Below are 56097 nucleotides of genomic sequence, written 5' to 3' on the forward strand. Positions count from 1 at the left end.
CCCCGCCGGTGCGCTGGCCCTGCTTCTACGGCATCGACTTCGCCTCCCGGGCGGAGCTGATCGCCAACGGCCTCGGCATCGAGGAGATCGCACGCTCGCTCGGCGCCGACTCTCTGGGATACATCACCGAGGCGGGGATGATCGCCGCCACCGACCAGCCAGAGGAGGCGCTGTGCACCGCCTGCTTCTCCGGGAAGTATCCGGTCGCCCTGCCGGAGCCCGTCGCCCGAGCCCAGGGCATCGTCCAGGCTCCGCCCACCGAACCCTCCCTCGCCGAGAAGGACGCATGAACCAGACCAGCCCCAGCCCCCAGGACTCCCGCTCCTCCGGGATCACCTACGCCGACTCCGGTGTGGACACGGCCGCCGGCGATCGCGCTGTCGAGCTGATGAAGGAGGCCGTCGCCGCGACCCACGGCCCCCAGGTGCTCGGCGGGATCGGCGCCTTCGCGGGACTGGTCGACGTCAGCGCGCTGAAGGCCTTCGACCGGCCGCTGCTGGCCTCCTCCACGGACGGCGTGGGCACCAAGATCGCGATCGCGCGAGAGCTGGACATCCACGACACCATCGGTCGTGACCTGGTCGGCATGGTGGTCGACGACATCATCGTCGTCGGTGCCGAGCCGCTGGCCATGACCGACTACATCGCCTGCGGCACCGTGGTGCCGGAGCGGATCGCCGACATCGTGCGCGGCATCGCCGAGGGCTGCCGCCTGGCAGGCTGTGCGCTGGTGGGCGGGGAGACCGCCGAGCATCCGGGCCTGATGGCACCCGAGGACTACGACGTGGCCGGCGCCGCGGTGGGCGTGGTCGAGGCCGCGGACCTGCTGGGCCCTGAGCGGGTGCGCCCCGGGGATGTGGTGATCGGGATGGATGCCTCCGGCCTCCACTCCAACGGCTACTCGCTGGTGCGCGCCGTGGTCGCCGCTGCGGGCCTCTCCCTGGACTCCGAGGTGGAGGACTTCGGTCGCACCCTCGGCGAGGAGCTGCTGGAGCCGACCCGGATCTACACCGCGGACCTGCTGGCCGTGCTGCGGGATGCCCGCACCCGCGGTGCCGTCCACGCGCTGAGCCATGTGACCGGCGGAGGACTCGCCGCGAACCTCGCACGCGTGATGCCGCGCGGGCTCGCCGCCCGGATCGATCGCTCCCGGTGGGAGCCGGGAGCGGTGTTCTCGCGGGTGGCCGCTTGGGGCTCGGTGCCGCAGCTGGATCTCGAGGGCACCTTGAACATGGGCATCGGGATGATCGCCCTGGTCGACGCGGACTCTGCCGACGCGACGCTCGCCGTTCTGGCGGAGTGCGGGCTCGGCGCGCGGGTGATCGGCGAGGTCGTCGGCGAGGAATCGCTGCCGGTGCCCGGCGGACCGCTGGAGCATGTCGTCACCGGGGCCAAGGGCGTCGACGGCGGCGGCGTGCTGATGGCCGGTCAGCACGGCGGCTGGAGCTGAGCCGGGATGCTCCCGACACAGCATGAGGGCCGACCCTCAGGTCGGCCCTCATGCTGTCATGCGTGTGTCACGGTGCTCTCCGGCGGGTGCCGGTGTGCTCAGCGGTGTCGTGCGGACGGTGCGTCCTCGTCGGCCCAGTTCTCACTGTCCTCGGCCCGGTCGTCTCCGTCGGCGCCGGAGGCCTCGCCTCGCTGGGACTGCAGTTCGCGCTGCAGTGCCGTGAGGTCCGTCGGCGGGCTGTAGTACTTGAGGTCCCGTGCCACCTTGGTGTGCTTGGCTTTCTGTCGGCCGCGACCCATGGATCTGACCCCCTGTGCGTCGGCTGCCGGGTGTTCTTGTCGACCCGGAAGATGGCATTAGTTTCGTTTGCTCAGGGTACATGAGCGCCCTGCGGTCCGGCGAACTCCAAGGGGTGAGACGTGCCGGACATCCCGTTCAGGGCTTTCAGAGGGCCGAAGCCCCACCGAAACGCCCGATTCGTAGGATCTTGGCCGGACACGGGTCATTTGTTTACCAGCGCATCGGCCCTACCGATTAGTCTGTAGCGGGTGCCAGCACCAGATCACGCCGAGCGGGCGTGGCGGCGCCCCGAATCCCGCAGTGAAAGGTCACACGCCCAATGAACGCAACCACGGAGAACCCTTCCGCGGGCGATGAGGACGCCACCGGGCTGCTGACGCCTGCCGAGGTCGCGAAGATGTTCCACGTCGATCCGAAGACGGTCACCCGCTGGGCCCAGGCCGGCAAGCTGACGTACATGCGCACCCTGGGCGGCCATCGACGGTATCGCCGCGACGAGGTCGTCGAGCTGCTGCGGGACAGCTCCAAGGACGTGTGAGCACTGATCCGCTCCTGGGGGAGGGGTACGAGACGTACCGGATCGATCTCGGGTCCGACGATGAGGGGCCGCTGGTCGGCACACTGATCCACCGCGAGCCAGGGAGCTCGCCGGAGGCGGTCGCCGGGCGGCCGCCGATCCTGCTGATGCACGGCTGGTCGGACTACATCCTCGACCGGGAGCTGATGGAGCACCTCGGCCACCGCGGGCACGACGTGTGGGGGCTGGACCTGCGCAAGCACGGCCGGAGCCTGCTGCCGGGACAGACCGCGACGGCGATCGACCATCTCAGCCGCTACGACGCGGAGATCGGTGCTGCGCTGAGGCTCATCGGCCGTGACCGGCCCCCGGTGCTGCTCGCACACTCCACCGGAGGGCTCACCGCTACGCTGTGGGCCCAGCGGAATCCGGGCACGGTGGCCGGTCTCGCCCTGAACTCACCGTGGCTGGAGATGCACCTGGGACCGGTCACCCGCGCTCTCGCCCGGGTGCCGGTGCGATTGCTGGCCGAGCGGCTGCGACGACGACCGATCCTCCCCGTCGGCAGCGCTCACGTCGCCCGTGCCAGCCACCGGGATTTCGGCGGCGCCTATGACTACGATCTCGCTCTGAAACCGCCGGGAGGCCATCCCTTCCCGGCAGTCACTCTCAACGCGATCATCGACGGGCAGCGACGCCTGGCCGCCGCCGGGCCGCTGACGATCCCGGTGCTGGTGCTGCACTCGGACCGCACCCGGATCGGCCACCGGTTCAGTGAGCAGATGCGACGCTCGGACTCGGTGCTGAACGTGCGGACCCTTGCTGCGGCGGCGGCCGCACTGGGCCCGCAGGTGCAGATCGACGCGGTCCCTGGCGCGCGCCACGACGTGTTCCTCTCCGACGCGGATGCCCGCTCCTGGGCCACCGAGATCCTTGACGACTGGCTGGAGACGTCCTGCCGGGTGATGCCTACGATGAAGGAGTCCGATCGCGCCGAGGACCTCGGCCCGCCCGCTCCGGGCACGTCCGGGAAGGAGCCGACCGATGACCGCTGATGCGCGTTCGCTGCGGAGGCAGGCCGACTCGCTGCGGCGCGCCGCCGACCGCCTCACGATCCTGCGGCTGCGCCTGGCCAACACGATCGTGGACCTCACCCGTGCGGAGGACCGCGGAACCCGGATGCTGGGCGAAGAGATCCACGAGCACTGGATGCAGGAGCACTATCCGGAGCTGGGACGCATCGCCGGCGGACTGCGCGCGAGCGCCCGTCGGCTGGACGCGACCGCAGTCGCCGCGGAGCGCAGCACCGGCCGACGCCTCGGCGGATACGCCGGCGCCGGATTCCTGGGCCGCGGGGATGATGCGCATCGCCACGTGGCCGACGTCGCCGCTTTCGTCGGCACCGAGCAGGGCGCCAGCATCGGCGGGTTCCCGCTGCTGCCCGGCGCCGAGGACGGCTTCCTCGCCCACCCCTCGCACACCCTCGGCATCGACACCCCCGAGTACGACGAGGGCGACTGAACGGTCGGCGGGATTCAGACCCGCGAGCGCCGGTCAGGGAGGAGGGCGAGGGCGATCGCCGTGGTGAGCGCACCGGAGATCAGCGGGACCAGCAGCATCGTCACCAGCAGCAGGAGCATCGCGGCCGCGGCGTCGGCCGCCGCGACGCCCAGGGCGACCAGCACTGCCGCCCCGATCGTCTCCGTGACCCCGGCGCCGCCGGGGGTCAGCGGCACCAGGGACAGCACCCGACCCAGCGCGAAGATCGCCACCGTGAGCAGCCATGGCACCTCGGCGCCGACCGCCTCGATGGCGAGCACCAGCGCGAGCCACTGGAGCACGCGCGCACCGAGTGTCGGCGCCACCAGCGCCGGCCAGCGACGTCGCAGCATCTGGATCAGCACATCACGCTGGAGCAGGATCGACCCGGCGAGTTGTTCCGGGACCAGCGCGGAGAAATGTGTCAGCAGCGCGGCCAGCACGCTGCGGCGCAGCAGCACGACGGTCAGGGCCAGGGCGAGCACTGCACCGAGCACTGCCAGCAGCGCCGCCCACCATGCGCCGGGCAGCGTGATCGTGAGGGTGCTCAGCACCGGGCTCAGCGCATAGGCGGCCAGACCCAGGAGCGGTATCAGCACCGAGGTGAGCACCATCTCCACCAGGGAGGCGGCGACGATGCCGGTGAGGATGACCGGCAGCACCAGGCCGGAGCGGCGCAGGATCCAGCCCATCAGCCCCAGCCCGATCACGGTCCCGCCCGGCACCGCGAGGGAGGCCGCCCCGGCGGTCGGATGCGCCAGCAGGACCGCGGACCAGCGCGCCTCCGGCAGGGCGGCGCGCACGGTCACCGTCTCGAGCAGCAGGGCGCCGGCGCCGAGCAGCACCATCACGGGCACGGCCCAGAGGGGAAGCGCCCTCAGCGTCCCGGCGATCTCGCCCCAGTTCGCCCCTGTGGCCCACGGCAGCGCCCAGCCGAGCAGCCCGATCACCAGCACGATGGAGAGGAGGCCGCCGACGAGACGGCCCCGGGTGAGCCGTGGCGGCTGCTCGGCGTCGAGCGCAGCCAGGTCCCCGGGGAGCCGGTCGAGGTCCATCGACAGCCGCCGCGCACCGTCCGGCCCATCGGTGTCGGGGCCCGGGGAGTCGGGGGAGTCGGAGGGGACCGCTGGCATGCGGCGATTCTCGCACGGGGCGGGCAGGGACCTCCCAGGCGCAACGACCTAACATGGTGTCATGTCCTTTTTGATGTCCCTCCTCGTCGTGCTGCACCTGATCTTCTGGGCCGTGGCGCTCGGCACCTGGGTGGCGGCCGCGCGCACCCGTCAGCCGAACCCGGGCATGGCCCACGCCGTCGCCGGCGCCGTCGTGATCGGCATCGTGATGGCCGTCCTGATCTCGATCCCGGGCCTCCTGCCATGGGAGCCGAACCACATGAAGCTCGGCATCAAGCTCCTGGTCGGCCTGGTCGCCGTGGCCCTGGCCTACATCGCGAAGAAGAAGGGTCCCGAGACCTCCTCCGCAGTGTGGTTCGGCATCCCCACCGCGATCGTCGTGAACGTGGTCGTCGCCGTGTTCGTCTGAGACGCCCCGGGGCGACCTGCCACGACAGGTCCTCCCCACGCACACTCCGTCCACACCGGGCCCGACAGCCTCCCCGCTGTCGGGCCCGGCCCTATCCTGGAACCCTCATGAGCTCTCTCTTCGATGATCTGTCGCTGCCCGACGCCTTCCGCCGCCTCGACGGAGTCTCGGTGACCCCGGGAACCCGCGACCGGGGGCGCGCGGAGGACTCCGCGGCGCCCGCCGGTGACCAGGACCGGCTCGGTGGGCGGCGGCCGAACACCGGGCCGTCGATCGGGGAGGAGCCGCCGTACGCGGACGCCCCGCCGGTCGAGGACGAGCCGCCGTTCGAGGACGAGCCGCCGTTCGACGATGCCCCGCCGCCGGAGGACGAGGATCTGCCGCTGCCCCCGCCGGAGCTCGCGCAGGCCCCGCATCCGGCCGATCGACCCGCGCCCTCCGCCCCGGGACCGGGAGCAGGGGCCGGTGCCCCCGGCCTCACCGTGCTGACCGATGGCCTGAACCCGGCGCAGCGCGAAGCGGTCGAGCATCGGGGCTCGCCGCTGCTGATCGTCGCCGGCGCCGGCTCCGGCAAGACCCGAGTGCTCACCCGGCGCATCGCCCACCTGCTGCGCTCCGGGGAAGCGCTGCCGGGGGAGATCCTCGCGATCACCTTCACCAACAAGGCCGCCGCCGAGATGCGCGAGCGCGTGGGCGAGCTGGTGGGCCCGGTCGCCCGCAGCATGTGGGTCTCCACCTTCCACAGCGCCTGCGTGCGGATCCTGCGCCGCGACGCCGCCGCGGCCGGGCTGAAGAGCTCCTTCACGATCTATGACAGCGCCGACTCGCTGCGCCTGATCACCACGATCGCCAAGGACCTCGAACTGGACACGAAGAAGCACGCCCCGCGTGCGCTCGCCTCGAGGATCTCCACGCTGAAGAACGACCTCGTGGACCCGATCGACTTCGCTGATCAGGCCGAGAGCGCGAAGAATCCCTTCGAGCGGACCCTCGCACGGATCTTCACGAACTACACCGCACGGCTGCGCCAGGCCAACGCGGTGGACTTCGACGACCTGATCGGTCTGACCGTCACGCTGCTGCGGGAGAACCCGGCGATCCGCGAGGGCTACCGCCGCCGCTTCCGGCACCTGCTGGTGGACGAGTACCAGGACACCAACACCGCCCAGTACCAGCTGGTGCGGGAGCTGGTGGGGGAGGACCCCCGCGCCGACCTCACCGTGGTGGGCGACTCGGACCAGTCGATCTACGCCTTCCGCGGCGCCACGATCCGCAACATCGTCGAGTTCGAACAGGACTTCCCCACCGCGCGCACCATCGTGCTCGAGCAGAACTACCGCTCCACCCAGCACATCCTGTCCGCCGCGAACTCTGTGATCGAGGAGAACGCCGGGCGGCGCAAGAAGAACCTGTGGACCGATCAGGGCGAGGGCGAGCAGATCACCCTCTACGTCGCCGACGACGAGCGCGAGGAGGCGCGATACATCGGCCGCCAGATCGACGCGCTGGTCGACGACGGCCGCCGGGCGGGGGACATCGCGATCTTCTACCGCGCCAACGCCCAGTCCCGCGCGCTCGAGGACCAGCTGATCCGCGTGGGCCTGCCGTACAAGGTGATCGGCGGCACCCGCTTCTACGAGCGCCGCGAGATCAAGGATGCGATCGCCTATCTCCGAGTGCTCACCAACCCGGCCGATGAGATCAACCTGCGCCGCATCCTCAACGTCCCCAAGCGCGGCATCGGCGACCGGGCCGAGGCGGCGGTCGCGATGCTCGCCGAGCGGGAGCGGATCGGTTTCGGCGAGGCGCTGCGCCGCGCGGAGGAGGCCCCCGGCATCGCCACCCGTTCACTGAACGCCGTGCGGACCTTCGTGGCGATGCTCGAGGACCTCCAGGCGATGGCCGCCGACGGGGCCGGGCCCGCCGATCTGCTCGAGGCGATCCTGCAGCGGTCGGGCTACTACGCCGAGCTGCAGGGCAGCGAGGACCCGCAGGACGAGTCCCGGTTGGAGAACCTCGCCGAGCTGGTCAGCGTCGCTGCCGAGTTCGAGGCGCAGATGGAGGAGGCCGACGCCGTCGCCAGCGAGTACGAGGACGCGGACGAGGCAGGGGGATCCGACGCGACAGGTGCTGTGGCGGATGCTGCGGCGGATGGCTCGGCGAACCCGTTGACGGACGCCGCGACGCCGGGGACGGACCTCGCCCCTGGGGCCGACGTCGCCCCCGACGCCGCGCTGACCGCGCCGGATGACCCCGAGGCGAGCCTCGTGGACCGCTTCCTGGAGAAGGTCTCACTGGTCGCCGATGCGGATCAGATCCCGGGCGAGGAGGATCAGTTCGTCACCCTGATGACCCTGCACACCGCCAAGGGCCTCGAGTTCCCGGTCGTGTTCCTCACCGGGATGGAGGACGGCACCTTCCCCCACAACCGCACCCTGAGCGATCCCGAGGAGCTCCAGGAGGAGCGGCGCCTGGCCTACGTAGGCATCACCCGCGCCCGCGAGAAGCTCTTTCTGACCCGGGCCCAGATGCGATCGATGTGGGGACAGACCCAGTTCATGCCCGCCAGCCGCTTCCTCGACGAGGTGCCCGAGGAGGTGCTGGATGTGGCGCGCGCCGGCTCCACGCTCAGCGGCGCCGGATTCGGCGGCGGCTACAGCGGCTCCGGCAGCTACGGGGGCGGCTCCAGCTCGAGCAGCCGCCGCGGCCCCTCCTTCAGCGGCGGAATCGGCGGTGGGCGCAGCGACATCAAACGCCCCAGCCTCGGCTCCGGCCGCAGAGCGACCCCGGCCGACAAGCTGCCTCAGCTCGCGGTGGGCGACCGGATCACCCACGACTCCTTCGGGATGGGGACGGTCACCGAGGTCGCGGGTCAGGGGGAGAAGACCCAGGTGGAGGTGCAGTTCAAGGCCCCGCATGGCACGAAGCGCCTGGTGCTGCGCTATGCGGCGATCACCAAGCTCTGAGGGCCCTGCCGCCGCGCGAGCGGGCGGCACCCCTCGTGCGACTCAGCCGGCGGCGACGAGCTCCACCTCGATGCCGTGGGGGTCCTCGGCGTACCACGCCACATGGTCCTCCCCACCGGCGTGCGGGTACCGGTCGGCGAACAGCTCCCGCCACCCGCGCCCCGGGGCTTCCGCCCGGATCTCCTCGAGAACAGTCCGGTCGGCGACCCGCAGCGCGAGGTGGTTCATCCCCGGTGAGCGTCGCTCGGCCCGAGCCCCGAGCACGTCCTCGGACTGCTCGAGCACGAGATAGGACTCATCGAGGTGCCGCCAGATGCGACCCAGCTCCCAGCCCTCGACCCGTTCTCGCCTCCACTCCAGGGTGGTCAACAACCAGTCCCAGGCGGGCTCGGCGACACCGAGGTCGGGGGTCCACAGCTCGAGGTGGTGCAGCCCGGAGCTGCGCGGCACGTCGGTCATGGGGCGATGCTGCCCGAGCGGCGGCCAGCTCACGCGGTCACCTCGATCAGTGCACGGGCTCCGCGCTCCAGGTCCACAAAGGAGTGGTTGACCGCGGTGTAGGTGCCGGGCTCGTCGAAGACCAGCTCGACGAACCCGCCCTGCGCCGCAGCCAGGTCCAGCGCCTGCGCCCCGCCGCGGGTCTCCGCCTCCGGGCGCAGCAGGTACTCGCCCTCCTTGAACACGGTGTCGAACACCCCGCCCACCACGTGGAAGGAGATCCCGCGGGAGGGGCCGGCCGCGAGCACCCACAGCCGCACCCGCTCCCCGACACGGGCCTGGAGGGGGGAGTGCACGTACTGGTTCGCGTGCCCGTTGAACACGGTCGCATCCGGGCGCTCGGCCGCGATCTTCGCCGGACTCACGGGATGGGCGCCCTCATGGATCACGGCCTCGGAGCCGGGGGCGCCGTCGGGGACCAGATAGTGCTCGGACTGGACCAGGACGTACTCGCGATCCACCTCGGCCGAACCCACCGGGGGCACGATCAGTGCGCCCGCCATGCCGGCGGCCATATGGACCGACATCGGCATCGTCGCGCAGTGGTAGAGCCAGATCCCGGAGTAGTCCGTGGTGATCGCGTATTCGAGCGAGTCGCCGGGCGGGATCGTGCGCATCGCCTCGTCGGGGGCGATGCGGCCCGCGTGCAGATCCAGCGAATGCCCCATCGCGCTGTTGTTCACCAGGTCCACTGTGAGGCGCGATCCCAGCTCGGAGCGGAGGACCGGACCCACCACCGTGCCGTTGTAGGTCATCGCGTCCATGAGCACGCCTGGCGCGATCTCGGCGGCGACGTCGGTGACCTCGAAGCGCACCCGCTGCTCGGAGCCGGAGGCCGCAGGCAGGCGTGCATCTCGCACCTGATATCCGGCGCCCGGCGCGGCCTGCAGATCCAGCGGGACGCGCGAGAGCTCGTCGATGCCGCCAGAGCCGGTGGAGGGCTCCGCCCCCGCCGCGGAGGGACCGGCACCCGTGGCGGTGACGGAGAGGGTCATCCCCATCGCCCGATGGCCGACGATCGAGCACCAGCCCTCGAGATCATGGGAGATCACCCCGGCCTCCACGGTGGTGCTCGCACCGGGCTGCAACCTGCCCGAGCTGACGCCGGAGGCGAGCACGAGGTCGTGGACGTCATGGGGGTCGTCATTGGCCAGCTCGATCACCAGTGTGTTCCCGGCCGGCACCTCGAGCACATCGGGCCGGAAGCGCATATCGGCCATGCTCACCTCGATCGTGGTGGTCTGCCCGGTCGGGGTGACAGCGCCGGCGCCGGGCAGGACCCCGCCGCGGTCGGTCCCGTCCGGCAGCGAACCCTGAGCACGATCCAGCGCGGCACCCAGCGCCGTCACCCCGAGCACGGAGCCGAGAGCGAGCAGGGTGCTGGTGAGCGCGCGCCGATCCATGCTCCCCGGGCGCATCTCCGGACGGTCCTTCGCGGGGCTGTTCGGGCGGGAGCCCGGGGCAGCGGCCGTCCGGGCAGGGGCGGCGGGAGCGCGGGAGGCGGCGGTGCCCGCCGCCGCAGCCTCAGGTGCTGCGGCGCCGGATGCCTCGGCCCGCGCCGGAGCCGCGCCGGGCTGGGCGGCTCCGGCGTCGGCGGGGCGCCCGACCGGCACAGTTGTGCCGCTGCCCGTCCGGGAGCCGCCCAGCGGCAGAGCCGTCCGCGCACCGTCTCCGGTGCCCGGCGCCGGAGGGGCGGGGGGAGTCGGCAGATCGGTCCGGCGATGCTTCGCACTGGCCCGGACCGCGGTCACCAGCAGCACCGGGAACGAGACCAGCACGAGGAAGGCCAGCGTCGACAGCGCCACCCGTGAGAGCGAACCGAAGGAAGCCACCTCCGCCGTGCCGAACGTGAGGGCGGAGAACAGCGCCCCGGCACCGGTGCCCCGATCCCGGCGAGCACGAACAGCGTCAGCACCAGGTTGTAGGTGACCACGCGCAGAACGGCGAACCGGCTCATGGCCGCGAGCGCCGCGGTCGTCGAGCGCGGACCGCCCCGCAACGTCACCGGGAGCAGGTAGCTCATCGCCCCGAACAGCACCTGCAGCAGGAACCCGGCGACGAAGGGCACGGTGAGCTGCTGGACGTCCGCGGCCGCCAGGGCGCTGGAGAGCTGTTCATCGGCCGCACGCCACCACACCACCAGCAGTCCCAGGACGGTCACCGCGAACCAAGCGACCCCGACCGCGATCGAGAGCACCGGGAACAGCGGCAGCGGGACCCGCCGGTCCTGGCGGGCCGAACGGATCCCGAGACGCACCAGGGTGACCGCCACCCAGGTGAAGGAACCCAGGTAGGCGATCAGGAACGCGCAGCCCAGCAGCGTCGAGCCGAGGAGCGCACCGGCAGTGGCTCCCAGCACGGACAGCAGCATGCCCAGCAGGCCGCCGCCGGCCCGCTTCGCGACGCCCAGCTCGATCCGGGTGCGCAGCACCGTCGGCCACAGCGTCAGCAGGGTGCTGGTCACGGTCACACCCACGAAGCCCAGGATGTTCACGAGCTGGTGCGCCAGCAGCAGGCGTCCCTGCCAGGGCTCGCCCGGGCTGAACGCCATCAGCGCGCCGAGCGTCGCCCCGACCGGGATCAGGCAGGCGGCGGCGATGTAGGCCTTGACCGTGAACTCGAAGCGCGGCGCCAGCGCCGTCCGCACCTGCGTGCCCAGCGCTGCGGCGTACCAGACCAGCGCCGCGGAGACCAGCAGCGCACCGAGCACCACCACCCAGGGCCAGGCGGGCAGCATCCCCAGGATCGTCACCAGCACTCCCACGCTCAGCAGCTGGATCCGGCGCACCTGCCGCGGGCGCGACTCCTCACCGAGACGGGTCTTCAGCAGCGCCTCGGCGAAGTGCTGCCCCCACACCATGATCGAGGTCGTGATCAGCCCCAGCGTGACCATGTGCACCAGCAGCCAGCGTGATTGCGGGATCCACCGATGAATCAGCACCACCACGACCAATGCCGCCATCCACCACATCACCGGACGCGAGGCCCGGCGGTGCCACGCGTCGCGACCGCCGGGCGTCCCTCCCGCGCGGGAGGGGCGCTGCGGGGACGACGAAGCTGCGGCGGGGGAGGGAGACGCGGTCATGACCACCTCGGACGGAGCCCCGGCCGGGGCGACGGGCACCAGGTCGGGACACGGACAGGGACGGTCCCAGAGTACGACCGGGCACAGTCCCGCGTACGCGGCGAAAGTCCTCGCACGATCCCCGCGCGATCTCTCGCCGCGCCGTCACCCGGGTGGGGCGTGTCAGCGGTCGCGCGGGTCCTCGGTCGCGTCGAGTGCCGTGCGCGAGCGCTTCCACTGGGCGTACAGTCCGCCGCCGAAGCTCACCGCCACGATCAGCCCGACGATGATCAGCACCGTGGTGAAGGGGATCGGGATCCCGGCAGCGGCGAGGACTCCCCAGATCACGACGAGGGAGAGCCCGATCAGCAGCGCGTCCCGCAGGGCCCGCATGACCCGCGGGACGATGTTCACCGAGGCCACGCGCCGACTGGCCACGGTGTAGTAGGCCGCGGCGTCCTTGCCCAGCCGCTCGTGGTCCACGCTCGGGCGCGGCGCCGTGGCAGTCCCTGAGGACCGGGGCCGGGGGTCTGCCGTCCGGCGGTCCGCTTCGGGTCGTGGGCCGCCCCGCTCCCGGCCGTCGCCGTCACGAACCGTGCTCGGCGGCGCCTCGCGCGGGCGGTTGCCCTCGTCGATCGCCTTCCCGGCAGCGCGCACATAGGCGCTCGCCTGCCCGGATGCGCGCCGGGCGGCATCCTTCGCCTCGGGGGCCTGCTTGCGTGCAGTGTTCCGCGCGGCCTTCGCATAGGTCTTCCAGTCGGCCATGGCGTCTCCTCGCCTCAGCGGTTCTCGTCGCGCGGTCCGCGGTGGCGCTGCTCCGCGCGCTCACGGATCTCGACATCACGGGGGTCGTGGCGGCGGTCGTCCTCGCGGAAGCGGATGTCGCCCCCGCTTCGCGGCTGTCGCTGCGGACGCGGATTCCTCGCCCGGTGCTCGTTGTAGTAGGACAGCCCCACGTTCAGTCCCAGGGTGATCACCACGGACAGGACGAAACCGGCGAACGTCGAGCGCACTCCGAGCAGGCGCAGCACGATGAACAGCACACCGATCGCGATCACACTGAACCCGATGTGATCACGCACGCGCTGGACCAGGCTGCGGGGTCGTCGACTCATCCCGCCATCGTAGTCGCCGCACCTGGGCGCGCCCCTCAGCCGCCGCCCCGACGTGCCGGTCGGGCGGGCCGGGCCGCGCCCCGCAGGGACGAGGTCGGCAGTGAGACTCCCCGCACCCCGGACCTCGTGTCTCGACCAGCGAGCCGGAAGCGATACCCTGACCGTGTTCCCAGGGGTGGCATCGAGGCCAGTGCGGCCTGCCGCCCACTGCCGACATCGAGAGGAAATGCACCCCGTGGACCTGTATGAGTACCAGGCCCGCGATCTCTTCGAGAAGCACGGCGTACCCGTGCTCGGAGGAGTCGTCGCGGAGGATCCGGCAACTGCCAAGGCCGGAGCAGAGAAGCTCGGCACCCCGGTCGTCGTCGTCAAGGCCCAGGTGAAGACCGGTGGGCGCGGCAAGGCCGGCGGCGTCAAGATCGCCAAGTCCCCCGAGGAGGCGGAGCAGAAGGCCTCCGAGATCCTCGGTATGGACATCAAGGGCCACACGGTCCACCGCGTGATGATCGCGGCCGGAGCCGACATCGCCGAGGAGTACTACTTCTCGCTGCTGCTGGACCGAGCGAACCGCAACTACCTCGCCATGTGCTCCGTCGAGGGCGGCATGGAGATCGAGCAGCTCGCCGTCGAGCGCCCCGAGGCGCTCGCCCGCGTTGCTGTCGACCCCACGGTCGGGATCGATGCGGCCAAGGCGAAGGAGATCGTCGAGACCGCCAAGTTCGATGCCGAGACCGGCGCGAAGGTCGCCCCTGTGCTGGAGAAGCTCTGGGATGTCTACAAGAACGAAGATGCCACGCTGGTCGAGGTGAACCCGCTGGTCAAGACCGGCGCCGGGGACATCGTCGCCCTGGACGGCAAGATCACCCTCGACGACAACGCCGAGTTCCGGCACGAGGATCATGCCGCGCTCGTCGACGTCACCTCCGAGGACCCGCTGGAGACCAAGGCCAAGGCGCTGGACCTCAACTACGTCAAGCTCGACGGCCAGGTCGGCATCATCGGCAACGGCGCGGGACTGGTCATGTCCACCCTCGACGTGGTCGCCTACGCCGGGGAGAAGCACAGCGTCAAGCCCGCGAACTTCCTCGACATCGGTGGCGGCGCCTCCGCCGAGGTGATGGCCAACGGCCTCGACGTCATCCTCGGCGACGAGCAGGTCTCCGCCGTGTTCGTCAACGTCTTCGGCGGCATCACCGCCTGCGACGCGGTCGCCAACGGCATCGTCGGTGCCCTGAAGAAGCTCGGGGACACCGCGACCAAGCCGCTCGTGGTCCGCCTCGACGGGAACAACGTCGAAGCGGGCCGCGCGATCCTCGCGGACTTCGCCCATCCCCTCGTCACCCAGGCCGACACCATGGACGGCGGCGCCGCGAAGGTCGCCGAGCTCGCCGCCGCAGGAAAGTGAGCAGCACCCGACATGTCTATCTTTCTCGATGAGAACAGCAAGGTCATCGTCCAGGGCATGACGGGCTCGGAGGGCATGAAGCACTCCCAGCGCATGCTCGCCTCGGGCACCAACATCGTCGGCGGCGTGAACCCGCGCAAGGCCGGCCAGTCCGTCACCTTCGAGGACGGCGCGGAGGTCCCGGTCTTCGGGACCGTCGCCGAGGCCATGGAGGCCACCGGCGCGAACGTCTCGGTGGTGTTCGTGCCGCCGAAGTTCGCCAAGAGCGCCGCGATCGAGGCGATCGATGCCGAGATCGAGCTCCTGGTGATCATCACCGAGGGCATCCCGGTCAAGGACTCTGCCGAGTTCTTCAACTACTCGCAGGCCAAGGGCGCCACCCGCATCATCGGCCCGAACTGCCCGGGCCTGATCAGCCCCGGCAAGTCCAATGCGGGCATCACTCCCTCGAACATCACCGGCGCGGGCAAGCTGGGCCTGGTCTCCAAGTCCGGCACCCTGACCTACCAGATGATGTACGAGCTGGCCGACATCGGCTTCACCACCGCCATCGGTATCGGTGGTGACCCGGTCATCGGCACCACCCACATCGATGCGCTCGAGGCGTTCGAGAACGATCCGGACACCGCCGGCATCGTGATGATCGGTGAGATCGGCGGCGACGCCGAGGAGCGGGCGGCCGAGTACATCAAGGCGCACGTGACCAAGCCGGTCGTCGGCTACGTCGCGGGCTTTACCGCCCCCGAGGGCAAGACCATGGGCCACGCCGGTGCCATCGTCTCCGGCTCCGCGGGCACCGCGCAGGCCAAGAAGGAGGCCCTCGAGGCCGCCGGCGTCAAGGTGGGCAAGACCCCCACCGAGGCCGCCGATCTGATGCGCGAGATCATCAGGGCTCAGGCCTGAGCGACGACCCTCACGGCATCGGCGGCTGAGACCGTCACCGACGCGCAGCGCCCCGGATCCCCTGCGGATCCGGGGCGCTGTGCGTTCCTGACAGGCTGTCGAGGTCGACGCCGAGGGCGAAACCTCGGGTGCACCTCCGCGGCGCCGACTAAGCTGACCGGAGCCCGTTGTGCGCCCGACCAAGGAGGGGACCTGTGTCCGGAGATCTCATCGACACCACGGAGATGTATCTGAAGACGGTGTTCGAGCTCCACGAGGCCGGCATCGCTCCCATGCGAGCCCGGATCGCCGAGCGGCTGGGCCATTCGGGACCCACGGTCTCCCAGACGGTCGCGCGGATGGAGCGCGACGGGCTGCTGTACCTCGACGACCAGCGACGCATCCGGCTCACCGACGAGGGCTCCGAGGTCGCGACCGACGTGATGCGCAAGCACCGCCTGGCGGAGCGGCATCTGCTGGACGTGATCGGGCTGGACTACGCCCACGTCCATGAGGAGGCCTGCCGTTGGGAGCACGTGATGAGCCTCGAGGTCGAGAAGCGCATCGCGCAGCAGGTCTCGCCCCCGTACCTGGACCCCTACGGCAACCCGATCCCGGGCCTCGCCGCGCTGGGGATCAAGGAGACCCAGGCCACCGCGGAAGGTAAAGACCCGTCCAATCCGTGCCGCGAGCTGAGCGAGAGTGTCGCCGACGGCCAGAGCCTCCGGGTGCGACTGGCCCGGATCGGTGAGCGGGTGCAGAGTGATGTCGAACTGCTCGGCGAACTTGCACGTCACGGCATTGTTCCGGGCGCAGAGTTGGACGTGGAGCGGGTGGGTGGCAGCATCATGCTGACCGGTCCCGAGGGGGGAGAGGTCGCAGTGACCGAGGTCGTCGCCGACCAGCTCCATGTGACAGCGCTCGCGGCCGGGTAAAGGCTCCGTCAAGCTCTTTCCAGAACCTTCCAGTCACCCTGACTTTCCGGGCGTCCACCGCCTAGTCTCGAGGGCGTGCCGCGGCGAGAAGAGTTGCGGCATTCCCACCGGAGAGCCCCGTCGCGCACCGGAGCGGGAGGCGAGACGTCCACACGCGCGAGGGCATTGTCCTGGGGCTGGGAGCCATACGTGTCGAAGACTGCGAACCACACCCACCGTCGCACCGCGCGCGCCGTGACCCCTGCCGCCCGTGCGGGCCGTGCGGGCGCCGGAGCCGCCATGGCCGCGGCGATGCTGTTCGGCGGCGCCTCTGCCGCCACGGCGGAGACCCAGGCCGATGCCCCGCAGGCCGAGGCCGCTCCTTCGGTGATCGCTCCTGCCGTTGCGCCCGCTGTCGGCATCCCCGCCGCCGAGTCCGCCACCGAGGATGCGGAGCCCGCCCTCGCTCCCGCCGCCGGGGCCATCTCCATCGAGGTCGGCCCCACGGAGGAGGAGATCGCTGCCGCCGAGGCCGCCGAGCGTGAGGCCGCCGAGCGCGCCGCCGCTGAGCGCGAGGCCGAGCAGCAGGACGACCAGGGCACCGAGACCCGCCAGGACGAGGGCTCCTCGCGCTCCGCAGATCGCTCCAGCCGCGACAACGACCAGGACGACTCCTCCTCCCAGCAGTCCTCGTCTTCTTCTTCTTCCTCCTCCTCGTCGTCGTCGTCGTCCGAGGATTCGCAGAAGCAGAAGTCCGCCCCGGCGCCGTCCGCCGCCAAGGGCAGCTCGATCCTCGCCACCGCACGCTCCGGCGTCGGCACCCCGTACGTCTACGGCGGCACCTCCACCTCGGGCTGGGACTGCTCCGGCTTCGTGCAGTGGGTCTACGCCCAGCACGGCATCAACCTGCCCCGCGGCGCCGCCGGCCAGGCCGCCGCCGGTACCGTGATCCCGCGCTCGCAGGCGCAGCCCGGCGACCTGGTCTACAAGCCCGGCCACATCGGCATCTACGCGGGCGGGAACCAGTTCGTCGACGCCGGCAACTCCCGCGTGGACACCTCCGAGCGCAACATCTACTCCGGCAGCTGGACCTTCATCCGCGTCGGCTGAGTCCGCACGCCACGACGGCCCCGCCCACGACACGTGGGGCGGGGCCGCTCCCATTCCGCGTCCACCTTCACGCCCCGGGCGACCGCCGCATTGCGCATGACCTCATAGTCCGACCAGACCCGGGGCGGATGCCCGCGGGGCACGCTCCCGGTAGCGTAGGCGCGTGACCACCGCCCGAGACCTCCTCGCCCTCGCCCTGCTGCTGGGCGCCACCGTGCTCGGAGCCCTCTGGCTGCCGGCCACCTGGATCCACGACAACGTGGTCGCAGAAGACGGCTTCCTGGCCATCACTGTGCCCCTGGCCGATGATCCCGAGTTCCAGCGCATGCTGAGCGACAGCGCGGTCGAGGAGATCCTCGGCGGCGACGCCGTCCCGGGCTGGATCCAGGAGCAGCTGACGCCCTTGGCCGAGGAGCAGGCCGCGGAGCTCACCGGCACCGACGTCTACGGGACGATCTGGGGAGCGTCGATGGCTGAGCTGCATCATGCCCTGTTCACCCCGGGCGCCTCCGGGCTCGACGTCGACCTGGCTCCTGCGATCGACCGGATCCTCACCCCGGTGGAGGAGCGCCTCCCGATCGACATCCCCCGCCCGGAGGACACCACCATCACCCTGGCCACCGTTCCCGATCTCCCGCTGCTGACCGCACTGTCCGCCGTGACCCCCTGGGCGCACTGGGCCGGCCCTGCCGCACTCGCACTCCTGCTTCTCGCACTGGTCCTCGGCGCGCACCGCCGCACCCTGCTCGCGCTGGCCGGGCTGGGAGGGATCCTGGCCGGAGCCGGGGTGTGGTGGCTCGCCGCCCGGATCGAGACCGTCGTGCCCGACGCCGTGGACCAGGTGGCCTTCCTGGGCCCGATCGTCCAGGAGTTCGAGAGTCGGTTCCAGGCCGCGATGTTGCCGCAGGGAGTGATCCTGCTGGGTGCCGGGGCACTGGTGGCAGCGGCCGGAGTGGTGCTGATGGGCCTGCACCGGCGCTGAGCCCCGTTCGCCGCGGACGCCGCCGCAGCAGAAGAGCTCAGAGCAGTCCGAGGCGCTCGAAGGCGGTGACGATGCCGTGCTGCTGCGGGCCGGGGACGCTCACGCCGCCCGCCGCCTCGAGCACCGCGGCCGGAGCGCCCGCGACAGCGATCGCGGTGCCGGCGGCGCGCAGCATCCCCAGATCGTTCATGCCGTCGCCGATGCCCACCGTCGAGGCATGGTCCATGCCCAGGTGCTCGGCGACCACCTGCACCCCGTCGGCCTTGTCGACCGAGACCAGGTGCAGCTCGCCGGAGCTGACGTCATCGGTGATCGAGTTGGGCAGCGCCCCCACTTCGGGCCCGATCTCGCCGGCCAGCTGCTCCACCCGTATCGGGGATCCCCACAGAGAGATCTTCGCGAACGACTCCGCAGCCAGGTCCTCGGCAGGACGACCGCATCGAGCAGATCCTGCAGTCCGTTGCCCACACCGTCCTCGGGCAGCGGAGGGCGCACCCGGGCCCGCAGCTCGGCGGCGGAGCGCGGGGTGCACAGCAGTGCCTCCGGGGTCTCGAGGCTGAAGGGGATGTCGTGCTGCTGCAGCACCTCGACGGCGCGCCGACCCAGCTCCACGGGGAAGCGCTGATCCTGCAGCAGCTGACCTCCGACCTGGATCCAGCCGCCGGCGGAGGCCACCACCCCGTCGAACAGGGCCGCGACCTCGGGGGCTACGATCGAGGCCGGGCGACCGGTGCACAGCAGCACCACGTGCCCCCTCGCACGCGCCCGGTGGACGGCCTCCGCATGTGCGCGCGGGGCCACCCCGCGATGCGCGAAGGTGCCGTCGAAATCGATGAATACGCAGCGGCGATCTGCCACGGACGCTCCCTCTTCCCTGATGTTCTCGGACCCTCCAGGATAGGTGACGGGGGCTGGGCATCACCGGGGGATCCGGCCCGGGGAAGCGGCGGGTGGTCAGCGCCGCCGGTGGAGGCTCGCCACCACTGAGACGGTGACGGTCCCCTCCGACAGCTCCTCGAGGACCTGCGGTGCCACGTGCCGGGCGCTCGGGTCATCGCCACCAGGTCCTGAGCGGACTGGGCGGAGACCGCCAGCGGGAAGCGCACCTCCCGCACCGCCTCCGTCGTGAACAGGGGATCCAGCACGGCATGCAGCCGCTCCTCCTTGCGCGGGTCCAGACCCACCATCCCGGCGACAGCGGCGCGGAGCTCGGCGAGATGATCCACCGCCGGTCGCACCACCAGCAGGTGACCGCCCGGTGCCAGTACGCGAGCGAACTCCGAGGGATTGCGCGGAGCGAACACGTCCAGCACCAGATCCACCGATCCGTCGGCGAGAGGGAAGCGGGTGAAGACGTCGAAGGCCGCTGCGGCGGCCCGCTCATGAGCGCGAGCGGCGAAGCGCAGCGCCCGCACCGAGGTGTCGATGACCAGACCGCGGGCCGACTCCAGCTCGTCCAGCAGTCCGGCGAGGTAGTACCCGGTGCCGCCGCCGATGTCGAGAATCCTTCGGGCGGTCTCCGGGGCGAGCTCGCCGAGCGCCTCGCGCAGCGGTGCATAGGCGCCGGTGGCCAGGAAGCTGTCCCGCGCCCGAGCCATGTCGTCGTCATCCGCGCTGGTCGCCGGAGCGCCGGTGAGCAGGGAGACATATCCGGCTCGTGCCAGGTCGAAGCTGTGGCCTGACGAGCAGGTCAGTCTGCGCTCGCCGAGCCTGAGCAGGTGACGGCAGTGCGGGCACTGCAGTGCCTCGAGCCAGGAGGTCAGAGCGGCAGGGGCAGGGCGGGTCACACCTGCCAGGGTACGTCTGGTCGGGCCGGCCCGCCTCGCGCGGCGGAGTTCACGTGCCGAGGTACTCCTTCAGATGCTTCCCGGTGAGGGTCGAGGCGTCGGCGACGAGCTCGGCGGGGGAGCCTTCGAAGACGAGGCGGCCGCCGTCGGTGCCCGCGCCGGGTCCCAGATCGATGAGGTGATCGGCGTGGGCCATCACCGCTTGATGGTGCTCGATGACGATCACCGTCTTCCCGGCATCGACCAGGCGGTCCAGCAGGCCCAGCAGCTGGTCCACATCGGCCAGGTGCAGACCGGTGGTGGGCTCGTCGAGCACGTAGATCCCGCCCTCGTCACCCATGTGGGTGGCGAGCTTCAAGCGCTGGCGCTCACCACCGGAGAGAGTGGTCAGGGGTTGGCCGATGGTGAGATAGCCGAGCCCCACATCATCCATCCGGCCCAGCAGCGTCGCCGCAGCCGGGACCCGGGTCCCCTCGGCGGAGAACAGCGCCTGTGCCTCGGCGACGGACAGGGAGAGCACCTCGGCGATGTTCCTCCCGCCGAAGGTGTGCTCGAGCACGTCGGCCCGGAAGCGACGGCCCTCGCACTCCTCGCACACTGTCTGGACGGTCTCCATGAAGCCGAGCTCGGTGAAGATGACGCCGGCACCCCGGCAGACCGGGCACGCCCCCTCGGAGTTGTTCGAGAAGAGGGCGGGCTTGACACCGCACGCTCGGGCGAACGCCTTGCGGATCGGGTCGAGCAGCCCCGTGTAGGTGGCAGGATTCGAGCGCCGGGACCCGCGGATGGCGTTCTGATCCACCACGATCACCCCGGCTTCCTTCGGCATCGAGGCGTGGATGAGGGAGCTCTTCCCGGAGCCCGCCACCCCGGTGACCACGGTCAGCACCCCCAGCGGGATGTCGACGTCGACCTCGCGAAGGTTGTGCCGATCCGCGCCGCGGATCTCCAGGACGCCGCTCGCCTCACGCACCTGGTCCTTCAGCCTCACCCGGCGGTCCAGGTGGCGGCCGGTGAGGGTGTCCGAGGCGCGCAGCCCGGCCACATCGCCCTCGTACTGCAGCTCGCCGCCCTGGATGCCGGCGCGCGGGCCCAGGTCGACGACGTGATCGGCGATCGTGATCGTCTCGGGCTTGTGCTCGACCACCAGCACCGTGTTGCCCTTGTCCCGCAGTGCCAGCAGCAGCTGGTTCATGGTGGCGATGTCATGGGGGTGCAGCCCGATCGTCGGCTCGTCGAAGACGTAGGTGACGTCCGTCAGGGCGGACCCGAGATGGCGGATCATCCGGGTGCGCTGGGACTCCCCGCCGGAGAGGGTGCCCGAGGGGCGGTCCAGGCTGAGATAGCCGAGGCCGATCTGCACGAAGGAGCTCAGCAGGGCGGAGAGGTTCGTCAGCAGCGGTGCGACGGTCGGTCCGTGGCGGCGGGCACGCAGGGTCTCGACCCAGTCCGCCAGATCGGTGATCTGCCAGGCGGTGACCTCGGCGATCGAGACCCCGTCGATCTGTGAGCTGCGGGCGTGCTCCGCCAGGCGGGTGCCCTCGCAGTCGGGGCAGGTCACGAACTTCACCGCCCGGTCCACGAAGGCCCGCACATGGGGCTGCATGGCGTCCCGATCCTTGCTGAGCATGGATTTCTGGATCTTCGGGAGCAGACCCTCGTAGGTCATGTTCACCCCGTCGATCTTCACCTTGGTGGGCTCCTTGTACAGGAAGTCGTGGAGCTGGCGCTCGGTGAAGGACCGGATGGGCCGGTCCGCGGGGAAGAAGCCGCTGGAGGCGAAGATCTTCACGAACCAGCCGCCGGGGACGTAGTTCGGGATCGTGAACGGGCCCTCGTCCAGCGACAGGTTCTCGTCGTACAGCTCGGTGAGATCCACATCGGAGATGTGCCCCATGCCCTCGCAGCGCGGGCACATCCCGCCCACCCGGGAGAAGGTCGTCCTCTTCGCGAGGGCCTTCGCGCCCTTCTGCACGGTCATCGCTCCGGCGGCGGTGACGCTGGGGACGTTGAAGGAGTAGGCGCCGGGGCCGCCGACATGCGGCTGCGCGAGCGAGGAGAACAGGGCGCGCAGATACGCGTTGGCGTCGGTGACGGTGCCGACGGTGGAGCGCACGTTGGCGCCCATCCGCTCCTGGTCCACGATGATGGCAGTGGTCAGCCCCTGCAGCTCATCCACGTCGGGGCGCGCGAGCGTGGCCATGAAACCCTGCACGAAGGAGCTGTAGGTCTCGTTGATCATCCGCTGCGACTCCGCAGCGATGGTGTGGAAGACGAGCGAGCTCTTCCCGGACCCGGACACGCCGGTGAAGACCGTCAATCGACGTTTGGGCAGGTCAAGGGAGATATTGCGGAGATTGTTCGCGCGGGCGCCGCGCACCCTGATCAGATCGTGGGTGTCGGCCGGATGGGCGGAAGCGGACATCGGGCGGCTCCTCGGCGTGCGGCGTGGCACGGTGCGTCCCACGTCGGGAACATTCTGCCACCGGCTGCCACGGCCCGGGCTAGCCTGGGCCGGTGACCGAAACGACGCATTTTGACATCGCCCTGATCGGCTCCGGCTCCGCGAACTCCTTCCCGGGTCCCGAGTTCGCCGGTCGCAGCATCGTGCAGATCGATCGCGGGGTGGGCCCCGACCAGGTCTTCGGAGGCACCTGCATCAACCTCGGATGCATCCCGACGAAGATGTTCGTGCATACCGCGGACCTCGCCCACACCCCCGCCGACTCCGCCCGCTTCGGGCTCACCGAGCAGCTGCGGCACGTGGACTGGCCGGCGATCCGGGACCGCATCTTCGGCCGCATCGATGCGATCTCCGTGGGTGGCGAGGAGTACCGCCGCGACCACGAGGACAATGCGAACCTCACCCTGCTGCGCGGGACCGCCCGCTTCGTGGGCCCGAAGACCCTGCAGGTGACCGGGAACGACGGCAGCGAAGGTGCGGACCGGACGATCAGCGCCGACACCATCGTGCTCGGCGCCGGCTCCCGCCCCGTGCTCCCGTCGATCGACGGCCTGGCCGAGGCGGCACCGCACACCTCCGACACCATCATGCGGGTCGAGCAGCTGCCGGCCTCGCTCGCGATCCTCGGCTCCGGAGTGATCGCGGTGGAGATGGCGCACATCTTCGCCTCCCTCGGCGTGGAGGTCACCCTGATCGCCCGGTCCCAGCAGGTGCTCAGCAGTGCGGACGCGGACGTCTCCGCCCGGCTCACCGAGATCCTCGAGCAGCGGCTCCGGTTGGAGAAGGGGCTGTCCACCACCTCCGTCCGCCGCACCGGCGACGGCATCGAGCTGCGCGGTGAGCAGGACGGCGCCGAGGTGCTGATCCGGGCCGAGGAGCTGCTGGTCGCCGTCGGCCGACGCCCCAACTCCGACCTGCTGGACGTCGCCGCCGCAGGGATCGACACCGCCGCAGACGGCAGGGTGGAGGTGGATGCCCACCAGCGCGTGCTCGGCGACGGGGAGGTGCTCGAGGGCCTGTGGGCCTTCGGCGACCTCTCCAGCGCGCATCAGCTCAAGCACGTCGCCAACCATGAGCAGCGGATCGTGCGGCACAACATCCTGCATCCCGAGCAGCTGCGTCGCAGCGACACCATGCCGGTGCCCAGCGGCGTGTTCAGCCATCCGCAGGTCGCCTGGGTCGGGATGGACGAGGAGGCGGCTCGGCGCAGCGGACGGGAGGTGCGGGTCGCGGTCCAGGAGTATGCCTCGATCGCCTACGGCTGGGCGCTCGAGGACACCACCGGCTTCGCGAAGATCATCATCGATGCGCAGACCACCGAGATCCTCGGCGCGCATCTGATCGGCGCCGAGGCCACCACCCTCATCCAGCAGCTGATCCAGGCGATGAGCACCGGGCAGACCGCCCGGGACATCGCCACCACCCAGTACTGGATCCATCCGGCCATGCCCGAGCTGATCGAGAACGCACTGCTGCAGCTCGTGCCCTGACCGGCGGGCCCGGCGGCCCGTCCGAGGGAGCCCGGAGATGGCGCGGCCCCGACCACCCGCAGGTGATCGGGGCCGCGCCGTCCGCGTTCAGCTCATTCCTCGTGACCGGGGAGGCAGGACTTCAGCGGATCCTGCTCGATCTCGGGGGCCGGGGTGGACTCCTCGGCCTGGCCGGAGTCGTCCGTCGAGCTCTCCTCCTCGGTGGTCGTGCCCTCGGTGGACTCCTGCTCGTCGTCCCCGCTGCCGCCGCTCTCCTCCGGCGCGTCCCCGGTCTCGGCGGGGTCGGTGGACCCCGGCTCGGTCTCCCCGAGCACGGACTCCGGCGCCTCCTGCTCCATCGAGTCCTCGATCGAGGCCTGGACCCACTCCTCGAGATACTCGTAGTCGGGGTTCCCGGAGAAGGTGACGTCCTGCGTGATCGGGTAGGACGTGAACCCGGCGTCCTTGATCCGCAGCGCGAGATCCACGAAGGCGTCCAGGTTCTTCACCGGGATGTTCGTCTGGATGTTCGCCTCGGTGGCATCGACCAGCCGGGGGATCGAGAAGGCGAGCGTGGTGGGGTCGGCCTCCTCGGTCACGGCGCGCACGATGCGCTGCTGACGGCACATGCGGTTGAAGTCGTTGGAGCCCTCGCGGGACCGGGCGTACCAGAGCGCATGGAAGCCGTCGAGCTTCTGCAGCCCGGGCTCGATGTAGCCGTCGATCTTGCTCGCCCCGCCGCCGATCGGGATCCGCCGCTCGACGACCAGGTCCACGCCGCCCAGGGCGTTCACGAGGTCCTCGAAGCCCTGCAGGTTCACCATCGCGTAGTAGTCCATGTCGAGCCCGAGGGTCTCCTCGACGGCCCAGCGCGTCGCGGTCAGCCCGGGCTCGGGGTCGTTCGGGAACAGGTCCGGGCGATCCTCCGCCCAGGTCCAGACCGCGTTGATCAGGCTCTGGTTCTTCCCGAAGTAGTCGAAGCCGTCCGGGAACACCTCGGCGGGCGGGGTGTCCTCGGGGAACTGGACCTTCTCGAGGTTGCGCGGGATGGAGAACAGCGCGGTGCGGCCGCTGGCCGTATCGATCGACGCGACCATGATGGTGTCCGGCCGGGTGCCGGTGCGGTCTGCGCCGGCGTCCTGGCCCAGCAGCATGATGTTGACCCGCCCGGCATCCGCCCACGGATCCTTGCCGGAGGTGAAGGGATGATGCCCGCCCTCGCCGCCGCCGAACACGGTCCGGGAGCCGAACAGCCCCTGCAGCGCCCACAGCGATTGGACCCCGCGAGCCGCCGGCACCGCCACCGCGATCACCATCAGCGCCGCGAGCGCCAGCGCCAGGTAGCGCTTCGCACCGGCGAGCCGCTCCCGACGGGAATGCGCGAGGTTCGCCAGCACGATCTGCAGGGCCCAGACGATGCCCACCACACCGACGGCGATCATCGCCCCGATCAGGACCCCGCGCTTGGTCGCCAGCATCGCGCCGGTGCGCAGCGGATCGCCGATCAGCAGGAAGGCTCCGATGCCGACGAGGATCAGCAGCAGCACCGCCAGCAGGGCCCAGCCGAGACGGCGCAGCCGGGTGGTGACCAGGCCGGACCCGGGCAGGAGGGAAGTCAGCACGGTCCAGAAGGCGACCATGGGCAGCGACCCGGAATCCGCCTCGGCCTCGGCCGCACCAGCAGCGGTGGCGTCGGTCTCGGCGACGGGGTCCGCAGCGGCTGCAGCGGCGGAGCCCGTCCGCCCGGGCACCGGGGTGGCCGGGCTCTGCGGGGAGCTCGTCGCCCACACATCCTGCTGGTCGGCGGCGTGCCCGGTCGCCGGAGCCGCCCGGCGGCGACCGCGCGGAGCGGGCGCCGCGCCGGCGGAGCCGCCGACCTGATCGTTGCTCTCGGCCTCATCGGACCGGGCAGCGGCGGAGGCGCCGCCCTCCGGGGCGGTGGAGGACTGCGAGAGCTGCTCGAGCGGGAACGCGGCACGGCGGCCGCGAGCGCGCGTCTCCGACTGCTCGGGGTACGACTCGCCCTCGTCGGAGGAACGGTGGGCGGCGCGCGGCGCGGAGGGGGAGGGCTCGGACGGCGAGGGTGCAGCTGCAGACGGCGAGGGTGCGGACGGAGCGGAGGCAGGACTGCCCCCGGGCCAGGTGCGCTTCTCTCCGGTCGTGCCGAAAGCGGCATCCCGGTTCCGTCGTGCTTCGTCCGGTGGCAGCGGCGGCGAGGCAGGTCGCCGGGCCGGCTGCTGGTGTCTGCCGGACCGACGGCGTCTGCGGCGGGAGTCCGAGGAGTGGTCCGTCATATGCCCCATCCTAGATTCACGAGCACCCATCGTCATACCGCGACCTGTGAGGAGGTCGTGGAGGTGCGGCGGGGACGGATCCGTATCCTGGAGGCATGCGTCTGATCCACACCCCGTTGACCGACCTCACCTACGACGACTGCTTCTTCCTGCCGAACCGTTCGGCGATCACCTCCCGCTTCGACGTCGACCTCAGCAGCGATGACGGTTCGGGCACCACGATCCCGCTGATCGCGGCGAACATGACCGCCGTGACCGGGCGGCGGATGGCGGAGGTGATGGCCCGTCGCGGTGGCCTCGCCGTGCTCCCCCAGGACCTCTCCCCGGAGCGGACCGACTCGATCGTCCGCTCGGTGAAGTCCCGTGACCTGCTGGTCGATCATCCGCTGACCCTCACCGTCTCCGGCACCCTCGGCCAGGCCGCGGACCTGCTGCCCAAGCGTCCCCACAGCATCGTCGTGGTGATCGACGAGCAGCGCCGTCCGCTGGGCACCGTCTCCGCGGAGGAGATCGCCGGGCGCGACTCCTTCTCCGAGGTGGGGGAGGTGCTCAGCGAGGATGTGCCCGTCCTGCGGCCGGAGGATCTCACGGTCGATCCCGCACAGCTGCATGCCCGCATCGCCGCGACCCACCACGATGCGGCCGTCGTCGTGGATGAGGACGGCGCGCTGCGCGGCGTCCTCACCGCCACCGGCGTGCTGCGCTCGACCATCTACCGCCCTGCCACGGACGCCGAGGGCCGGCTCCGCATCGCGGTCGCCGTCGGCGTCAACGCCGATGTCGCCGCCCGGGTGCGTGAACTGGTCGAGGTCGGCGCCGACGTGATCGTGCTCGACACCGCCCACGGCCACCAGGACAAGATGCTGCAGGCGCTGCGGGCCGCGCGTGAGGCGCTGGGGCCCCGCGAGGGCACTGCCGTGAGGCTCGCGGCGGGCAACATCGTCACCGGCGAGGGCACCCGGGAGCTGATCGAGGCCGGCGCCGACATCGTCAAGGTCGGCGTCGGGCCGGGCGCGATGTGCACCACCCGGATGATGACCGGGGTGGGGCGTCCCCAGTTCTCCGCCGTGCTCGAGTGCGCGGCCGAGGCCCGCCGCCTCGGCGGGAGCGTCTGGGCCGATGGGGGAGTGCGCCACCCCCGCGATGTCGCGCTCGCCCTCGCCGCCGGCGCCTCCAACGTGATGATCGGCTCCTGGTTCGCCGGCACCTACGAATCTCCCGGCCAGATGCGGACCGACGAGAGCGGCCGACGCTTCAAGGAGTCCTTCGGCATGGCCTCCAAGCGAGCGGTCTCCCACCGCACCGCGCACGAGGACGCCTTCGCCCGCGCCCGCAAGGGCCTGTTCGAGGAGGGCATCTCCACCTCGCGGATGTACCTCGCAGAGGGGAAGGGCGGAGTGGAGGACCTGCTCGACGAGATCACCGCAGGCGTCCGCTCCTCCTACACCTATGCGGGAGCCGCGGACACGGCCGAGTTCCGGGAGCGGTCCGTGATCGGTCTGCAGGGGGCGGCCGGATACAACGAGGGACGGCCGGTCTCCAGCTCCTGGAGCTGAATCCGTGCGAGCACGATCCGCCCGGCGGTCGCCACCGTTCCGGTGCCGGCGGCGGGACGACGACCCCTCTGCCCCGGGTACGATCACCTCATGACGACTCTTGTGATCGGCGGCGCTGGATACATCGGATCGCACGTGGTGCGACTCCTCCTGGAGCAGGGGCAGGAGGTGGTGGTGGTCGACAACCTCTCCACGGGCCTGCGCAGCCGCACCGAGGGCGCGGAGCTGATCGAGCTCGACGTGACCCTCCCCGAGGCGCGTGAGAGGCTCGCCTTCCAGATGCAGGCCTCGGGCGTCGATTCCGTGATCCATTTCGCCTCCCACAAGCAGGTGGGCGAGTCCGTGGAGAAGCCGGAGATGTACTGGCACGACAACATCGGCGGTCTCGCCAATGTGCTGGCCGCCTGCTCGCAGGCCGAGGTCCGCGACATCGTGTTCTCCTCCTCGGCCGCCGTGTACGGCATGCCCGACGTCGACCTCGTCACCGAGGACCTCGCCCCGCAGCCCATCAACCCCTATGGCGCGACCAAGTACGTGGGGGAGTGGATGCTCGCCGATGCCGAGCGCGCCCATGACATGCGCACCGTCGCCCTGCGCTACTTCAACGTCGCCGGGGCCGGCTGGCCCGAACTGGCGGACACCGCGGTGATGAACCTGGTGCCGATCGTGCTGGACCGGCTCGAGCGGGGGCTGGCGCCGGTGGTCTTCGGGGACGGCTACGACACGCCCGACGGCACCTGCATCCGCGACTACGTGCACGTCCTCGATCTCGCCCATGCCCATATCGCCGCGCTGGACTACCTGCGCGGTGAGGAGCGCCCGCATCGCGCCTTCAACGTCGGCACCGGTGAGGGCTCCAGCGTGCTCGAGGTGATCGACGCGATCGCTCGCGCCAAGGGCATCGAGATCACCCCCGAGATCGGGCCGGCGCGCGCCGGGGACCCGGCGCGACTGATCTGCTCCGGCGACCGTATCGCCCGGACCCTCGGCTGGAAGTCCGAGCACGGCCTGGACGACATCGTCCGCTCCGCGGTCGAGGCGCGCGCAGCCGGGATCACCCCCGACGTCGAGGCCTACCCGGAGGCCTGAGCGGCGCATCGGCGGGGCCCGCATCCCTGCCGGGCCCCGCATCCCTGCCGGGGCCCGCGTCTCGGCCGGGGCCGTGTCGCGTCCTCCGTGTCGAGCGACGGGTGCATCTACTGGCGCTCAGCCAGCACGGAGGCCTGTACAGGGACTTACCTGCTGGCTCAGCGCCAGTGGATGCAATGGGGCACCCGTGCTGCGAGTCACGCGGGTGCCCCGGGCCGCAGAGCACGCGGGGCGCGTGCCGGACGGAGGTCGGCTCAGGTGAGGTAGCGGTAGATCGGATCCTCGGGATCCACCCGCTCGATCTCCATGTTCGAGGCGGCCATCCGCGCCATCAGCGGTTCGAGATCCTCGCGGTCACCGATCTCGAGACCGACCAGGGCCGGGCCGGCCTCGCGGTTGTTGCGCTTGATGTAGTCGAACAGCACGATGTCGTCGTCCGGGCCCAGCACCCGGTCCAGGAAGCGGCGCAGCGCACCCGGCTCCTGCGGGAAGGTGACCAGGAAGTAGTGCTTGAGACCCTCGTGCACGAGGGAGCGCTCCACGATCTCGTTGTACCGCGAGACGTCGTTGTTGCCGCCGGAGACGACCACCACCACGTCGCCGGTCTCCTCCGCGGGATCGGTGGCGTCGTGCCCGGCCCGGCCGAGGTGCTCGATCGCGCCGATCGCGACCGCGGTCGCGGTCAGCGCGCCGGCGGGCTCGGCGATGATCCCCTCGACCTGGTAGAGCTCGAGCATCTCGGTGCAGACCGCCCCTTCCTCCACCGAGATCAGCTCGGGGTGGATGGCCTGGACCATCCGCAGCGGTCCGGTGCCGACCCGGCGCACGGCGGCCCCGTCGACGAAGCGGTCCATCTCGTGGAGGGTGACCGGGCGCCCGGCCCGCACCGCAGCGGCCATCGAGACCGCCCCGGCCGGCTCGACCCCGACGATCCGGGTGGAGGGGCTGCGCTCCCGCAGCCAGGCCCCACAGCCTCCCAGCAGCCCGCCGCCGCCGACCGGCACCACCATCGTGCCCATCTCGCGGCCGTGCTCGGTGCGCAACTGCTCCGCCGCCTCGAGGGCGACGGTGCCCTGACCGGCCATGATCAGCGGGTGGTCGAAGGGAGGGACCTGCGTGGCGCCGGTGCGCTCGGCGTCGTCGGCCGCAGCCTCGGCGGCGTCATCGAAGGTGTCGCCGATCAGGATCAGCTCGACCAGCTCGCCGCCGATCGCGGTGATCCGTTCGCGCTTCTGGCGTGGCGTGGTGCCGGGCACGTAGATGCGCCCGCGGATGCCGAGCGCCCTGCAGGCCTGGGCGACGCCCTGGGCGTGGTTGCCCGCGCTCGCCGCGACCACGCCCGCCTCCCGCGCCGTCTGATCGAGAGAGTCGAGGAAGAGATGGGCGCCGCGCAGCTTGTACGAGCGCACCGACTGCAGATCTTCCCGCTTGAGCCACACCGGCACCCCGGCCAGCTCGCTCAGCCGTTCGCTGAGCTGGAGCGGGGTGCGCCGCAGCACCGGGGCGAGCCGCTCCGCGGCTGTCTCGATGTCGGGGGCTCGCACCGGCAGGTCCGCAGCCTGCACGGTCTCCGTCGTCGTCGGTTCCCTCACGTTGTTCCCTCCTCGATGGACTCGGCACGGGTGATGACCAGGGCCGTCGCTATCGCGGCCACACCTTCGCCGCGACCGGTGAGCCCCAGGGCGTCGGTGGTGCTGCCGGAGACCGTGACCGGTGCTCCGGCGGCCTCGCTCATCGCGGCGCAGGCCTCGTCGCGGCGTCGGGACAGCCGCGGGCGGTTGCCGATCACCTGCACCGAGATGTTGCCGATCCGGAATCCGGCCGCCTGCACCCGGCGAGCCGCTTCGCCCAGCAGCCGCGCACCGGAGGCTCCGGCCCATTCCGGCTGATCCACCCCGAAATGGGAGCCGAGGTCGCCGATCCCGGCAGCGGAGAAGAGGGCGTCGCAGGCGGCGTGGCAGGCGACGTCGGCGTCGGAGTGGCCGACCAGCCCCGGTTCCCCCTCCCAGCGCAGCCCCGCCACCCATAGCTCACGAGCGGTGCCGGTCGGGGCGAAGGCGTGCACGTCCACCCCGATGCCGGTCCGGGGCAGCGGTGCCGGGGCGGGCGCGGTCATCGCTGCTGGTTCCCGGACCCGGTGCCCTCGGCATCGATCCGTGCCAGCAGCCGATCGATGTCGTCGTAGGTGACCTGCGGGTTCGTTCCCAGCAGCAGCGGCATCCCGGAGATCTGCGGGATCCCGAGGGCGTCCGGGAGGTTCACGGTGCTGATCACCAGGTCGGCGTGGAAATCTGCCGAGAGCAGATCCATCACGGTGGCCTGGACGACGTGCGCCTCGCGGCCGCGGGAAGCGATGTGGTCGCGCACCTGCTCCGCGATCAGTGCGGAGGTGGCGATTCCTGCGCCGCACACGATGGCGATGGTGAGCATTCGATCTCCTGGACTGTGGTGGTGTGGGGTCTGTGCGCCGATCTGCTGCGCTGCTGCGCAGCAACGGCACCGGCGAGGGTAGATTCTCTCACGTCCCTGCTGGGCGATCCACGAGAGGGGCGGGGGCGTCTACGATTGCCCGCGTGACCCAGCCCCGCCGCGCCCGCCACACCCGCCTGCATGGCCGGGCTGCCGGCGTGGTGCTCGCCGGTGGGTCGGGCACCCGCGTGGGGGCCGGGATCAACAAGGCGTTCCTGCCGTTGGCCGGGCGCAGCATCGCGGCCTGGGGCCTGAACACGCTCTCCGCCGTCGAAGGCATCGGGATCCTCGTCTTCGTGGTCCGCCCCGACGACCTCGAGCATGCACGCTTCGTGGATGCCCGGGAGACGGACTCCCCGCTGGAGATCATCACCGGGGGAGAGACCCGCCAGGAGTCCGAGCTGCTCGCCCTGCGGCACCTCGCCGACCGCATCGACAGCGGGGCCATCGACACCGTGCTCATCCATGACGCCGCCCGCCCGCTGGTCTCCCGCGGGCTGGTCTCGGCGGTGCTGCACGCCGCCCGGGAGACCGGGGGCGCCGTTCCCGGCATCCCTGCCACGGACATCGCCGCGGCCGGGCGGGGCGATGCTCTCTCGGGGAGCTCCCGGCACCATCGGCACGCCCTGGTGCGGGTGCAGACCCCGCAGGGCTTCCACGCCGCGACGATCCTGGACGCCTATGAGTCTGCCGCGCGCGCCGACTTCGTGGGCACCGATACTGCCTCCTGCGCCGAGGAGTACACCGATATCCCCGTGACCTGGGTCCGCGGCGAGGAGACCAATTTCAAGATCACCTATGCACAGGACCTGCTCCTGGCACAGGACGTGGTCAGCGCGCTAGGTTTGAGGTCAGGGTGAGGAGGGGCCGATGAACATCGAGGAGAGCTTCCTGCGCTGCACCGCCTGCGAGCAGGACGCGGAGCACGTGGTGGTCTACGCGGGCCGTTTCGTCTCGCAGATCAAATGCGCCGGTTGCGGCGCGGTCACCAGGCTCGATGTCTCCGAGGACTATCTGCCCGATCTGCGTCAGCGCATCTCCAGCAAACCCCGGCGCCTGATGCGCAGGCTGCGCCGGGATCCCGGCGAGCTGGCGAGCAGCCTGCCCAGGAGCACGCTGTCCAAGCCCGGCCGGATGGCAGCGGAGTTCCGGATCGTGTGGAGGAGCCGGCGAGGCCGTTGAGACCGGTGCGGGCGGTGGTGCGCCGCCCGGCGGATCAGCTGGGTCGTGCCAGTCCGTGGCGGTGCGAGGTGTCCCGCGCCAGCCCCAGGGAGATCTGTGCCTGCCAGAGGCTCAGTCGGTCCCGCACCGCGAACCCGGCGTGCGATCCCTGCACTGTGCGCACCTGCAGCCCCTGGGCGACCGCGGCCCGGATCTCGTCGAAGCCGCCGGCGTCGGCGTGCTCCGCGTGGCCGGACCCGGCGCTCGATGCCGGCTGCTGCGGCGCCGAGGAGTCCATCGGCAGCACGGACTCGAGCATTCGGCGCCGTACCAGGCGCGGACTCTGCAGCCCCGTCAGGGTCGAGCGATCGATGTTGCGCAGCCCGTCGGGGCGGACCTCCTTGACGGAATCCGTCAGCGGGATCACCGGGACCACGGCGTCATCCTCCTGGCGCAGGGCTGCCAGGACGTCGCGGACGACCGTCCCCGGGGTGAGCGCACGCTCCGCATCGTGGACCAGCAGCAGCTCCTCCGAGCTGCGCTCGAGAGCGGCGCGGAGCGCCCCGTCCCGGCCGCCGGCGCTCGCGATCACCGGCATGCTGCGCCCCAGCGTCGCGCGCAGGACCGCGTGAGCGGGCGCCGTGGTGATCACCAGCGGCGCCGGCAGGCCGGCACCGTGCAGGGTGCCCAGGAGCCGGTCGATGAGCCGGGAGCCCCCGAGCCGCTCGAGACACGGGATCGACGCGCCCTGCGACAGGCCCGGGGCGGTCGGCGCGAGCGCGAGGACGACCGGACGCACGGTGGTCGGGGACGGGGCGGACGACATGAGCGAGGGCGTGCTCAGGAGGCGAGGACCTCATCGAGGATGGACTCGGCGCTGGCCTCATCCGTCTTCTCGGCCAGGGCGAGCTCGGAGACCAGGATCTGCCGCGCCTTCGCCAGCATCCGCTTCTCCCCGGCGGACAGCCCGCGATCCTGATCGCGACGCCACAGGTCGCGCACGACCTCCGCCACCTTCTTCACGTCACCGGAGGCGAGCTTCTCGACATTGGCCTTGTAGCGGCGCGACCAGTTCGTGGGCTCCTCGGTGTAGGGCTGGCGCAGCACCTCGAAGACCTCCTCGAGGCCTTCCTTGTCCACGACATCCCGCACGCCGACGAGATCGACGTTCTCTGCGGGGACCTCGATGGTCAGATCTCCCTGGGCGACCTTCAGCTTGAGGTACGTGCGGTCCTCGCCTTTGATGGTGCGGGTCTTGACCTCTTCGATGAGCGCGGCACCGTGGTGCGGGTAGACGACGGTCTCGCCGACGGCAAAGTTCATGTGGTGGGTCCCCTTTCCGCGCCTCACTCTAGCATCGAGGGCTCGTGATAAAATGCCTGCCGACCTGGCGGATAGCGCCTTCGAAAGGCATTTCTCCGCAGACGGCTGCGGCGTGGTGCCCGGCATCCCGGGGGCTCACGGTGGGGTACCCTGTCAGAGCTGTCCCAGTACGTCCCCGCCGCTCAGCGGTATCGAACAGGAGTTCCCCGTGCGCCGTTCCCGCCGTTCCGTGCTCTCTGCCGCAGCCCTGGGCCTTGCGCTCGCGGCCACCGGCTGCACGTACATGTCCCCGGTGCAGACCAAGGACTTCTATCAGGCGGCCGATGGCACCAATGCGACGATCACGCAGGATGACGCCTTCTTCGCCGGCGTGCGCGACGCCGTGCTGGTCGTCGCCGATGACGGCACCCCGACGTTCTTCGGTTCCGTCGTGAGCTATGCGGACGAGGAGATCACGGTCTCCCTCGAGGGGCTGACCTCCGAAGGCTCCTCGATCTTCTCCACCGAGACGCAGGTGCCCGCGCACGGCTCCGTGGAGCTGGGCCCGGGAGAGGGCCAGCAGCCGGTGCCGATCGATGCGACCGACGTGGCCCCCGGCACCGTCCTGGACCTCGAGGTCACCGCCGACGGTCAGAGCACCACGATCTCCCTGCCCGTCCTGGACGGCTCTCTCGAGTACTACGAGGTCGAGGACCCGGCTGCGAGCTGATCCTCGCGAACACCGTCACACAACGCCCCGCAGCACAGGCTGCGGGGCGTTCGTCATCCCGCCCGGGACGGTCGCCTCCCGGCTCCCAGCGGTCTCCGTGCCGGCGGAGGGCGCTTCAGCTGCCGGATTCGAGCTTGTAGCCCAGGCCTCGCACCGTGACCAGGCGCACCGGGTTGCGGGGGTCCTCCTCGATCTTCCCGCGCAGCCGCTTCACGTGCACGTCCAGAGTCTTGGTGTCGCCGACGTAGTCGGCCCCCCAGACCCGATCGATGAGCTGGCCGCGGGTGAGCACCCGGTCCAGGTTGCGCAGCAGCATCTCGAGCAGCTCGAACTCCTTCAGCGGCAGCGCCACCCCGTCGCCGCGCACCTCGACCACGTGACGCTCCACGTCCATCATGATGTCGCCGGCGCTCAGGACCGCGTCGTCCTCCGGTTCTGCGGAGTCCTGGCCGCGCCGCAGCACCGCCTTGATCCGGGCCAGCAGCTCCCGTGAGGAGTAGGGCTTGGTGACGTAGTCATCGGCGCCGAGCTCCAGGCCCAGCACCTTGTCGAACTCGTCATCCTTGGCGGTCAGCATGATGACGGGCACGCTCGAGCTGCGCCGGATCTCCCGGCACACCTCGGTGCCGCTCATCCCGGGCAGCATGAGGTCCAGCAGCACCAGGTCGGCGCCGTGGGTGGAGAAGATCCGCAGCCCTTCGGTGCCGGTGCCCGCCACGGCGACCTCGTACCCCTCCTTCCGCAGCGAGTACGAGAGCGGATCGGAGAAGGACTCCTCGTCCTCCACGATCAGGATGCGCGTCATATCAGTGTGCCTTCCCGGACCGGTGACCGGTCGCCTCGGTGGATGCGGGGGAGCGTGCGGTCTCGAAGGCCGCAGCCTGTCGTGCCCCCGCGGTGATGGCCTCGGTGCGGCCCATCTCGGGCAGCCGGAGGGTGAAGGTCGATCCCTGCCCCGGCAGCGACCAGGCGGTGACCTCGCCGCCATGGTCGCTCGCGATGTGCTTGACGATCGCGAGGCCGAGCCCGGACCCGCCCGTGGCTCGTGAGCGTGCGCGGTCCACCCGGAAGAACCGCTCGAAGACCCGCTCCAGGTTCTCCTTGGAGATGCCCATTCCCTGGTCCTTGACGGAGACCTCGACCATGCCCTCATCGCGGCGGACGGATATCCCGACCCGGGTGCGCGGGTCGGAGTAGGCGATCGCGTTGGAGACCAGGTTGGACAGTGCGGTGGTGAGCATCGAGGCGGAACCGAAGACCTGCAGGCCGTCCGTCCCGCCGACGGCGACCTCGATTCCGGCACCGAGGGCGAGGTTGCGGTTCAGGGCGACCGCGCTCTCGACCACCTCATCGATCGTGATCGGCTCCGCATCCGGCAGCGCTGAATTCCCCTGGACGCGGGAGAGCTCGATGATCTCCTGCACCAGATGGGAGAGGCGGTGGGTCTCGCTCTGCATGCGCCCGGCGAAACGACGCACGGCCTCCGGGTCCTCGGCGGCGTCCTCCATCGTCTCGGCCAGCAGCGTGATGGCACCGACCGGGGTCTTCAGCTCGTGGGACACATTGGCCACGAAATCCCGTCGGGTCTCCTCGACACGCACCGCACGGGTGAGGTCGTCGGCCAGCAGCAGCGCGCCGTGCACGCCCAGCGCCCCGATCCGCACGTCGATCACGGCCTCGGCATCACCGTGGCTCGAGCGCTGCAGGGTCAGGCGCTCATCCCGGAATCCGCCATTGCGGCCCACATCGGCGGCCAGTTCCATCAGCTCGCTGCTGGCCAGCCGCGGATAGTCGCCCTCGGCCGCGCGCACGATCCCGTAGGAGTAGGCCAGCGGCGAGGCGCGCAGCACGTCGCCGGCGGCGTCGAGCACCACGTACGCGGACGACAGGATCGCCAGCACCTCGGTCGCGGCCTCGGGGATCACCGGGTCTAGCGGGGCGAGGCCCGCACCGTGACGGCGATCCATCCTGGCGAGCGTCAGCGTCGCCGCGACACCGATCACCAGACCGATCGCGCCGGCGAGCACGAGGAGCGCAGACAGGGGCACCTGCACAGCGTAGGCCCCCGGCGCCCTGGATCCAGCGCCCGGCGCGGGCGGCGCCATCGCCTGAACCACGAGTTCATCTAGCAGATGCTTCGGGTTCACAGCGCATCGCCTCCCGTTCACGCCCGGCTGGGAGGCTCGCGGCACGAGGCCCCACGACGTCAGGAGAACCCACCATGCGCGAGGCGTACCAGAGCGACCTGCGGCACATCGTCGACGACCTGGTCGATATGGCCGAGATGGTCGGGACAGCGCTCGAGGGCGCGACCACCGCATTGCTCGAGGGCGATCTGGCGCTGGCGGAGCGGGTGGTCACCGCCGACCCTCACCTGGATGCACGGCAGGTGGAGCTGGACGCGAAGGCCGTCGAGCTGCTCGCCCGCCAGTCGCCCGTGGCCACCGACCTGCGCCTGCTGGTCGCCACGCTGCGCATGAGCTCCTCGCTCGAGCGGATGGGGGACCTGGCGGCGCATGTCGCGCTGATCGCGCGCCGCGCACATCCCGAGCTCGCGGTGCCGACTGAGCATCGCGACCAGATCGCCAGGATGTCAGTGCTGGGATCGGCCGCGCTGCAGGCCGCCTCCGAGGTGATCGAGAGCCGGGACCTGGCGCTCGCCGCCCAGGTCGAGAAGCGCGATGACGAGCTGGACGAGCTGATGCTCACGATCTCGCGCGAGATCTCCGGCAGCGATGAGGACACGTACACCAACGCTCAGGTGATCGACCTCACCCTGCTGATCCGCTTCTACGAACGGATCGGGGACCACGCGGTCTCGCTGGTGCGTCGCATCGGCTTCCTGGTCACCGGCGATTCCCTGGACGCGCTCGGTGATGGCGTGGACGTCCAGGTGTTCTGAACCTCCCCACCCCGATGCCGCAGGAGGGCGTCCCGCAGCTCAGCGGGACGCCCTCCTGCGGGCCCGGACCACAGCCGGCCGCAGCCCGCTCAGCCGCGGTTGGGGCGCGGACGCCGCATCGTGAGCCGCTCGGCCCCGGACTTCGCGCCGCGCTTGGCGGCCATCCGCAGCCCCTGGAGCAGGACCCCGGAGACCGTCGCCCACAGCATCATCTTCCAGACGGGCTGCTCGTCCACGGGATCCTTGATGGCGGCGATCTCGGATTTCGGGAGCCCGTCCTTCTTCGCCTGCTTGCGGCGCTTGGCGACATTCTTCTTCGCGGCCTTCTCGGCCTGGACGGTGGGGGCCTCCTCGCCGAAGACGGCACCCCAGCCCGCCGCGGCGGCCTTGGTGCCGAGCTTGGCAGCGACGATGCCCGCCACGGGGACGGCGATGCTCACGAGCGGATTGGCCACTGTTTCCTCCAGGCGTCGGGTGGACCGGCGGTGCTGCCGGTGCGAGGGATCGAGGTGCTCAGTACGTCCCTGCGTGCTGAGCGTAATAGGTTCCCATGTCGTCCGTGCGCAGAGCGTCCCGCAGCACGTCCATGGCCTCCTCATCGGTCGCGACGACGCTCGCGCCGCCGCTGGTCATGTACGGGTCGCCGTGCGGCACCGCGAGGAAGTACAGATCGCCGCTGCGGACGGACCGCATGGACAGGCCCAGCTCCACCATCGTCGTGGCGCTCAGCCCGTCGTCGGTGGTCAGGAACGGGGAGATGGTCTCGATCGTGTCGGCCAGCTTGCGCGGGTCGCTGAGCGTATCGGCGCTGATGAGCTTGTCGGCGATGCCCTTGAGGACCGCCTGCTGGTTGCGATTGCGCTGGAAGTCCCCGTCGGCGAACTGCTTGCGCTCGCGCACGAACGTCAGCGCCTCCGCGCCGTCGAGCGTCTGGACGCCCTCGGTGAACTGGTGGCCGCCCGCCTGGAAGCTCTGGGGCACCTGGACGTCGACCCCGCCGAGGGTGTCCACGAGACCTTCGATGCCGTCGAAGTCGATCAGCGCGACGTGGTCGATGGGGACCCCGGTGAAGTTCTCCACCGTGGTCACCGCCAGCCCCACGCCGCCGTAGGCCAGAGCGGAGTTGATGCGATCCTTGCCGTGCCCGGGCACATCGACATAGAGATCGCGCGGGAAGGACGTGATGAAGACGCTCTCGTCGTCCTCCGAGACGTGCACGAGCATCATCACATCCGAGCGCTGACCGCTGACACCCTGGGAGGCCGCGTCCTCCGCGGAGCGCTTGTCCGATCCCAGCAGCAGGAAGTTGCGGCCGGTGCCGTCGATCTCCTCGGGCCGTTCACCGTCGGAGACGCCCCGGGTGATCTGCACGACCGTGCGCTTCTCATAGGAGTTCTGGAGCCCGTTCAGATAGTTGCCGATCACCAGGCCGACGCCGATCACCAGCGCGGCCACGATGAGCAGCGCGATGAGGGCGGCGCGGCGTCCGCGACGCCGTCCGGGGTCGGGCTGGTCATCGTCTTCCCAGTCGCCGGGGAGTTCGACGTCGGCGGGGTCGGTCATTCAGGTCCCTCTCTGACGGTGCCGCTCGGGGCGGTCACTGCTCCGTCGACTCCTCGATGTCCGAGGTGCCGTCCGGCGCCGGGGGCCGAGGCCCCCGGGTGTACGCGAGATCCCATATTAGGCGTCCTGCGGCGCGACCCTTGCTCTCGAAACCGGTCTTCACACGACCCTCGAATCGGGGCGCCCAGCCGGTGGCCGCCATATCCGGGGGGATCGCGTCCGAGGAGCGGCCCTGCGGGCGTGGACCGCTGGGATGCAGCAGGGTCAGCTCGGGCCGCGCATCCAGCTGGGAGCGCATGTGATGGGCGTACTGCGCCCAGTCCGTGGCCAGGCGGAACACCGCTCCCTCAGCGAGCAGCGGCAGCACCGCGTCCAGGAACGGAGGATTGATCAGCCGGCGCTTGTGGTGGCGCTGCTTGGGCCAGGGATCGGCGAAGTACACCCACAGCTCGTCGATGGAGCCCTCGGGCAGCATCGCCGGCAGCGCCCCCTGGGCGTCCAGGGGCAGCATCCTGAGGTTGTCGGGGCTCCCGCACCGCTCCACGCGGCTGAGGGTCTGCGCGAGACCGGGAAGGTACACCTCGACGCCGAGATGATCGCGCTCCGGGTGCTCGAGGGCGGCGGCGACGATGTTCTCGCCGGTGCCGCTGCCCACCTCGACCACCAGCTCGGCGCGGCGACCGAAGATCTCGGCGGGCTCCAGCCGAGTGCCCGCGGCGGGCAAGGTGTCGCGATGGCCCCGCGGCGGGTCGATCACGTAGCGGGGGAGAGGCGGTCCCACGCCTTCTGCCTGCCCTGCGAGAGGCGCTCTCCGCGGCGGACGAAGGAGACGACGTCACGGTGCGTGCCCTGCTTCCGCCTGTTCCTTTCCGGGCCGGCGGGCGCGGAGGTGTCGACGCCCGTGTCACGGGCGTGAGGATCCGTGGTCATCGACGCCTCACCGCACTCGACGGAGGGTGCCATCCTCGATAGCCACCTTGACCTCGGGCAGCTGACGGGTGGCCGGACCCAGCAGGACCTCGCCGGTCTCGGCGTCGAAGCGCGAGCCGTGGCACGGGCAGTCGAGCTCGGCCTCGTGCTGGCGCAGTGCGCAGCCGTTGTGGGTGCAGTAGCCGGAGTAGGCGGTGAGGTCATCGCCGGTGCCGCGGACGATCAGCACGAAGGGCTGCTGCCCACCGAAGTTCACCAGGGTGCTCGCGTCCTCGGGGATCTCCTCGAGAGGGATCCCGCCGTCGTCCGCGCGCAGCGGCTCCGCGGTGCCGAAGCCTTCATCCTCGGGGCCGCAGGCTGCGAGACCACCGAGTCCGGCCGCGGTGGCGGGGATCAGGAGGGCATGACGACGAGAGAGGCACGGGCGTTCCATTGCTCCAGGATAGCGAGGACACCGGATGCGGAGCACTCGGCGTCGGAACCGTGTGACCGCTCATACGTCGGCGGCATCCATCTCCCGAGGGTCCCAGGTGAGGATCCGACGGGCGCGCCAGCCACGATCCCGCACCGCGTCCAGGGCCTCCCGCCGACGCGCCGGCGTGAGGCGATCGAGGTAGAGCGAGCCGTCGAGATGGTCGACCTCATGCTGCAGCGCGCGGGACAGCACACCGCCCTCGTCCTCGACGACGACCTCAGCGCCCTCGAGGTCGGTGCCGGTCACCCGGGCCCCGCGATGACGAGCGGTGGAGAAGCCCTCGCCGGGCACGGACAGGCAGCCCTCGAGGGTCTCCTCGTCCAGGACGATGCCGCCGAAGCGCTCCAGCACCGGGTTCAGGATCGCGCCACGCCGCAGCGCGCCCTCCGCATCCGTGCACGAATACACGAACAGGCGCCATCGCGCGCCGACCTGGGGAGCGGCGAGACCGGCTCCGGACGCGGCGTCGTTGGTCTCGAACATGTCCTCCACCAGGGTGCGGAGCTCGTCGGTGACCTCGCGGACCCGGCGCGTGCGCTGGGAGAGGGCGCGGTGGCCGACGATGGTGATGGGGCGGACGGTCATGCGGGGGGTTCTCCTGTGCTCGATGGGCCGGACCGGTCCTCGGTGGATGCTGAGTCGCTGGTGAGGCGGTGACGGGTGGGCGGGTTCACCGCGAGCGGATTGCGGGCATCGACGATCCAGGGGCCGCGCGGCCGCCGCAGCGGCCGCCCGCTGCGTGCGGATCCGGCGACCAAGCGGCTCAGCTCCTCGTTCTCGGCGGCATCGGCCGCCAAGAAGTCCAAGGTGTGCGAGGCATGGGGCTCGAGCACGATATGGTCCCAGGCGTCCAGACCGCTGGCGATCTGCCGGGCGCGCAGGAACTCCGCGTCCAGGGCTGCGCCGGTGATCACCACGATGTTCGCCAGCCACAGCAGGATCAGGATCGCGATCAGCCCGTTGAGCGCGGTGAGGACCTCCGCGAACCGGGTCGCGTAGACCAGCAGCTGCCCGGCCACCAGCGCGGCACCGAACAGCACCAGCACGCTGAGCGTCGATCCGAGCGTCATCAGCCGGTACCGGGGCAGGCGCACATTGGGGAACAGGTAGTAGGCCAGGGAGACCCCGATGATGAGGATCACCAGGAGGATCGGCCACTTCACGAAGTTCCAGGCCGCGAAGGCGATCTGGGGGATCCCGATGAACTCACCGATGCGCTGCGAGGCCTCGCTCCCCATGATGATCATGCCGGCCGCCAGCAGGACCACCGAGATGATCAGCACCGTCTCGCCGAACACGATGGTGCGGAACCACAGGAACGGGCGACCCTCCCGAGTGTCGAAGACCCGGTGGAGGGCGCGGTGGAACGCGGCGACCCCATTGGAGGCGGACAGCAGGGACCCGGCCGTGCCCAGCAGCAGGCCGAGCACGCCGCCGCTGGTGCTGGAGACCGCCTCGATCGCCCGGAGGAAGGGTCGGGGATCCAGGGTCGGGAAGATCTCGGTGATCAGCTTGGAAAGGGCCCGGAGCGTGTCCACCTCGACCCCGATCAGCGACATCACCGAGACCGCGGCGACAGCCCCGGGGAACAGCGACAGCAGCAGGTAGAAGGTCATGGTCCCCGCCACATCCCACACCTGGATGTCCAGCAGCCGCATCCGCACCCGGTTCAGGACGTGCAGGACGCTCAGCCGGGGTCGGGCGATCTCGACCGTCGGCCTCGGCCGACGCGGGCGGGATGCTGTCACCGTGCTTCTCCGGGCTCAGAGGCGGGGCGCCCGGGACGGGCGCTGGGGGAGATCATCCCACCGGGCGGGCGGGGCCCCGGGATGCTGCCGCGCCCCTCAGCTCTGCTCGATGATGTCATCGGGATCGCTGGCGACGGGGTACTCCCAGGGCTCCTCGGGATCCGAGGGGACGAAGGAGGTCATGATCGAGCCGTCGGCGCGTTCGTCCCCGAGCCCGACGGGCCTGGCCAGCACCGAGTCATCGAGCAGCGGGCCCTGATCCGCGAGGGCGACGCAGGTGCCGTCGGCGGTGACCGTGACGGTCTCGCCGCGCACGGTGACCTCGATCTCGTCACCGGTCTCGAGGATGAAGGAGATCTCCTCGCGCACCAGGCGCACCCGGATGCGGGAACCCCGCACGGTCAGCGGGAAGCCCAGCTCGGGCCAGTCGACGGGCAGGCGCGGGTCGAAGGAGACCCGGCCGTTGTCGTGCCGCATCCCCCGAACCCGTGCACCAGGGCGTTCCAGACACCTCCCGCGGAGGCGATATGCACGCCGTCGGCGGTGTTTCGGTGCAGGTTGGCCAGGTCCACGAAGAGTCCGGTGCGGAAATAGTCCTGCGCGGCCTTCTGATGCCCGACCTCCGCGGCCATGATCGACTGCACCACGGCCGAGAGCGAGGAGTCCCCGGTGGTGATCGGGTCGTAGTACTCGAAGTCTGCGCGCTTCTCCTCGGCCGTGAACTCGCTGCCGCGCAGGAACAGTGCCAGCACGACATCCGCCTGCTTGATCACCTGGAAGCGGTAGATCACCAGCGGATGGAAGTTCAGCAGCAGCGGGAAGGCCTCGTCGGCGGTGCTGGAGAGGTCCCAGATCTCCCGCTCCAGGAACCGGTCCTCCTGAAGGTGGATCCCCAGCGACTCGTCCTTGGCCACGTGCATGCCGTCCGCGCAGTCCACCCACTGCTCCAGCTCCAGCTCGTCCAGCCCGAGCTCGACCCGCATCGCTTCGTATGAGTTCTCGTCGGCCGCGCGCAGCTCGTCCACCGCGCGGGCGGCGCGGCGCAGATTGAACCGTGCCATGACGTTGGTGAACATGTTGTTGTTGACCACTGTCGTGTACTCGTCCGGGCCGGTCACGCCGTTGATGTGGAAGCTCGAGGTGCCGTCGGCCCGCAGCCGCCAGAACCCCAGATCGGCCCACATCCGGGCGGTCTCCACCAGCACCCGCACCCCATCTCGGTGCTGGAAGTCGAGGTCGCCGGTGACGTCCACGTACTGCGCGAAGGCGTAGGCGACGTCGGCATCGATGTGGTACTGCGCGGTGCCGGCGGCATAGTAGGCCGAGGCCTCGTCGCCGTTGATGGTGCGCCAGGGGAACAGGGCACCGCGCTGATTGAGCTCGCGTGCCCGTTCCCGGGCCTTGGGCAGCAGGTTCGTGCGGAACCGCAGCGCATTGCGGGCCCAGCGCGGCTGGGTGAACGTCAGGAACGGGACCACGTAGATCTCGCTGTCCCAGAAGTAGTGCCCCTCGTAGCCGGAGCCGGTGACGCCCTTGGCAGGGATGCCCCACTGGTCGGAGCGGGCTGCGGCCTGGGCGATCTGGAACAGGCACCAGCGGGTCGCCTGCTGGGCAGCGGGCTGGCCGGGCAGCTCGACGTCCGAGGTGCGCCAGAAGTCCGCGAGGTACTCCCGCTGTTCACGGAACTGGGCCTCGAACCCGGTGCTGCGCACCCGATCCAGGGTGCGGCGGCAGCGGTCGAACAGCTCGCGGTGGGGGACCGAGCGGGAGGAGTGGTAGGTCACCGCCTTGCGGACGGTCAGCGACTGCCCCTGTTCGAGATGGGCGCGGACCACCTGGCGGCCCTTGTCCTCGCTGGTGTCGACCAGCCGCTCCACCTCGGCCTCGGACTCCACCTCGTGATCGGCGCCGACGGCGAGAGTCATGCCGGAGTTCGCCACCCGATAGCCCAGCAGCATCCGGCGCTCGCTGTGCCAGTCCTGCAGCGGCTCGAGCACGCGATGAGTGAAATCGGTGGTCTGCCGCGGATCGGCCTTGTCGGTGCGCGGGCCGCCCGCGACCCCCGCCCCGAAGTCATCGCGGAAATCCTCCCGGTTGATGATCTGGGAGGAGACCGCGATCGGGGCGGCGCCGTCGAGCATCTGGACCCGCAGGGTCATCAGGGCCAGATGCCGCTGCGGGAAGGAGACCATGCGGGAGGAGCTCACCCGGACCCGCTTGCCTGCGGGGGTGCGCCAGATCAGCTCGCGGTGCAGCACGCCCTCGCGGAAGTCGATCCAGCGCTCGTACTCCTCGAGGTCCGCGATCGACAACAGCAGCGGCTCGTCGTCCACATACAGCTTGAGCACGGAGGAGTCGGGCACCGAGATCATCGTCTGGCCGTTGCGGGCGAAGCCGAAAGCGGATTCGGCGTGGTTGATCGTCCAGGTCTCGTGGAACCCGTTGAGGAAGGTGCCATGGCGCTCGGCGTCGCGGCCCTCTTCCGGCGTCCCTCGCATCCCCAGGTAACCGTTGGCCGTTGCGAAGAGGGTCTCCATCAGGCCCAGGTCGCTGTTGGGCCGGGATTCCACCAGCCGCCACTCGTCCAGCGGCAGGTGGGTGCGGTCGACGGGATCGGCGGGCAGCACGCGGCGACGGCTCATGAGATCTCCTCCAGATCTGCGACGACCACGGTGGCGCCGGCCGCGGCGAGCTCGGCGGCACCGGCCCCTCGGTCCACTCCGATCACGGCGCCGAAGCTGCCGGCGGCGCCGGCCTGGACCCCGGAGACGGCATCCTCGTAGACCACCGCCTGCGCGGGCTCGACGCCGAGCAGCCGCGCGGCGTGCAGGAAGGTGTCCGGGGCGGGCTTGCCGGGCAGGCCCTCCCGGGCGGCGACATTGCCGTCGACGATGTGCTCGAAGCGGTCCTGCAGGCCGGCTGCGCGCAGCACCTCCTCGGCATTGCGGGAGGAGGACACGATGGCCAGGCGCGCGGCGGCGGGCAGCGCGTCGAGGTAGGCGACGGTGCCCGGATAGGGTGCGACCCCCTCGGCGCGCAGCAGGGTGAGGACCAGATCGTTCTTGCGGTTGCCGAGACCGCGCACCGTCTCCTCGCTCAGCGGCTGGTCACCCGGATCGGTGTCCTCTCCCTCGGGCAGGGTGATCCCGCGCGATGCGAGCAGGGCACGCACCCCGTCGTAGCGGGGGCGACCGTCGACGTGGGTGAAGTAGTCCGCCTCGGTGTACGGCTCTGCGACCTCGCGGGAGGAGAGGAATCCCTCGAACATGCGGGCCCAGGCGTGCATATGCACTTCGGCGGTCGGGGTGATGACCCCGTCCAGGTCGAAGAGATGCGCCGTGAATCCGGCAGGTCGGAAAGTTTGCTCAGCAGTCACGCCCGTCATGCTACGGGCAGCTGCGGCCGGATGCAGGCAGCGGGTCATGGCCCCGCGGTGTGCCGGTGGGCTACTCTGCGAGGGTCCGCATCCGTGCCTGGCGCCGATGCGGAGCGGCCGAGACCCTTCCGAGGAGAAGATGACTGTCACGGAGTCGTTGCCCGTGGTGGACGCGGTGCGACGTTCGCTCGAGATCCACGAGCAGGTCCCCGAGCGGCCCGGCCGGGTGCAGGTGATCTTCACCCTGACCGCGAACTTCGCCTGCGCTCCAGCCCGCCTGTGGCCCTTGCTCACCAGGCCCCGCGAGCTCGCGCACTGGTTCGGTCCGGTCAGCGGCGAGCTGCGCGAGGGTGGTTGCTTCGAGGCACCCGGAGGTGCTGGCGGCCGCATCCTCCAGGTGCAGGAGCCGCACCGGCTCGGATTGACCTGGGGGCGGGCGGCGGGGAGGACCCGTTGCTGCTCCGGCTCGATCCGGAGGACGACGGCACCACGCTGCTGATGCTGCGCCACAGCGCGATGCTCGACGCCGAGGATTTCGCGCGCACCGGCCCGGGCGCGCTCGCCCTGGGTTGGGAGATCGCGCTGCTCGCACTGGCTGCGCACACCGACGGCTGGCAGGCCACCTGCCTGGCACCGATCCCGGTGCCGACGCCCCACTGGCTGCACGGGCCGCAGGGCGCGAGGCATGTCCGAGCCTGGTCGGTCCGCTGGGCGGCGGAGGCCGTCGCGGCCGGGGTCGAGGAGCGCACCGCTCGACAGGGCGAGAGCGAGACCGTCCGGCGCTACCTCGAGCACTGACCTGGGCCCGGCCCGCCGGCGTCCGGCCGGCGGAACTCTTTGCCCGAGCTCATCATCTGCTGACAGACTCGGTCGGTGACCACCCCCGCAGCGCGCTCCCCCTCCCGGGACCCGCGTACCCCGGGGCAAGTGCTGCGGGGCCTGGTGCCCTCCGTCTACGCCCCGACCCTGCTGGAGTTCGTGGGCCTGGCGGCGCTGATGCCGGTGATCCCGCTGCTCGCCAGAGAGCTCGGATTCTCGGTGCCGCAGGCGGCGGCGCTGACCGTCATCTTCGGACTCTCCTCCTTCCTCGGGCCGATCCCGGCCGGGCGGCTGATCGACAGGATCGGGGCGCGGCGGGCGCTGATGGTCACCGGTGCACTGCTGGTGGTCTCCAACCTCGCCGCCTTCGCGCTGATCGGCCCGGCGCTCGGGGCCGGCGCCGCCACCATCGGACATCGCCTCGCGCTGATAGGCCTGTTGCTGGTGATGGCCGTGAGCATGCAGGTATGGCAGCTGGGGCGCCAGACCTACCTCGGCACCGCACTGCCGCCGTCGCTGCGTGCCCGCGGCATGACCCTGTTCGGCGGCGTGATCCGGATCGGCCAGGTGATCGGTCCGCTGCTCGGCGCACTGGTGATGGCGCTGGGGTCGATGGCCGGGGTGTTCCTGCTGTTCGCCATCAGCGCCGCCGCCGGCACGGTGATGATCGCCGTGTTCCTGCCGCCGGGGGAGTCCGGTCCCGAGCCCGCAGCGCCGCAGGAGAGGTCCCGTCGGCGCAGCCCCGCCCGGATCCACCTGGACCGCGCGGTCCTGGGGCGGATGCTCCTGGTGGGGCTGGGCATCGCCCCGGTGATGATGGCCCGGGTGAACCGCCCGGTGATCGTGCCGCTGCTCGGTGATGCGCTGGGCCTGGACCCGGTGTGGATCTCGATCGTCTTCGGGGTCAGCGCCGTGCTGGAGATCCTGCTGGTGCTGCCCGCTGGCACGCTCATGGACCGGTACGGACGCGCCGCCGTGGCCGTCCCCTGCGCGCTCCTGATGGGCCTGGGGTTCCTGCTGCTGGGACTGCTCGGCACGGTGCTCGCCGGCAGCGGTACCGCTCTCGCGATCCTCGCACTTCTGGTCCCCACCCTGCTGATCGGGCTGGGCAACGGGCTGGGGTCGGGGATCGTGATGACGCTCGGAATCGATGTCTCCCCGGTGCATGGACGCACCAGGTACCTCGCCTGGTGGAACACGATGCTGGGGGCGGGCAGACTGGCCGCGCCCCTGATCGTCACCGGGATCACGCTGTTCGCACCGGTCGCCGTGGCCGGTGCCGCCACCGGTGCGATCTGTCTGGCGGGAGGGCTGTGGCTGACACGAATACTGCCCCGCGTCACCCCGTCCGGGAGTACCCGGGGGAGGTGAGACGAGGCAGTGGTGGGGGCGTCGGACCAGCGGGCCGCAGCGGAGCGGTCAGGCCGGTCGACGAGGTCAGGCCGCGGCGACCTCGAGGGCGTTCTCGGCCGTGCTCTGCAGGAGCAGCTGGGCGTCCTCGCGGGAGACGGAGCGGGCGATGGCGATCTCGGAGGCCAGCGGGTCGATGGCCTGCTTGAGCAGGTTGCGCTCGGCGAGGCTGGACGGAGTGCCGCCCGAGTCGCGCACGATCGAACGGATGACCTCGATGCGATCGGTGAGGCGCCCCGTCTGCAGCTGCATCTGCAGGGACTTGATGCGGTGGGCCCAGGAGGCCTTCTTCTCCGGTGCCGGGATCGGCTCTCCGAGCTGAGCGATCAGCTCGACGATCTCGGACTCCTCGAGCAGGGCACGCAGCCCGACGATGTCCTTGCCGTCGGAGGGCACCGAGATCTGCATCTCGTCTCCGATGACCACCAGGTCGACGTACTCCCGCTCGGTGCCGCGCACCGTCCGGGTGCGCAGTGAGACGATCCGCACCGGCCCGTGGACGGGGTGGGTGAGCATGTCATCGATCTTCGGTGTGAAGCTGTCGACGGACGCAGTGGCGACGGGCAAGGGTTCCTCCTTCGTGGACCTGCGCGCCGGCGGTACCGCGGCCCTGGTGGGGTCGAGGCGGCTGCACAGGGCGCAGCGCGGACCCGGACAGAGTCCGGATCCACGGTGGTCTCGGAGCAGCTCGAGTGCCGCTCGACCTGCAGGAACAGGGTGGCGACACCTACGACGGCGCACCCCCATTCTCTCACGGATCTGACAACAATTCCAGAGCGTGACGTCTCCATGTGGATCACACCCGGATCCCGCGCCCCGGGTCGGGGTGGCGAGCGACGGAACCGGACCGATGGCCTGCACCATCCGCGCCCCGGATGCGGTTCCATGGAGGGATGCCCCGCACCGCAGCAGCCCCGTCCCCCGAGCATGAGCTCGTCCGCTTCGAGGACGTCGGAGTCGTCCGCGACGACAACGTGCTCCTGCTCGAGGCGACCGGCAGCGCGCGGGCGGGAGAGGCGCTGGCGCTCACCGGCGCCAACGGCTCCGGGAAGACGACCCTGCTGCGGGTGCTCGCCGGCCTGCTCGCCCCCACCGCAGGCACGGTGCGCATCGCCGGGCGGGCACCCGACGACCGCGATCGCCGCTTCCGCACCGCGCTCGGTGCCCTGATCGGGCCGCCGCAGACGGCTCGCGACCTCACCGTCTCCGAGCATCTGCGATTCATCGCCGCCACCTGGGGCGTGCCTGCCGCGGCCGCGGCCCGACGGGCCGAGGAGCTGCTCGAGGAACTCGGGATCGCGCCGCTGGGCCGCCGCTTCCCGCACGAGCTCTCCAGCGGCCAGACCCAGCTGGTCGCCCTCGCCCTCACCTTCGCCCGCCCGGCCCGGGTGCTGCTGCTGGACGAGCCCGAGCAGCGCCTGGATGCACAGCGCCTGGAGCTGGTGATCGGTGCCCTCCGTGCCCGTGTCGACGCGGGCGCCGCGATGGTGCTGGCCACCCACAGCCCACGACTGCTCGAGGCGCTCGGCGACATCCGCCTCCATCTGGAGGAGGCGTCGTGAGCGGTGACCTCTCCGCGGTGCGCGAGGTCTGGGCGGGGCGCAGCGGGGCCCGCACCGGCTCCGATGCGCTGTACCTGCTCTACATGGGGGCGCTGAGCGTGCTGGTCCTGGGAGTCCCAGCGCTGCGATCCGCAGGCGGTCTCCTGTCCCGGCCCGATGTGCTCCCGGCCCTGCAGCATCCCCTGGCTCCGCAGATCGCCGGCAGCGTCGCCCTCATCGCTGCGGCGGCCCTGGTGCTGCTCGGCGCCGTCCGCGGACCGGCTCTGATGGCACCGTTCTTCACCGCGACTCTGGCCTCGAGCGGGATCCGTCGGCGCACCGTGCTGCGGCGACCCTATCTGCGTGCCCTGCTGGTGCCCGTGCTCTCGATGTCCGTGATCGCCTCCCTGATCGCTGTGACGCTGAGCGCCGCCGGTGAGGGAACCGGGGGTGCTGCGGCGGTCTGGTTCGTCCTCGCGGCGACGGGCGCCGGCCTGCTGCTCGGTGCGGCATGGCTGGCGGGCGAGCTGCTGACGGCGAGGCCGCGCCGGCTCCTGGCGGGGGTGCTGCTGCTCGCGGCGGTCCTCTCCGCGCTGCTGCCCCCGGGCACGGGACTCGGTGGCGCCTATCCGTTGGCGGAGGCGCCTCACCGGCTCTGGGCACTGCTCGTGCTGGCAGCGGGGATCGCCGCCGCTGTGGCCGGAGTCGCCCTGCTCGACCGGCTGCGAGGCACGGTGCTGCGCGAGCAGTCGATGCGGTGGGAGTCGGTCGCCACCGTCGCCACCAGCGGAGACCTGGCCGGGGCCGCCGCAACATTCCGTCCTCCGCCGTCGGCCGGCCGTCGCCTGCGGGCCATCGGGCCGCGGCCGCTGGTGCTGCTGTACGCCCGCCGTGACGCGGTGGCTTGGCTGCGCAGCCCCGATCGGCTCGCCGTCGGCATCGTGGTGGCGCTGCTGGCTGCGGCCGCGCTGGCCGGCTCCAGCCAGCTCACCGGGCCGCTGGCCTGGTCAGCGGTGCTGCTGGGCGCGGTGGCGCTGTGGGGTGCGGGCTCCACCCTGGTCGAGGGGATCCGGCACGGGGTCCACACCCTCGGGGCTCCCCGGCTGTTCGGGCAGACCGTCGCGAGCCAGGTGCTGCTGCATGCCCTCGCCCCGGCGCTGCTGCTGACCGTGCTGGCCGCTCTGGGTGGAGGCGGCCTCGTGCTGGCGGGCGGCAGCGGCGAGGGCGCGGCGCAAGCGGTGATGCTGCCGGTCGCGCTGGCGCCGGTGCTGATCGCCGGGCAGGTGAGGGACGCGGCGAAGGGCCCGATGCCGCTGAAGCTGATGACCCCGATGCCCACCGCCCAGGGCGACGGCTCGGTCCTGGTGATGCTGGCCTGGCAGTCCGATGCCCTGCTGCTCGCGCTGCTCTCGGGAACGCTGCTGGCCGGTCTCGGAGCGCTCGGTCCCGTCTGGGTGCTGGGCGGTGCCGTGCTCCTGACCGCGCTGATGGCGCTGATGGCCCGGAGCCGGCTGCGGGCGCTGGGGAGCTGAGGCGCCGGGAGACTGCGCCCTCGGACCTGCTCAGCGGCGGGGGTGGGCGGCGATGACCTCGCCCAGGCGCCCGACGGCCGTCTCGATGACGGTGGGGGAGTGGGTGACGAAGCTCAGACGCATCGTGGAGCGGTCCGCGTGATCGGCGAAGAACGACCAGCCCGGCAGATAGGCGACCCCGGCGGCGACCGCCTCGGTGAGCATGAGCTGCGTGTCGTACCCCTCGCCGAGAGCGGCCCACAGGAACATCCCGCCCTCGGGGTGGGTGACATGCGCACCCTCGGGGAGCACCGGCGCGAGCGCGGTCGCCATCGCGTCGCGGCGCTCTCGGTAGACCGCGCTCACCCGCGCCACATGGGCATCCAGATCCGCGACCTCGAGGTACCTCGCGACCGTGAGCTGGTCCACCACCGAGGACTGCATGGAGATCGCGGCCTTCGCGACGGCGAGCGTATCCAGGATCGGGCCCTCCGCCCGCATCCAGCCGATCCGCACCCCCGGACTCATCAGCTTGCTCATCGAGTTCAGCAGGATCGTGCGCGCACCCATGCCCGGCAGCGCGGCGATCGGTGCCCAGGTGCTGCCCGAGAAGCTCAGCGCGCCGTAGGGATCGTCCTCGATCAGCGGCACGTCGGTGCGCTGCAGCACCTCGGCCACCGCCTGACGGCGCGCGACGGGCATGGTGCGCCCGGTGGGGTTCTGGAAGGTGGGGATCAGGTACACCATCCGCGGATGATGAACGCGGATCGCCTCCTCGAGGGCGGCGGGGATCACGCCGTCGTCATCGGTCCCCACCCCGATCACTCGGGCACCGTGGACGCTGAAGGCCTGCACCGCCGCAAGATAGGTGGGCGACTCCACCAGCACCACGTCACCGGGCTCGAGCAGCGCCTGCGCCACGACGAACAGCCCTTCCTGGGAACCGGAGGTGACCCGGATCTGGGAGGCGTCCGTGGGCAGGCTGCGGCAGAGCCGACGAGCAGCCTGCTCGCGCAGCTCCGCTTCGCCCTCGCTCACCCCGTACTGCAATGCGCGATGCCCCTGATGGCGCAGCACCCAGTCGTAGGCCGCGGTGACGTCCTCGAGCGCGAACAGCTCCGGATCCGGGATCCCCCGGCGAAGGAGACCACTCCGTCCAGCGCGGCGAGGGCGAAGATGTCCTTCAGCGGGGAGGACTCCATCCCCGAGTACCTCGCGGCGGTGGGGAAGCGGAAGGGCTGCGGTGCGGGGTCATGCGGAGCGGGCGCGGTCATGTGCCCATGGTGTCACGCGAGCAGGGCGCCCTCGAGGAGCAGCAGAGCCTGCTTCGTGTCGATCCCTCCGGCGTATCCGGTCAGCGCCCCGGTGCTGCCGACCACCCGGTGGCAGGGCACCACGATCGACAGCGGGTTCGAGCCCACCGCCGCACCGACGGCCTGGGCGGCGCGGGGCCGGTCCAGCGCCCGCGCGATCTGCCCGTAGGTGGTGGTGGTGCCGCGGGGGATCGTCAGGAGGTGGTCCCAGACCGCGTGCTGGAACTCCGTGCCTTCGGCGGCCAGCGGCAGCATGAACTCCTCGCGAGTGCCGGCGAGGTATTCCTGCAGCTGGCGCTCCGCGTCGTCGAGGACGGCATGGGCGCCGGTGGCGCTGGGACCAAGTCGCGACTCCTGCGGGAAGTGCTTCTGGTCCCGGCGCCAGACGCCGACGAGGCCGTCAGCACCTGCCGCCAGCACGTAGGAGCCCAGCCGGGTGTCGAGCAGACGGTGGGAACGGGCGGGGTCGACGGGCGGGGGAGTCATGAGCGGTCCTTCCTCAGGGTGCGCTGGTCTGCGGGCAGTGAGCCGCGGTGGTGCCACAGCTGCATCACCGCGTAGCTGCGCCAGGGCGAGGCGGCGCCGAGCACGTCGTCCAGGGCGGCGAAGTCCACGGCGAGGTCGAGGGCGCGCGCCACCGCGAGCAGCGCCACGTCCCGGGCGGGTGCCACGTCGACGGCCCGAGCGCCGCGCAGCAGGGCGTAGTCGGCGGTCCATGGGCCGATCCCGCGGATCGCCAGCAGCTGCGTGCGCAGCTCGGCCGCGGGGAGAGAGGGATCCGGAGGATCGGTGAGCGCGGTGGTCAGGGTGCGCCGCCGAGCGCCCGGGCCCCGGAACCATTCCTCGGCCCGGGCTCCTGCCTCGGCCGGGGAGATCGCGAGCCGGTGGATGTGCTCGGTGCGCAGCGCGGTCGGCAGCGCGGTCCCGGCGAGATCCGTGGCACCCTCGAGCAGGGCGCGGGCACGGGTGGTGCTGATCTGCTGGCCGACGATCGCCCACAGCAGCGCCTCGGCGAGGGTCGGCGTGCCGGGGATGCGCACCCCCGGCCGGGCCTCGACCAGGGGTGCCAGGGCCGGCATCGCCCGGCGCAGCCCGGCATCGATGCCGCGGGGGTCCGCGTCCAGGTCCAGCATCCGCCGGGTGGTGGCGACCGCCGCGGCATAGTCGCGCAGATCTGCCAGACGCACCGTCAGCGGCAGCGGCCCCGCCCGTGGTGCGAGGTCGACCTCCAGCACAGCGGGACCGTGGGGGAGGCGGACCGCTCGCTGCCAGAGCAGACCGTCGACGTGCTCGACACCGGGCAGCGCCCGGGCCGCGAACCAGTCCGCCAGCCCCTCCCCGTCGAAGGGGCGGCGCACAGCCAGCTCGGAGCGGACCAGCGCGGCACCGTCCGTCCCGTCGCCTCCCAGCTCCCCACCCGCCTGCCCGCCCGTCCCGGGCGGGTCTGCCGCCCCGCGTCGCAGAGCGGCGTGCTCACGGATCGTCGACGGCGCGCGACCGTAGATCCGGCTGACGGTCTCATGCAGCTGCCGCTCGCTGCCGAAACCGGCCGCCGTCGCGATATCGGCGATCGGCCAGGAGGTGGAGCGCAGCAGCTCATGGGCACGGCGGGCCCGGGCCATACGGGCGTGCGCGACCGCGCCGGTGCCGGTGCGGGCCACCAGGGACCGGTGCAGGGTCCGTTCGCTCACGTGCAGGGCAGCGGCGAGGCCGCTCACTGATGCGCTCCGGTCCGGGCCGGGGTCCAGCGCTCCGCCGTGGATGAGTGCGAGAGCCCGGAGGGCCAGCTGGTCCGCCGGACCGCCGCCGTCCTCTCCCGGTGGCGCCAGCGGTCCGCAGCGCTTGCAGGCCCGATAGCCGCGCTCGACCGCGGCGGCGGCGCTGGGGGCGAACTCGACCCGGTCCCGGCCGGGCGTGCGGGAGGGGCAGGAGGGGCGGCAGAAGATCGCGGTGGAGCGCACACAGGTGAAGAACATCCCGTCGAAGCGTGCGTCACGGGCACGGATCGCGGCGTAGCGCTCGTCGTCGTTCATCTCGGCCATGAGACCAGTGAACCGTGTCGCAGCCCCCGGCACCAGCGGGATTCGGACAGTGCGGTCCGGGATCGGGCCCGCTGCGCTCGAGGTTGCGCCGTTCGGGAAGCGGAGAAGCCGCGGCCCCCGGGGGCCGCGGCTTCTCCGCTCATCTGGAGCGGGCGACGGGAATCGAACCCGCGTAATCAGTTTGGAAGACTGAGGCTCTACCATTGAGCTACGCCCGCGTTGCGGCACCATTGAACCAGATCAGCGGCCTCGGGGCACATCCGCAGTGGTGCAGTCGACATGCATCTGCTCACAGCGTGCCGTCTCCACCCCCGCACCGCGCACGGGGAACGGGTAATATTCCGTGGGTTGCCCTCCGGGGTGTAGCTCAGCTTGGTAGAGCACCCGCTTTGGGAGCGGGAAGTCGCAGGTTCAAATCCTGTCACCCCGACTCCGCCACGGGTCGCCACCGGGCGAGCCCCGGGGCGCCGTGAGAAACGTCCATTCGATGTCCATCCTTAGGGAGACCTGACCAGTGAAGACCGAGTCCGAGAAGCTCAGCCCGACCCGGGTGAAGCTCACCGTCGAGGTGCCTTTCGACGAGCTCAAGCCGGCCGTGGAGGCCGCCACCAAGAAGATCGCCGATCAGGTGCAGATCCCGGGCTTCCGCAAGGGCAAGGTCCCCTCCAAGCTCGTCGAGCAGCGCTTCGGCCGCCCCGCGATCATGCAGGAGGCCGTCAACGACGCCCTGCCCGACTTCTACCAGCAGGCCGCCGCCGAGGCGGAGATCAAGCCCGTCGGCCGCCCCGAGGTCGAGGTCGCCGAGGTCCCCGGCCTGGACGGCTCCGAGGAGGGCAACCTCCTCTTCACCGTCGAGCAGGACGTGCGTCCCGAGATCGCGCTGCCCGAATTCTCGACCTACGAGGTCGAGATCGAGGAGCCCGAGGTCGATGAGGACGCCGTGGAGGTGCGCCTGACCGAGCTGCGCGAGCGCTTCGGCACGCTGGTGGGCGTGGAGCGTCCCGCCGCCGACGGCGATTTCGTCTCCCTCGACATGGTCGCGACCATCGAGGACGAGGAGATCGAGTCCGTCGAGGGCGTGTCCTACCAGATCGGTGAGGGCAACATGCTCGAGGGCCTCGACGAGGCGCTCATCGGCCTCTCCGCCGAGGAGACCACCACCTTCGAGTCCGAGCTCGCCGGCGGCGACCGTGCGGGCGAGAAGGCGCAGGTCAAGGTCACCGCGCAGTCCGTGAAGGTGCGCGAGCTGCCCGAGGCCGACGATGAGTTCGCCGAGATGGCGTCCGAGTTCGACACCATCGACGAGCTCAAGGACGACTTGAAGCAGCAGGCCGCGGCCGACGCCGAGGGCAATCGTGTGGCGCTGGCCCGCAACGCCCTGCTCGAGAAGCTCCTCGAGGAGCTCGAGATCCCCGTCCCCGAGCAGCTGGTGGAGGACGAGATTCTCTCCCACCTCGAGAACGAGGGCAAGGAGGCCGGCGACGAGCACGGCGAGGAGATCCGCGAGGACACCGAGAAGGCCGTCCGTGCGCAGTTCCTGCTCGACGAGATCAACGGGACCCGCGAGGTGCAGGTCGACCAGAGCGATCTGATGAACTACATGTCCCAGCTCTCGGCGCAGTACGGCATCGAGTCCAACCAGCTGCTGCAGATGCTGGCGCAGTCCGGTCAGCTCGAGCAGATCTTCTCCGAGGTCCAGCGCTCCAAGGCGCTCGACGTCGTCCTCGCGGACGTCATCGTGAAGAACGCCGCCGGTGACCTCCTCGACCTGGGCCTGAAGGCCGAGGGCGACGACGCCGAGGCGGAGGACGCGACGGCCGAGGACGAGCCCGCCGAGAAGGCGCCGGCGAAGAAGGCCCCCG

At 71.0% G+C, this 56097-nt stretch carries 55 protein-coding genes, 2 tRNA genes and 2 pseudogenes (2 of these 59 cut by a window edge); 26 read left to right on the forward strand and 33 right to left on the reverse strand.

Annotated features, from left to right (window positions below):
* Positions 1-290, forward strand: the 3' portion of a protein-coding gene (gene purF, locus CFK39_RS12500) for an amidophosphoribosyltransferase (protein WP_089065735.1). 1201 nt of this gene lie to the left of the window's left edge; only the last 290 of its 1491 coding nucleotides appear in the window; its start codon lies beyond the left edge, outside the window; the stop codon is at positions 288-290.
* Positions 287-1450: a phosphoribosylformylglycinamidine cyclo-ligase gene (purM, locus tag CFK39_RS12505; RefSeq protein ID WP_089065736.1), complete on the forward strand. Its 1164-nt coding sequence runs from the start codon at positions 287-289 to the stop codon at positions 1448-1450. Before purF ends, purM begins: the two co-directional genes overlap by 4 nt.
* Positions 1451-1548: 98 nt before the next feature.
* On the opposite strand, the gene CFK39_RS12510 is transcribed toward purM, so the two are convergent.
* Positions 1549-1749, reverse strand: a complete 201-nt coding sequence (locus tag CFK39_RS12510) for a DUF3073 domain-containing protein (RefSeq protein WP_089065737.1) — start codon at positions 1747-1749, stop codon at positions 1549-1551.
* Positions 1750-2069: 320 nt separating this feature from the next.
* On the opposite strand from CFK39_RS12510, the gene CFK39_RS12515 reads away from it, so the two are divergent.
* Genes CFK39_RS12515 through CFK39_RS12525 form a run of 3 tightly spaced genes read left to right on the forward strand, consistent with a single transcriptional unit; the run spans position 2070 to position 3788 of the window.
* Positions 2070-2288: a BldC family transcriptional regulator gene (locus CFK39_RS12515; protein ID WP_089065738.1), complete on the forward strand. Its 219-nt coding sequence runs from the start codon at positions 2070-2072 to the stop codon at positions 2286-2288.
* Positions 2285-3322 carry an alpha/beta hydrolase gene (locus tag CFK39_RS12520; RefSeq protein ID WP_089065739.1) on the forward strand — a complete coding sequence of 346 codons (1038 nt, stop codon included), beginning with the start codon at positions 2285-2287 and terminating at the stop codon, positions 3320-3322. The genes CFK39_RS12515 and CFK39_RS12520 overlap by 4 nt, the downstream gene beginning before the upstream one ends.
* On the forward strand, positions 3312-3788 hold the full coding sequence (locus tag CFK39_RS12525; protein ID WP_089065740.1) for a hypothetical protein: 477 nt from the start codon (positions 3312-3314) through the stop codon (positions 3786-3788). The genes CFK39_RS12520 and CFK39_RS12525 overlap by 11 nt, the downstream gene beginning before the upstream one ends.
* A 14-nt stretch (positions 3789-3802) precedes the next feature.
* Here CFK39_RS12525 and CFK39_RS12530 read toward each other — a convergent pair whose 3' ends face one another.
* Positions 3803-4939, reverse strand: a complete 1137-nt coding sequence (locus CFK39_RS12530) for a lysylphosphatidylglycerol synthase transmembrane domain-containing protein (protein WP_245822605.1) — start codon at positions 4937-4939, stop codon at positions 3803-3805.
* A 61-nt stretch (positions 4940-5000) separates the two neighbouring features.
* Here CFK39_RS12530 and CFK39_RS12535 point away from each other — a divergent pair, with 61 nt between their 5' ends.
* A complete protein-coding gene (locus tag CFK39_RS12535) occupies positions 5001-5348 on the forward strand; it encodes a hypothetical protein (protein WP_089065741.1) in 348 nt (115 codons plus the stop codon).
* 107 nt (positions 5349-5455) lie between these two features.
* The gene (locus CFK39_RS12540; protein WP_089065742.1) at positions 5456-8314 is read left to right on the forward strand and encodes a UvrD-helicase domain-containing protein; all 2859 of its coding nucleotides are present in this window, start codon (positions 5456-5458) and stop codon (positions 8312-8314) included.
* Between the two features lie 42 nt (positions 8315-8356).
* Here CFK39_RS12540 and CFK39_RS12545 read toward each other — a convergent pair whose 3' ends face one another.
* The 5 genes from CFK39_RS12545 to CFK39_RS12560 all read right to left on the reverse strand — a co-directional run bounded on the left by CFK39_RS12545 (position 8357) and on the right by CFK39_RS12560 (position 12991).
* Positions 8357-8773 (reverse strand): VOC family protein, encoded by a 417-nt coding sequence (locus CFK39_RS12545; protein WP_089066438.1) that lies wholly within the window; start codon positions 8771-8773, stop codon positions 8357-8359.
* 29 nt (positions 8774-8802) lie between these two features.
* Positions 8803-10617 (reverse strand): multicopper oxidase domain-containing protein, encoded by a 1815-nt coding sequence (locus CFK39_RS17370; RefSeq protein ID WP_338027676.1) that lies wholly within the window; start codon positions 10615-10617, stop codon positions 8803-8805.
* The gene (locus CFK39_RS17375; RefSeq protein ID WP_338027677.1) at positions 10560-11897 is read right to left on the reverse strand and encodes a hypothetical protein; all 1338 of its coding nucleotides are present in this window, start codon (positions 11895-11897) and stop codon (positions 10560-10562) included. Before CFK39_RS17375 ends, CFK39_RS17370 begins: the two co-directional genes overlap by 58 nt.
* Positions 11898-12059: 162 nt before the next feature.
* Positions 12060-12641 carry a hypothetical protein gene (locus CFK39_RS12555; protein ID WP_089065743.1) on the reverse strand — a complete coding sequence of 194 codons (582 nt, stop codon included), beginning with the start codon at positions 12639-12641 and terminating at the stop codon, positions 12060-12062.
* Positions 12642-12655: 14 nt separating this feature from the next.
* Positions 12656-12991 carry a hypothetical protein gene (locus CFK39_RS12560; protein ID WP_089065744.1) on the reverse strand — a complete coding sequence of 112 codons (336 nt, stop codon included), beginning with the start codon at positions 12989-12991 and terminating at the stop codon, positions 12656-12658.
* A 235-nt stretch (positions 12992-13226) separates the two neighbouring features.
* On the opposite strand from CFK39_RS12560, the gene sucC reads away from it, so the two are divergent.
* From sucC to CFK39_RS12585, 5 genes are all read left to right on the forward strand, one after another.
* Entirely contained in the window at positions 13227-14396 is a 1170-nt protein-coding gene (gene sucC, locus CFK39_RS12565) for an ADP-forming succinate--CoA ligase subunit beta (RefSeq protein WP_089066439.1), read from the forward strand.
* Between the two features lie 12 nt (positions 14397-14408).
* Positions 14409-15299 carry a succinate--CoA ligase subunit alpha gene (gene sucD, locus CFK39_RS12570; protein WP_089065745.1) on the forward strand — a complete coding sequence of 297 codons (891 nt, stop codon included), beginning with the start codon at positions 14409-14411 and terminating at the stop codon, positions 15297-15299.
* Positions 15300-15493: 194 nt separating this feature from the next.
* Positions 15494-16213, forward strand: coding sequence for a metal-dependent transcriptional regulator (locus CFK39_RS12575; protein ID WP_089065746.1), 720 nt, complete (start codon positions 15494-15496; stop codon positions 16211-16213).
* A gap of 189 nt (positions 16214-16402) precedes the next feature.
* Positions 16403-17302 (forward strand): C40 family peptidase, encoded by a 900-nt coding sequence (locus CFK39_RS12580; RefSeq protein ID WP_172805671.1) that lies wholly within the window; start codon positions 16403-16405, stop codon positions 17300-17302.
* A gap of 163 nt (positions 17303-17465) precedes the next feature.
* On the forward strand, positions 17466-18284 hold the full coding sequence (locus CFK39_RS12585) for a hypothetical protein (RefSeq protein WP_089065748.1): 819 nt from the start codon (positions 17466-17468) through the stop codon (positions 18282-18284).
* Between the two features lie 37 nt (positions 18285-18321).
* Here CFK39_RS12585 and CFK39_RS17195 read toward each other — a convergent pair whose 3' ends face one another.
* The 4 genes and pseudogenes from CFK39_RS17195 to CFK39_RS12600 form a co-directional block, all read right to left on the reverse strand.
* Positions 18322-18651, reverse strand: a complete 330-nt coding sequence (locus tag CFK39_RS17195; RefSeq protein ID WP_275094106.1) for an HAD hydrolase family protein — start codon at positions 18649-18651, stop codon at positions 18322-18324.
* 215 nt (positions 18652-18866) lie between these two features.
* A pseudogene (locus tag CFK39_RS17200) lies at positions 18867-19085 on the reverse strand (HAD family hydrolase); the annotation flags it as partial.
* Positions 18992-20071, reverse strand: coding sequence for a putative RNA methyltransferase (locus CFK39_RS12595; protein WP_245822607.1), 1080 nt, complete (start codon positions 20069-20071; stop codon positions 18992-18994). The pseudogene CFK39_RS17200 and the gene CFK39_RS12595, both read right to left, overlap by 94 nt.
* Before the next feature lie 49 nt (positions 20072-20120).
* Positions 20121-22496: an excinuclease ABC subunit UvrA gene (locus CFK39_RS12600; RefSeq protein ID WP_089065749.1), complete on the reverse strand. Its 2376-nt coding sequence runs from the start codon at positions 22494-22496 to the stop codon at positions 20121-20123.
* 92 nt (positions 22497-22588) lie between these two features.
* Here CFK39_RS12600 and CFK39_RS12605 point away from each other — a divergent pair, with 92 nt between their 5' ends.
* On the forward strand, positions 22589-24025 hold the full coding sequence (locus CFK39_RS12605) for a mycothione reductase (protein ID WP_089065750.1): 1437 nt from the start codon (positions 22589-22591) through the stop codon (positions 24023-24025).
* Between the two features lie 92 nt (positions 24026-24117).
* Here CFK39_RS12605 and CFK39_RS12610 read toward each other — a convergent pair whose 3' ends face one another.
* A complete protein-coding gene (locus CFK39_RS12610; protein WP_089065751.1) occupies positions 24118-26298 on the reverse strand; it encodes an LCP family protein in 2181 nt (726 codons plus the stop codon).
* Positions 26299-26393: 95 nt separating this feature from the next.
* Here CFK39_RS12610 and CFK39_RS12615 point away from each other — a divergent pair, with 95 nt between their 5' ends.
* Together CFK39_RS12615 and galE are read left to right on the forward strand one after the other, a co-directional pair.
* Complete coding sequence (locus tag CFK39_RS12615) at positions 26394-27854, forward strand: GuaB1 family IMP dehydrogenase-related protein (RefSeq protein WP_089065752.1); 1461 nt, start codon at positions 26394-26396, stop codon at positions 27852-27854.
* Positions 27855-27944: 90 nt separating this feature from the next.
* On the forward strand, positions 27945-28943 hold the full coding sequence (gene galE, locus CFK39_RS12620) for a UDP-glucose 4-epimerase GalE (protein ID WP_089065753.1): 999 nt from the start codon (positions 27945-27947) through the stop codon (positions 28941-28943).
* A gap of 254 nt (positions 28944-29197) precedes the next feature.
* Here the strand turns inward: galE and ilvA are convergent, their stop codons facing one another.
* The 3 genes from ilvA to CFK39_RS12635 are packed head-to-tail and all read right to left on the reverse strand — an operon-like array spanning position 29198 to position 31373.
* A complete protein-coding gene (ilvA, locus tag CFK39_RS12625) occupies positions 29198-30535 on the reverse strand; it encodes a threonine ammonia-lyase IlvA (RefSeq protein ID WP_245822609.1) in 1338 nt (445 codons plus the stop codon).
* Entirely contained in the window at positions 30532-31059 is a 528-nt protein-coding gene (ispF, locus tag CFK39_RS12630) for a 2-C-methyl-D-erythritol 2,4-cyclodiphosphate synthase (RefSeq protein WP_089065754.1), read from the reverse strand. The genes ilvA and ispF overlap by 4 nt, the downstream gene beginning before the upstream one ends.
* On the reverse strand, positions 31056-31373 hold the full coding sequence (locus CFK39_RS12635) for a PTS sugar transporter subunit IIB (RefSeq protein WP_089065755.1): 318 nt from the start codon (positions 31371-31373) through the stop codon (positions 31056-31058). The genes ispF and CFK39_RS12635 overlap by 4 nt, the downstream gene beginning before the upstream one ends.
* Before the next feature lie 143 nt (positions 31374-31516).
* Here CFK39_RS12635 and CFK39_RS12640 point away from each other — a divergent pair, with 143 nt between their 5' ends.
* Together CFK39_RS12640 and CFK39_RS12645 are read left to right on the forward strand one after the other, a co-directional pair.
* Positions 31517-32272, forward strand: a complete 756-nt coding sequence (locus tag CFK39_RS12640; protein ID WP_089065756.1) for an IspD/TarI family cytidylyltransferase — start codon at positions 31517-31519, stop codon at positions 32270-32272.
* 10 nt (positions 32273-32282) lie between these two features.
* The gene (locus CFK39_RS12645) at positions 32283-32594 is read left to right on the forward strand and encodes a hypothetical protein (protein WP_089065757.1); all 312 of its coding nucleotides are present in this window, start codon (positions 32283-32285) and stop codon (positions 32592-32594) included.
* 34 nt (positions 32595-32628) lie between these two features.
* On the opposite strand, the gene CFK39_RS12650 is transcribed toward CFK39_RS12645, so the two are convergent.
* Together CFK39_RS12650 and CFK39_RS12655 are read right to left on the reverse strand one after the other, a co-directional pair.
* On the reverse strand, positions 32629-33399 hold the full coding sequence (locus CFK39_RS12650; protein ID WP_089065758.1) for an IspD/TarI family cytidylyltransferase: 771 nt from the start codon (positions 33397-33399) through the stop codon (positions 32629-32631).
* A gap of 14 nt (positions 33400-33413) precedes the next feature.
* Positions 33414-33896: a CarD family transcriptional regulator gene (locus CFK39_RS12655; protein ID WP_089065759.1), complete on the reverse strand. Its 483-nt coding sequence runs from the start codon at positions 33894-33896 to the stop codon at positions 33414-33416.
* A 208-nt stretch (positions 33897-34104) separates the two neighbouring features.
* Between CFK39_RS12655 and CFK39_RS12660 the strand changes: the two genes are divergently transcribed.
* Positions 34105-34605 carry a hypothetical protein gene (locus CFK39_RS12660; RefSeq protein ID WP_089065760.1) on the forward strand — a complete coding sequence of 167 codons (501 nt, stop codon included), beginning with the start codon at positions 34105-34107 and terminating at the stop codon, positions 34603-34605.
* A 115-nt stretch (positions 34606-34720) separates the two neighbouring features.
* Here the strand turns inward: CFK39_RS12660 and CFK39_RS12665 are convergent, their stop codons facing one another.
* Complete coding sequence (locus tag CFK39_RS12665) at positions 34721-35410, reverse strand: response regulator transcription factor (RefSeq protein WP_089065761.1); 690 nt, start codon at positions 35408-35410, stop codon at positions 34721-34723.
* Position 35411: 1 nt separating this feature from the next.
* Complete coding sequence (locus CFK39_RS12670; RefSeq protein ID WP_089066441.1) at positions 35412-36653, reverse strand: sensor histidine kinase; 1242 nt, start codon at positions 36651-36653, stop codon at positions 35412-35414.
* Positions 36654-36826: 173 nt separating this feature from the next.
* Here CFK39_RS12670 and phoU point away from each other — a divergent pair, with 173 nt between their 5' ends.
* Positions 36827-37507 carry a phosphate signaling complex protein PhoU gene (phoU, locus tag CFK39_RS12675; protein WP_089065762.1) on the forward strand — a complete coding sequence of 227 codons (681 nt, stop codon included), beginning with the start codon at positions 36827-36829 and terminating at the stop codon, positions 37505-37507.
* 89 nt (positions 37508-37596) lie between these two features.
* Here the strand turns inward: phoU and CFK39_RS12680 are convergent, their stop codons facing one another.
* From CFK39_RS12680 to CFK39_RS12715, 8 genes and pseudogenes are all read right to left on the reverse strand, one after another.
* Positions 37597-37962, reverse strand: coding sequence for a DUF4235 domain-containing protein (locus CFK39_RS12680; protein ID WP_089065763.1), 366 nt, complete (start codon positions 37960-37962; stop codon positions 37597-37599).
* 58 nt (positions 37963-38020) lie between these two features.
* On the reverse strand, positions 38021-39070 hold the full coding sequence (locus tag CFK39_RS12685) for an LCP family protein (protein ID WP_089065764.1): 1050 nt from the start codon (positions 39068-39070) through the stop codon (positions 38021-38023).
* Positions 39071-39104: 34 nt separating this feature from the next.
* The gene (gene trmB / locus CFK39_RS12690; RefSeq protein ID WP_245822611.1) at positions 39105-39851 is read right to left on the reverse strand and encodes a tRNA (guanosine(46)-N7)-methyltransferase TrmB; all 747 of its coding nucleotides are present in this window, start codon (positions 39849-39851) and stop codon (positions 39105-39107) included.
* Positions 39852-40007: 156 nt separating this feature from the next.
* Positions 40008-40433, reverse strand: coding sequence for a QcrA and Rieske domain-containing protein (locus tag CFK39_RS12695; protein WP_089065765.1), 426 nt, complete (start codon positions 40431-40433; stop codon positions 40008-40010).
* 60 nt (positions 40434-40493) lie between these two features.
* The gene (gene def / locus CFK39_RS12700; RefSeq protein WP_089065766.1) at positions 40494-41060 is read right to left on the reverse strand and encodes a peptide deformylase; all 567 of its coding nucleotides are present in this window, start codon (positions 41058-41060) and stop codon (positions 40494-40496) included.
* Complete coding sequence (locus CFK39_RS12705; protein WP_157697166.1) at positions 41057-42223, reverse strand: YihY/virulence factor BrkB family protein; 1167 nt, start codon at positions 42221-42223, stop codon at positions 41057-41059. Before CFK39_RS12705 ends, def begins: the two co-directional genes overlap by 4 nt.
* A gap of 96 nt (positions 42224-42319) precedes the next feature.
* Positions 42320-44865: pseudogene (locus tag CFK39_RS12710) on the reverse strand (glycoside hydrolase family 65 protein).
* A complete protein-coding gene (locus CFK39_RS12715; protein WP_089065767.1) occupies positions 44862-45608 on the reverse strand; it encodes an HAD family hydrolase in 747 nt (248 codons plus the stop codon). The pseudogene CFK39_RS12710 and the gene CFK39_RS12715 overlap by 4 nt, the downstream one beginning before the upstream one ends.
* Before the next feature lie 130 nt (positions 45609-45738).
* On the opposite strand from CFK39_RS12715, the gene CFK39_RS16975 reads away from it, so the two are divergent.
* The 3 genes from CFK39_RS16975 to CFK39_RS12725 all read left to right on the forward strand — a co-directional run bounded on the left by CFK39_RS16975 (position 45739) and on the right by CFK39_RS12725 (position 47789).
* Positions 45739-46098, forward strand: a complete 360-nt coding sequence (locus CFK39_RS16975; protein ID WP_245822613.1) for an SRPBCC domain-containing protein — start codon at positions 45739-45741, stop codon at positions 46096-46098.
* Entirely contained in the window at positions 46053-46397 is a 345-nt protein-coding gene (locus tag CFK39_RS16980; RefSeq protein ID WP_245822614.1) for a hypothetical protein, read from the forward strand. Before CFK39_RS16975 ends, CFK39_RS16980 begins: the two co-directional genes overlap by 46 nt.
* Positions 46398-46472: 75 nt before the next feature.
* Positions 46473-47789: an MFS transporter gene (locus tag CFK39_RS12725; RefSeq protein ID WP_089065768.1), complete on the forward strand. Its 1317-nt coding sequence runs from the start codon at positions 46473-46475 to the stop codon at positions 47787-47789.
* Between the two features lie 66 nt (positions 47790-47855).
* On the opposite strand, the gene CFK39_RS12730 is transcribed toward CFK39_RS12725, so the two are convergent.
* The gene (locus CFK39_RS12730) at positions 47856-48395 is read right to left on the reverse strand and encodes a CarD family transcriptional regulator (RefSeq protein ID WP_089065769.1); all 540 of its coding nucleotides are present in this window, start codon (positions 48393-48395) and stop codon (positions 47856-47858) included.
* A 326-nt stretch (positions 48396-48721) separates the two neighbouring features.
* On the opposite strand from CFK39_RS12730, the gene CFK39_RS12735 reads away from it, so the two are divergent.
* Complete coding sequence (locus CFK39_RS12735) at positions 48722-49390, forward strand: ABC transporter ATP-binding protein (RefSeq protein ID WP_245822615.1); 669 nt, start codon at positions 48722-48724, stop codon at positions 49388-49390.
* Positions 49387-50901, forward strand: a complete 1515-nt coding sequence (locus tag CFK39_RS12740; protein ID WP_089065771.1) for a hypothetical protein — start codon at positions 49387-49389, stop codon at positions 50899-50901. The genes CFK39_RS12735 and CFK39_RS12740 overlap by 4 nt, the downstream gene beginning before the upstream one ends.
* Before the next feature lie 30 nt (positions 50902-50931).
* Here CFK39_RS12740 and CFK39_RS12745 read toward each other — a convergent pair whose 3' ends face one another.
* From CFK39_RS12745 to CFK39_RS12760, 5 genes are all read right to left on the reverse strand, one after another.
* Complete coding sequence (locus CFK39_RS12745; RefSeq protein ID WP_245822617.1) at positions 50932-51918, reverse strand: aminotransferase-like domain-containing protein; 987 nt, start codon at positions 51916-51918, stop codon at positions 50932-50934.
* Positions 51915-52154: a hypothetical protein gene (locus CFK39_RS16985; RefSeq protein WP_245822619.1), complete on the reverse strand. Its 240-nt coding sequence runs from the start codon at positions 52152-52154 to the stop codon at positions 51915-51917. Before CFK39_RS16985 ends, CFK39_RS12745 begins: the two co-directional genes overlap by 4 nt.
* A gap of 12 nt (positions 52155-52166) precedes the next feature.
* Positions 52167-52679: a methylated-DNA--[protein]-cysteine S-methyltransferase gene (locus tag CFK39_RS12750; RefSeq protein ID WP_089065772.1), complete on the reverse strand. Its 513-nt coding sequence runs from the start codon at positions 52677-52679 to the stop codon at positions 52167-52169.
* Complete coding sequence (locus tag CFK39_RS12755) at positions 52676-54235, reverse strand: AlkA N-terminal domain-containing protein (RefSeq protein WP_089065773.1); 1560 nt, start codon at positions 54233-54235, stop codon at positions 52676-52678. Before CFK39_RS12755 ends, CFK39_RS12750 begins: the two co-directional genes overlap by 4 nt.
* A gap of 144 nt (positions 54236-54379) precedes the next feature.
* A tRNA-Gly gene (locus CFK39_RS12760) sits at positions 54380-54453 on the reverse strand.
* A 138-nt stretch (positions 54454-54591) separates the two neighbouring features.
* On the opposite strand from CFK39_RS12760, the gene CFK39_RS12765 reads away from it, so the two are divergent.
* Both CFK39_RS12765 and tig read left to right on the forward strand, forming a co-directional pair.
* Positions 54592-54665, forward strand: a tRNA-Pro gene (locus CFK39_RS12765).
* 84 nt (positions 54666-54749) lie between these two features.
* On the forward strand, positions 54750-56097 hold the 5' portion of the coding sequence (tig, locus tag CFK39_RS12770; RefSeq protein ID WP_089065774.1) for a trigger factor. The gene runs 233 nt beyond the window's last position; 1348 of the gene's 1581 nt are visible here — the first part of the coding sequence; its start codon is at positions 54750-54752; its stop codon lies beyond the right edge, outside the window.

Source organism: Brachybacterium avium (assembly GCF_002216795.1).
Taxonomy (GTDB): Bacteria; Actinomycetota; Actinomycetes; order Actinomycetales; family Dermabacteraceae; genus Brachybacterium; species Brachybacterium avium.

Coding starts and splice junctions, on each gene's coding strand:
- purM (WP_089065736.1), top strand. CDS start 287: ATGAACCAGACCAGCCCCAGCCCCCAGGACTCCCGCTCCTCCGGGATC.
- CFK39_RS12510 (WP_089065737.1), bottom strand. CDS start 1,749: ATGGGTCGCGGCCGACAGAAAGCCAAGCACACCAAGGTGGCACGGGAC.
- CFK39_RS12515 (WP_089065738.1), top strand. CDS start 2,070: ATGAACGCAACCACGGAGAACCCTTCCGCGGGCGATGAGGACGCCACC.
- CFK39_RS12525 (WP_089065740.1), top strand. CDS start 3,312: ATGACCGCTGATGCGCGTTCGCTGCGGAGGCAGGCCGACTCGCTGCGG.
- CFK39_RS12530 (WP_245822605.1), bottom strand. CDS start 4,939: ATGCCAGCGGTCCCCTCCGACTCCCCCGACTCCCCGGGCCCCGACACC.
- CFK39_RS12535 (WP_089065741.1), top strand. CDS start 5,001: ATGTCCTTTTTGATGTCCCTCCTCGTCGTGCTGCACCTGATCTTCTGG.
- CFK39_RS12540 (WP_089065742.1), top strand. CDS start 5,456: ATGAGCTCTCTCTTCGATGATCTGTCGCTGCCCGACGCCTTCCGCCGC.
- CFK39_RS12545 (WP_089066438.1), bottom strand. CDS start 8,773: ATGACCGACGTGCCGCGCAGCTCCGGGCTGCACCACCTCGAGCTGTGG.
- CFK39_RS17375 (WP_338027677.1), bottom strand. CDS start 11,897: ATGACCGCGTCTCCCTCCCCCGCCGCAGCTTCGTCGTCCCCGCAGCGC.
- CFK39_RS12555 (WP_089065743.1), bottom strand. CDS start 12,641: ATGGCCGACTGGAAGACCTATGCGAAGGCCGCGCGGAACACTGCACGC.
- CFK39_RS12560 (WP_089065744.1), bottom strand. CDS start 12,991: ATGAGTCGACGACCCCGCAGCCTGGTCCAGCGCGTGCGTGATCACATC.
- sucD (WP_089065745.1), top strand. CDS start 14,409: ATGTCTATCTTTCTCGATGAGAACAGCAAGGTCATCGTCCAGGGCATG.
- CFK39_RS12600 (WP_089065749.1), bottom strand. CDS start 22,496: ATGTCCGCTTCCGCCCATCCGGCCGACACCCACGATCTGATCAGGGTG.
- CFK39_RS12610 (WP_089065751.1), bottom strand. CDS start 26,298: ATGACGGACCACTCCTCGGACTCCCGCCGCAGACGCCGTCGGTCCGGC.
- CFK39_RS12615 (WP_089065752.1), top strand. CDS start 26,394: ATGCGTCTGATCCACACCCCGTTGACCGACCTCACCTACGACGACTGC.
- galE (WP_089065753.1), top strand. CDS start 27,945: ATGACGACTCTTGTGATCGGCGGCGCTGGATACATCGGATCGCACGTG.
- ispF (WP_089065754.1), bottom strand. CDS start 31,059: ATGACCGCGCCCGCCCCGGCACCGCTGCCCCGGACCGGCATCGGGGTG.
- CFK39_RS12635 (WP_089065755.1), bottom strand. CDS start 31,373: ATGCTCACCATCGCCATCGTGTGCGGCGCAGGAATCGCCACCTCCGCA.
- CFK39_RS12645 (WP_089065757.1), top strand. CDS start 32,283: ATGAACATCGAGGAGAGCTTCCTGCGCTGCACCGCCTGCGAGCAGGAC.
- CFK39_RS12650 (WP_089065758.1), bottom strand. CDS start 33,399: ATGTCGTCCGCCCCGTCCCCGACCACCGTGCGTCCGGTCGTCCTCGCG.
- CFK39_RS12655 (WP_089065759.1), bottom strand. CDS start 33,896: ATGAACTTTGCCGTCGGCGAGACCGTCGTCTACCCGCACCACGGTGCC.
- CFK39_RS12665 (WP_089065761.1), bottom strand. CDS start 35,410: ATGACGCGCATCCTGATCGTGGAGGACGAGGAGTCCTTCTCCGATCCG.
- phoU (WP_089065762.1), top strand. CDS start 36,827: ATGCGCGAGGCGTACCAGAGCGACCTGCGGCACATCGTCGACGACCTG.
- CFK39_RS12685 (WP_089065764.1), bottom strand. CDS start 39,070: ATGACCGACCCCGCCGACGTCGAACTCCCCGGCGACTGGGAAGACGAT.
- CFK39_RS12695 (WP_089065765.1), bottom strand. CDS start 40,433: ATGGAACGCCCGTGCCTCTCTCGTCGTCATGCCCTCCTGATCCCCGCC.
- def (WP_089065766.1), bottom strand. CDS start 41,060: ATGACCGTCCGCCCCATCACCATCGTCGGCCACCGCGCCCTCTCCCAG.
- CFK39_RS12715 (WP_089065767.1), bottom strand. CDS start 45,608: ATGACGGGCGTGACTGCTGAGCAAACTTTCCGACCTGCCGGATTCACG.
- CFK39_RS16975 (WP_245822613.1), top strand. CDS start 45,739: ATGACTGTCACGGAGTCGTTGCCCGTGGTGGACGCGGTGCGACGTTCG.
- CFK39_RS12735 (WP_245822615.1), top strand. CDS start 48,722: ATGCCCCGCACCGCAGCAGCCCCGTCCCCCGAGCATGAGCTCGTCCGC.
- CFK39_RS16985 (WP_245822619.1), bottom strand. CDS start 52,154: ATGACCGCGCCCGCTCCGCATGACCCCGCACCGCAGCCCTTCCGCTTC.
- CFK39_RS12750 (WP_089065772.1), bottom strand. CDS start 52,679: ATGACTCCCCCGCCCGTCGACCCCGCCCGTTCCCACCGTCTGCTCGAC.
- CFK39_RS12755 (WP_089065773.1), bottom strand. CDS start 54,235: ATGGCCGAGATGAACGACGACGAGCGCTACGCCGCGATCCGTGCCCGT.